Source organism: Bacillus yunxiaonensis (assembly GCF_037104695.1).
Classification (GTDB): domain Bacteria; phylum Bacillota; class Bacilli; order Bacillales; family Bacillaceae_G; genus Bacillus_A; species Bacillus_A yunxiaonensis.
Genome location: NZ_JBAWSV010000007.1, coordinates 57,672 through 115,342, shown reverse-complemented (window position 1 = coordinate 115,342; position 57,671 = coordinate 57,672). Strand labels below are relative to the sequence as shown.

At 37.2% G+C, this 57,671-nt stretch carries 57 protein-coding genes (1 of these 57 only partly in view); 36 read left to right on the top strand and 21 right to left on the bottom strand.

The features are described 5' to 3' along the window. The 4 genes from WAX78_RS19155 to WAX78_RS19140 form a co-directional block, all read left to right on the top strand. A protein-coding gene (locus WAX78_RS19155) for a sucrose-specific PTS transporter subunit IIBC (protein ID WP_336483596.1) crosses the window boundary here: on the top strand, nt 1–474 show its end. The gene continues 975 nt to the left of window position 1, outside the view; the window shows 474 of its 1,449 coding nt (coding positions 976–1,449); its start codon lies beyond the left edge, outside the window; its stop codon occupies nt 472–474. A gap of 59 nt (nt 475–533) precedes the next feature. Continuing rightward, nucleotides 534–2,006 (top strand): glycoside hydrolase family 32 protein, encoded by a 1,473-nt coding sequence (locus WAX78_RS19150; RefSeq protein ID WP_336483595.1) that lies wholly within the window; start codon nt 534–536, stop codon nt 2,004–2,006. 15 nt (nt 2,007–2,021) lie between these two features. Then, nucleotides 2,022–2,990, top strand: a complete 969-nt coding sequence (locus tag WAX78_RS19145; RefSeq protein ID WP_336483593.1) for a carbohydrate kinase family protein — start codon at nt 2,022–2,024, stop codon at nt 2,988–2,990. A gap of 467 nt (nt 2,991–3,457) precedes the next feature. After that, nucleotides 3,458–3,685 carry a DUF2187 family protein gene (locus WAX78_RS19140; RefSeq protein WP_336483592.1) on the top strand — a complete coding sequence of 76 codons (228 nt, stop codon included), beginning with the start codon at nt 3,458–3,460 and terminating at the stop codon, nt 3,683–3,685. A gap of 144 nt (nt 3,686–3,829) precedes the next feature. Here WAX78_RS19140 and WAX78_RS19135 read toward each other — a convergent pair whose 3' ends face one another. Then, nucleotides 3,830–4,357, bottom strand: a complete 528-nt coding sequence (locus WAX78_RS19135) for a DinB family protein (RefSeq protein ID WP_336483591.1) — start codon at nt 4,355–4,357, stop codon at nt 3,830–3,832. Nucleotides 4,358–4,756: 399 nt separating this feature from the next. On the opposite strand from WAX78_RS19135, the gene WAX78_RS19130 reads away from it, so the two are divergent. Then, a complete protein-coding gene (locus WAX78_RS19130; RefSeq protein WP_336483590.1) occupies nt 4,757–5,770 on the top strand; it encodes a LacI family DNA-binding transcriptional regulator in 1,014 nt (337 codons plus the stop codon). Between the two features lie 38 nt (nt 5,771–5,808). Here WAX78_RS19130 and yhfH read toward each other — a convergent pair whose 3' ends face one another. Next, entirely contained in the window at nt 5,809–5,937 is a 129-nt protein-coding gene (yhfH, locus tag WAX78_RS19125) for a protein YhfH (RefSeq protein WP_336483589.1), read from the bottom strand. Nucleotides 5,938–6,126: 189 nt separating this feature from the next. Here yhfH and WAX78_RS19120 point away from each other — a divergent pair, with 189 nt between their 5' ends. The 10 genes from WAX78_RS19120 (at nt 6,127) to WAX78_RS19075 (ending at nt 17,726) form a co-directional block, all read left to right on the top strand. Beyond that, a complete protein-coding gene (locus tag WAX78_RS19120) occupies nt 6,127–6,861 on the top strand; it encodes an MBL fold metallo-hydrolase (RefSeq protein WP_336483588.1) in 735 nt (244 codons plus the stop codon). Between the two features lie 9 nt (nt 6,862–6,870). Continuing rightward, the gene (locus WAX78_RS19115) at nt 6,871–7,860 is read left to right on the top strand and encodes a lipoate--protein ligase (protein ID WP_336483736.1); all 990 of its coding nucleotides are present in this window, start codon (nt 6,871–6,873) and stop codon (nt 7,858–7,860) included. 630 nt (nt 7,861–8,490) lie between these two features. Then, entirely contained in the window at nt 8,491–8,997 is a 507-nt protein-coding gene (locus WAX78_RS19110) for a hypothetical protein (RefSeq protein WP_336483587.1), read from the top strand. A gap of 496 nt (nt 8,998–9,493) precedes the next feature. Then, on the top strand, nt 9,494–11,026 hold the full coding sequence (locus WAX78_RS19105; protein ID WP_336483586.1) for a fatty acid--CoA ligase family protein: 1,533 nt from the start codon (nt 9,494–9,496) through the stop codon (nt 11,024–11,026). Between the two features lie 226 nt (nt 11,027–11,252). Further along, complete coding sequence (locus WAX78_RS19100) at nt 11,253–12,299, top strand: sulfate ABC transporter substrate-binding protein (RefSeq protein WP_336483585.1); 1,047 nt, start codon at nt 11,253–11,255, stop codon at nt 12,297–12,299. Nucleotides 12,300–12,361: 62 nt separating this feature from the next. Then, nucleotides 12,362–13,174 (top strand): sulfate ABC transporter permease subunit CysT, encoded by an 813-nt coding sequence (gene cysT, locus WAX78_RS19095; protein WP_413789213.1) that lies wholly within the window; start codon nt 12,362–12,364, stop codon nt 13,172–13,174. 15 nt (nt 13,175–13,189) lie between these two features. After that, nucleotides 13,190–14,050 carry a sulfate ABC transporter permease subunit CysW gene (cysW, locus tag WAX78_RS19090; RefSeq protein WP_336483583.1) on the top strand — a complete coding sequence of 287 codons (861 nt, stop codon included), beginning with the start codon at nt 13,190–13,192 and terminating at the stop codon, nt 14,048–14,050. A gap of 22 nt (nt 14,051–14,072) precedes the next feature. Then, complete coding sequence (locus WAX78_RS19085) at nt 14,073–15,146, top strand: sulfate/molybdate ABC transporter ATP-binding protein (RefSeq protein WP_336483582.1); 1,074 nt, start codon at nt 14,073–14,075, stop codon at nt 15,144–15,146. Nucleotides 15,147–15,301: 155 nt separating this feature from the next. Further along, nucleotides 15,302–16,237, top strand: a complete 936-nt coding sequence (locus WAX78_RS19080; RefSeq protein ID WP_336483581.1) for an ATP-grasp domain-containing protein — start codon at nt 15,302–15,304, stop codon at nt 16,235–16,237. A gap of 583 nt (nt 16,238–16,820) precedes the next feature. Continuing rightward, the gene (locus WAX78_RS19075; protein ID WP_336483580.1) at nt 16,821–17,726 is read left to right on the top strand and encodes an AraC family transcriptional regulator; all 906 of its coding nucleotides are present in this window, start codon (nt 16,821–16,823) and stop codon (nt 17,724–17,726) included. 53 nt (nt 17,727–17,779) lie between these two features. Here WAX78_RS19075 and WAX78_RS19070 read toward each other — a convergent pair whose 3' ends face one another. Beyond that, a complete protein-coding gene (locus tag WAX78_RS19070; protein ID WP_336483579.1) occupies nt 17,780–18,364 on the bottom strand; it encodes an SCO family protein in 585 nt (194 codons plus the stop codon). 154 nt (nt 18,365–18,518) lie between these two features. Here WAX78_RS19070 and WAX78_RS19065 point away from each other — a divergent pair, with 154 nt between their 5' ends. Then, entirely contained in the window at nt 18,519–19,775 is a 1,257-nt protein-coding gene (locus WAX78_RS19065; protein WP_336483578.1) for a M48 family metallopeptidase, read from the top strand. 120 nt (nt 19,776–19,895) lie between these two features. Here the strand turns inward: WAX78_RS19065 and WAX78_RS19060 are convergent, their stop codons facing one another. Next, nucleotides 19,896–20,111, bottom strand: coding sequence for a spore germination protein (locus WAX78_RS19060; RefSeq protein WP_336483735.1), 216 nt, complete (start codon nt 20,109–20,111; stop codon nt 19,896–19,898). A gap of 139 nt (nt 20,112–20,250) precedes the next feature. On the opposite strand from WAX78_RS19060, the gene WAX78_RS19055 reads away from it, so the two are divergent. The 6 genes from WAX78_RS19055 (at nt 20,251) to WAX78_RS19030 (ending at nt 25,190) form a co-directional block, all read left to right on the top strand. Next, entirely contained in the window at nt 20,251–20,751 is a 501-nt protein-coding gene (locus tag WAX78_RS19055) for a DUF1648 domain-containing protein (protein ID WP_336483577.1), read from the top strand. Nucleotides 20,752–20,818: 67 nt separating this feature from the next. Continuing rightward, the gene (locus WAX78_RS19050) at nt 20,819–21,244 is read left to right on the top strand and encodes a VOC family protein (RefSeq protein ID WP_336483576.1); all 426 of its coding nucleotides are present in this window, start codon (nt 20,819–20,821) and stop codon (nt 21,242–21,244) included. A 188-nt stretch (nt 21,245–21,432) separates the two neighbouring features. Further along, nucleotides 21,433–21,705: a ribosome small subunit-dependent GTPase A gene (locus WAX78_RS19045; RefSeq protein WP_336483575.1), complete on the top strand. Its 273-nt coding sequence runs from the start codon at nt 21,433–21,435 to the stop codon at nt 21,703–21,705. A 298-nt stretch (nt 21,706–22,003) separates the two neighbouring features. Then, entirely contained in the window at nt 22,004–23,305 is a 1,302-nt protein-coding gene (locus WAX78_RS19040) for a DUF5667 domain-containing protein (protein ID WP_336483574.1), read from the top strand. Between the two features lie 75 nt (nt 23,306–23,380). After that, complete coding sequence (sigI, locus tag WAX78_RS19035) at nt 23,381–24,103, top strand: RNA polymerase sigma factor SigI (protein ID WP_336483573.1); 723 nt, start codon at nt 23,381–23,383, stop codon at nt 24,101–24,103. After that, a complete protein-coding gene (locus tag WAX78_RS19030) occupies nt 24,096–25,190 on the top strand; it encodes an anti-sigma factor domain-containing protein (protein ID WP_336483572.1) in 1,095 nt (364 codons plus the stop codon). Before sigI ends, WAX78_RS19030 begins: the two co-directional genes overlap by 8 nt. 315 nt (nt 25,191–25,505) lie before the next feature. Here WAX78_RS19030 and WAX78_RS19025 read toward each other — a convergent pair whose 3' ends face one another. Further along, complete coding sequence (locus tag WAX78_RS19025) at nt 25,506–26,273, bottom strand: DUF2628 domain-containing protein (protein WP_336483571.1); 768 nt, start codon at nt 26,271–26,273, stop codon at nt 25,506–25,508. Between the two features lie 329 nt (nt 26,274–26,602). Between WAX78_RS19025 and WAX78_RS19020 the strand changes: the two genes are divergently transcribed. The 9 genes from WAX78_RS19020 to addA all read left to right on the top strand — a co-directional run bounded on the left by WAX78_RS19020 (nt 26,603) and on the right by addA (nt 40,719). Next, the gene (locus WAX78_RS19020) at nt 26,603–26,875 is read left to right on the top strand and encodes a hypothetical protein (RefSeq protein WP_336483570.1); all 273 of its coding nucleotides are present in this window, start codon (nt 26,603–26,605) and stop codon (nt 26,873–26,875) included. 382 nt (nt 26,876–27,257) lie between these two features. Continuing rightward, nucleotides 27,258–28,847 carry a malate synthase A gene (gene aceB, locus WAX78_RS19015; protein ID WP_336483569.1) on the top strand — a complete coding sequence of 530 codons (1,590 nt, stop codon included), beginning with the start codon at nt 27,258–27,260 and terminating at the stop codon, nt 28,845–28,847. Between the two features lie 71 nt (nt 28,848–28,918). Next, the gene (aceA, locus tag WAX78_RS19010) at nt 28,919–30,196 is read left to right on the top strand and encodes an isocitrate lyase (protein WP_336483568.1); all 1,278 of its coding nucleotides are present in this window, start codon (nt 28,919–28,921) and stop codon (nt 30,194–30,196) included. A 326-nt stretch (nt 30,197–30,522) separates the two neighbouring features. After that, nucleotides 30,523–31,101, top strand: a complete 579-nt coding sequence (locus WAX78_RS19005) for a competence protein ComK (protein ID WP_336483567.1) — start codon at nt 30,523–30,525, stop codon at nt 31,099–31,101. A gap of 455 nt (nt 31,102–31,556) precedes the next feature. Further along, on the top strand, nt 31,557–31,757 hold the full coding sequence (locus WAX78_RS19000; protein WP_020059863.1) for a cold-shock protein: 201 nt from the start codon (nt 31,557–31,559) through the stop codon (nt 31,755–31,757). Nucleotides 31,758–32,053: 296 nt separating this feature from the next. Beyond that, nucleotides 32,054–32,653, top strand: a complete 600-nt coding sequence (locus tag WAX78_RS18995; RefSeq protein ID WP_336483566.1) for a TVP38/TMEM64 family protein — start codon at nt 32,054–32,056, stop codon at nt 32,651–32,653. Nucleotides 32,654–32,850: 197 nt separating this feature from the next. Next, nucleotides 32,851–33,414 carry a signal peptidase I gene (gene lepB, locus WAX78_RS18990; protein WP_336483565.1) on the top strand — a complete coding sequence of 188 codons (564 nt, stop codon included), beginning with the start codon at nt 32,851–32,853 and terminating at the stop codon, nt 33,412–33,414. A gap of 76 nt (nt 33,415–33,490) precedes the next feature. Then, entirely contained in the window at nt 33,491–37,000 is a 3,510-nt protein-coding gene (gene addB, locus WAX78_RS18985) for a helicase-exonuclease AddAB subunit AddB (protein WP_336483564.1), read from the top strand. After that, the gene (addA, locus tag WAX78_RS18980) at nt 36,997–40,719 is read left to right on the top strand and encodes a helicase-exonuclease AddAB subunit AddA (protein WP_336483562.1); all 3,723 of its coding nucleotides are present in this window, start codon (nt 36,997–36,999) and stop codon (nt 40,717–40,719) included. The genes addB and addA overlap by 4 nt, the downstream gene beginning before the upstream one ends. 98 nt (nt 40,720–40,817) lie before the next feature. On the opposite strand, the gene WAX78_RS18975 is transcribed toward addA, so the two are convergent. The 7 genes from WAX78_RS18975 to WAX78_RS18945 form a co-directional block, all read right to left on the bottom strand. After that, nucleotides 40,818–41,033: a spore germination protein gene (locus WAX78_RS18975; RefSeq protein ID WP_336483561.1), complete on the bottom strand. Its 216-nt coding sequence runs from the start codon at nt 41,031–41,033 to the stop codon at nt 40,818–40,820. Nucleotides 41,034–41,074: 41 nt separating this feature from the next. Next, nucleotides 41,075–41,458 carry a spore germination protein GerPE gene (locus WAX78_RS18970; protein WP_336483560.1) on the bottom strand — a complete coding sequence of 128 codons (384 nt, stop codon included), beginning with the start codon at nt 41,456–41,458 and terminating at the stop codon, nt 41,075–41,077. A 12-nt stretch (nt 41,459–41,470) separates the two neighbouring features. Then, nucleotides 41,471–41,665 (bottom strand): spore gernimation protein GerPD, encoded by a 195-nt coding sequence (locus WAX78_RS18965; protein WP_336483559.1) that lies wholly within the window; start codon nt 41,663–41,665, stop codon nt 41,471–41,473. 6 nt (nt 41,666–41,671) lie between these two features. Continuing rightward, entirely contained in the window at nt 41,672–42,286 is a 615-nt protein-coding gene (gerPC, locus tag WAX78_RS18960) for a spore germination protein GerPC (RefSeq protein WP_336483558.1), read from the bottom strand. Between the two features lie 61 nt (nt 42,287–42,347). Beyond that, nucleotides 42,348–42,557, bottom strand: coding sequence for a spore germination protein GerPB (locus WAX78_RS18955; RefSeq protein ID WP_336483557.1), 210 nt, complete (start codon nt 42,555–42,557; stop codon nt 42,348–42,350). A gap of 16 nt (nt 42,558–42,573) precedes the next feature. After that, nucleotides 42,574–42,795: a spore germination protein gene (locus tag WAX78_RS18950; RefSeq protein ID WP_336483556.1), complete on the bottom strand. Its 222-nt coding sequence runs from the start codon at nt 42,793–42,795 to the stop codon at nt 42,574–42,576. A gap of 137 nt (nt 42,796–42,932) precedes the next feature. Continuing rightward, nucleotides 42,933–43,112 (bottom strand): aspartyl-phosphate phosphatase Spo0E family protein, encoded by a 180-nt coding sequence (locus tag WAX78_RS18945; protein ID WP_336483555.1) that lies wholly within the window; start codon nt 43,110–43,112, stop codon nt 42,933–42,935. 240 nt (nt 43,113–43,352) lie between these two features. Between WAX78_RS18945 and WAX78_RS18940 the strand changes: the two genes are divergently transcribed. After that, nucleotides 43,353–44,252: a fumarylacetoacetate hydrolase family protein gene (locus WAX78_RS18940; protein ID WP_336483554.1), complete on the top strand. Its 900-nt coding sequence runs from the start codon at nt 43,353–43,355 to the stop codon at nt 44,250–44,252. After that, the gene (locus WAX78_RS18935; protein ID WP_336483553.1) at nt 44,242–44,733 is read left to right on the top strand and encodes an HXXEE domain-containing protein; all 492 of its coding nucleotides are present in this window, start codon (nt 44,242–44,244) and stop codon (nt 44,731–44,733) included. Before WAX78_RS18940 ends, WAX78_RS18935 begins: the two co-directional genes overlap by 11 nt. Before the next feature lie 37 nt (nt 44,734–44,770). On the opposite strand, the gene WAX78_RS18930 is transcribed toward WAX78_RS18935, so the two are convergent. Then, a complete protein-coding gene (locus WAX78_RS18930; protein ID WP_336483552.1) occupies nt 44,771–45,961 on the bottom strand; it encodes an ornithine--oxo-acid transaminase in 1,191 nt (396 codons plus the stop codon). A 152-nt stretch (nt 45,962–46,113) separates the two neighbouring features. Here WAX78_RS18930 and WAX78_RS18925 point away from each other — a divergent pair, with 152 nt between their 5' ends. Continuing rightward, nucleotides 46,114–46,467, top strand: a complete 354-nt coding sequence (locus tag WAX78_RS18925) for a YisL family protein (RefSeq protein WP_336483551.1) — start codon at nt 46,114–46,116, stop codon at nt 46,465–46,467. Between the two features lie 76 nt (nt 46,468–46,543). Here WAX78_RS18925 and WAX78_RS18920 read toward each other — a convergent pair whose 3' ends face one another. Further along, a complete protein-coding gene (locus WAX78_RS18920) occupies nt 46,544–47,095 on the bottom strand; it encodes a DUF2777 domain-containing protein (protein WP_336483550.1) in 552 nt (183 codons plus the stop codon). A gap of 141 nt (nt 47,096–47,236) precedes the next feature. Between WAX78_RS18920 and asnB the strand changes: the two genes are divergently transcribed. Next, complete coding sequence (asnB, locus tag WAX78_RS18915; RefSeq protein ID WP_336483549.1) at nt 47,237–49,084, top strand: asparagine synthase (glutamine-hydrolyzing); 1,848 nt, start codon at nt 47,237–47,239, stop codon at nt 49,082–49,084. 391 nt (nt 49,085–49,475) lie between these two features. On the opposite strand, the gene WAX78_RS18910 is transcribed toward asnB, so the two are convergent. The 6 genes from WAX78_RS18910 to WAX78_RS18885 all read right to left on the bottom strand — a co-directional run bounded on the left by WAX78_RS18910 (nt 49,476) and on the right by WAX78_RS18885 (nt 55,244). After that, nucleotides 49,476–50,300, bottom strand: a complete 825-nt coding sequence (locus WAX78_RS18910; protein WP_336483548.1) for a metal ABC transporter permease — start codon at nt 50,298–50,300, stop codon at nt 49,476–49,478. Then, entirely contained in the window at nt 50,246–50,953 is a 708-nt protein-coding gene (locus tag WAX78_RS18905) for a metal ABC transporter ATP-binding protein (RefSeq protein ID WP_336483547.1), read from the bottom strand. Before WAX78_RS18905 ends, WAX78_RS18910 begins: the two co-directional genes overlap by 55 nt. Nucleotides 50,954–51,031: 78 nt before the next feature. Continuing rightward, nucleotides 51,032–51,982 carry a metal ABC transporter substrate-binding protein gene (locus WAX78_RS18900; RefSeq protein WP_336483546.1) on the bottom strand — a complete coding sequence of 317 codons (951 nt, stop codon included), beginning with the start codon at nt 51,980–51,982 and terminating at the stop codon, nt 51,032–51,034. 921 nt (nt 51,983–52,903) lie between these two features. Continuing rightward, nucleotides 52,904–53,164 carry a DUF3947 family protein gene (locus WAX78_RS18895; protein WP_336483545.1) on the bottom strand — a complete coding sequence of 87 codons (261 nt, stop codon included), beginning with the start codon at nt 53,162–53,164 and terminating at the stop codon, nt 52,904–52,906. A 196-nt stretch (nt 53,165–53,360) separates the two neighbouring features. Next, nucleotides 53,361–53,585 carry a hypothetical protein gene (locus tag WAX78_RS18890; RefSeq protein ID WP_336483544.1) on the bottom strand — a complete coding sequence of 75 codons (225 nt, stop codon included), beginning with the start codon at nt 53,583–53,585 and terminating at the stop codon, nt 53,361–53,363. Nucleotides 53,586–53,954: 369 nt separating this feature from the next. Continuing rightward, nucleotides 53,955–55,244, bottom strand: coding sequence for an ammonium transporter (locus WAX78_RS18885; protein WP_336483543.1), 1,290 nt, complete (start codon nt 55,242–55,244; stop codon nt 53,955–53,957). Nucleotides 55,245–55,523: 279 nt separating this feature from the next. Between WAX78_RS18885 and WAX78_RS18880 the strand changes: the two genes are divergently transcribed. After that, a complete protein-coding gene (locus WAX78_RS18880) occupies nt 55,524–56,816 on the top strand; it encodes an alpha-amylase family glycosyl hydrolase (RefSeq protein ID WP_336483542.1) in 1,293 nt (430 codons plus the stop codon). A 23-nt stretch (nt 56,817–56,839) separates the two neighbouring features. Here the strand turns inward: WAX78_RS18880 and WAX78_RS18875 are convergent, their stop codons facing one another. Beyond that, nucleotides 56,840–57,331, bottom strand: coding sequence for a YajQ family cyclic di-GMP-binding protein (locus tag WAX78_RS18875; protein ID WP_336483541.1), 492 nt, complete (start codon nt 57,329–57,331; stop codon nt 56,840–56,842). Nucleotides 57,332–57,671: the final 340 nt, after the last annotated feature.

Sequence of the window (57,671 nt, the reverse complement as noted above, 5' to 3'; positions counted from 1 at the left end):
AGTTTTATTGCAGTCGAAACGCAATTATTAGCTGATGTTGCAAAAACAGGCGGTTCATTCATATTTGCAATTGCAACGATGTCTAACGTTGCCCAAGGCGCAGCAACGCTTGCAGTTTTTCTTATTACACGAGATAAGAAAGTGAAAGGCATTGCGTCAGCAGCGGGAATTTCAGCACTTCTAGGTATTACAGAGCCAGCGATGTTTGGTGTTAATTTAAAACTAAGATATCCGTTTATAGGAGCTATTATCGGTTCGGGAGTCGCATCTGCTTTTATAACTTTTTACAAGGTAAAAGCAATTTCACTAGGAGCTGCTGGTTTACCTGGTATTATTTCAATTAGACCAGATTGCATTATTCCCTATGTAATCGGAATGGTAATTTCCTTTATTATTGCTTTTGCATTAACGCTTATTTTAGCCAAAAGAACAGAAAAGAAGGGGAGCAACTCTTCTCAAAAAGAGGCAGCTTAATTTTTGGTAAGAGGAGGATGGTTTCATTCTCCTCTATTTATTAAGGGAGTTTGATAGAAATGGTATGGACAAGGGAACAGCGTTATCGCCGGATTGAGGAGGTAAGCTTAGAAGAAATTCAGAAATTACAAGCAAGAGTAAATAATTGTTCTTGGCGGCAAACGTTTCATATACAGCCAGAAACGGGTTTGCTAAATGATCCGAATGGATTTTCTTATTATAATGGTGAATACCATTTGTTTTATCAATGGTTTCCGCTTGGCCCTGTGCATGGTTTAAAGTATTGGTATCATACGAAATCAAAAGATCTTGTTCATTGGGAAAATTTTGGTATAGGGATTGAACCGACAAATGATTATGACAGCCATGGCGCTTATTCTGGAAGTGCAATTGAGCATGAAGGGAAGTTGTACTTATTTTACACTGGTAATACTCGTGATGAAAAATGGGTAAGAAAACCTTATCAATGTATTGCTATTATGGATGAAACGGGAAAAATTAACAAGTTAGAGCATTCTGTCATTCAAGAAGTTCCGAATGGGTATACAGACCACTTTCGTGATCCGAAGGTTTGGAAAAAGGGTAAAATGTTTTATGCAGTCATTGGAGCACAACGAGAAGATGAAACAGGATGTGTAGTATTATACCGATCGCCTGATTTACTGCAGTGGAGCTATGAAGGAGAATTGCAAATAAATTTGAATCATTTCGGTTATATGTGGGAATGCCCAGATTATTTCGAGCTACATGATAGAGGAGTTCTTCTTTTTTCCCCGCAAGGTCTAAAACCTAAAGGAGATCACTATCATAATATTTATCAATCTGGCTATATTCTTGGAGACAAGCTGGATGTGAAACAATTATCTATGTCACATGGTTCCTTCCAGGAGCTGGACAGAGGATTTGATTTTTATGCTCCTCAAACAATGCTAGATACAGAGGGACGGCGTATTTTAGTAGGATGGATGGGATTGCCAGAAATAAATTATCCAACTGATAAAAATGGTTGGGCGCATTGTTTGACATTACCAAGAGAATTACTTGTTCGAGGAGACAAGCTTATTCAGCGCCCGGTAAAAGAACTTCAAGCACTTCGTAAACAGCAATATAAAATAAAAGATATGATCTGCAATGAACAGAAAATGTATGAGGGATTTACAGGAACAGCATATGAAATGATTTGTGAGTTTACAAATGAGAGTGCAACTGAATATGGAATTGCATTTCGAGTGAGTGAAAATGAGAGAACAGTAGTTAAGTATCATGCTCTAGAGAGAAAAGTAATACTAGATCGCACACATTCAGGAGAAGCTGTGGGAGAATCTTATGGAACAAAGAGGAAATGTTCAGTAGATGCACAAACGATTAAGTTTCATTTATTTGTAGATACATCTTCTGTTGAGATTTTTATAAATGATGGAGAAGAGGTATTTACCGGTCGGATATTTCCAAGAACCGACAGCAAAGAAATTCATTTTTTTGCTGAAGAAGGCAGTGTATTATTACAAGCAACCAAATGGGATTATGAATAAGAAGAGGTGGAATGTGTGAAGAACTTATATGCAATCGGGGAAGTTTTAATTGATTTCATTCCTGTTCAAAAAGGAAAGGCTCTAAAAGATGTAGTAGAATTTCAAAGAGTTCCTGGAGGAGCACCTGCGAATGTAGCAGCCGCAGTTGCAAAGTATGGAGGAAACTCATATATGCTTACAAAGTTAGGTACAGATGCATTTGGTGATTTCCTTTTAGAACAATTACAAGAAGTAGGTGTAAATACAGACAAGGTTACAAGAACGAACGAAGCTAATACAGGCCTTGCTTTCGTCTCATTACGCGAAGATGGAGAACGTGATTTTTCCTTTTATCGCAATCCTTCTGCAGATTTGTTGTTTCATGAAAATGAAATAGAGGAAAGCTGGTTTGAAAAAGGTGATATTCTTCATTTTTGTTCCGTCGATTTAGTAGAAAGTCCAATGAAATATGCACATGTGAAGGCAATTCGTTCTGTGAAAGAAAACAAGGGGATTATCAGCTTCGACCCTAATGTACGCCTCCCGCTTTGGAAGCATGCGGAAGATTGTAGAAAGACGATTTTGGAATTTATTCCGCTTGCACATATTGTTAAAATTTCAGATGAAGAGCTGACGTTTATTACTGGTATTTCCGATGAAAAAGAGGCGATTGAGTCTTTGTTTGTAGGAGATGTAAAAGTTGTTATTTATACAAAAGGAGCACAAGGTGCGGAATTATATATGAAGGATAAATGGTATCAATCTAATGGATATCGTGTTGTAGTGCAGGATACAACAGGTGCAGGAGACGCATTTATTGGTGGTTTCTTGTATAAATTGTTAGAGAAAAACGTAGGGCAACAAAATTTAGAAGAGGTGCTGTATATGCATTCGCAGGAGATATTAACATTTGCAAATGCAAGCGGAGCTCTTACTACAACAGGAAAAGGAGCAATATCGTCTATTCCCGTAAAAGAAGATATTTATAAGTTACTTCAAGATTGACATGTAACTAAATAAAAAGGGGATTCGACCTAAATAAGTAAATCTATTTCATACACAAAGAACAAAAAGAAGATAACCAACTATATATGATAGATGGTTATCTTCTTTTTCTTTTTTACGAGAACGATATATGCCATAATTAACATTACCCACGTAAATGGTCCATATTTTTTGTAATTTCTTCCTTTGTTGTTCCAACTATAATTCCAGAACTCAAATGTGTTTCCTATTCTAACGCCAAAAATAAGATCTTCCGTGTTATTTTCGATTCCATAAAAGCTCAATTGGGCGGGCTTTCTGTCAGTGGAAGATGAAGAAAAAAGTTTCACTTTATGCATATTTCTTTGCATTTCCAGATATTTTTCGCATAATTTTTAATAAAGTGTATTATTATGCAGGAAGAATAGGCGGAAAAACTGAAACAACTATAAAGAAAAAACATAAAGTACATATAGGAGGTTTTTATTATGGAACAAATGAACAAAGTAAACATTGGGGATTATGTTCAGTTTCCTTATCGTGATAACTCATCCTTAAAATTAACTGGATATGTAGTAAACATTTTAATAAATACAGTTGTTGTAGATGTTTCAGAAATGTTAAAGAATGAAGAGCATCAAGATATCGAAGTTCGCCAAGTGGTAAAACATGATCAGTACAAGAAAATAGAAATTTCGAGAGATAATGTTTCATGATGAATACGATAAACATTCTCCATTAGAGGAAATAAATTTTGAAAGCCCTTTCAGTAGGGGTTCCTAGTCTCTTCAAAAAAAAGCTAGCAAAGTGCTAGCTTTTTGTATTTTGGATAACGATATATCGTGGTAAAGGAGAAATCTTTACCCATTAACGTGTAAAAGATCAAGTCTTTCTTTTTGACGAAGATGATGCTGAAAATGCATATGAATAAGTTGAAACCATTCCGTTGCATTTAAATAACCCAAACGCGGATGCTCTATTTTATAATCGTTTGGAATAGCTGATAATTTTGGTTCAATTTCTTTCATTTTTTCAATAAGTTGTAATAGACCTTGTTTCATGTCTTCTTTATTCGTTGGATTGTTTGGTGTATATGCAGGGTGAGCAGGTACTTTAATTTGGATGGGAGGAAATGCTCCCATTGCGTAAATTTTTTCTCCGGCGTCTGTTTTATCTCCGCCAATAGCAGCTGTTTTGTTTGCACACTTTTCAATAGCTGCTATTTGCATATGGAAAGCTGATAAAATGAGATGATTGTACATTTGTCCAAGTGACCATTCTTCATCGGAAGGTTTTTGTATGAATAGTTCTAATGGATACTTCTCCAGCTCTTTTATATAGTATGTTGCTAACTCTTCAAACTTCTCCAAAACTGTACTTGTTTTCATGTTACATACTCCCTTTCTTATAATAGTTAAGCTCTTTTCTCTTAATAAATAAGTATTGCTGACACCATTATGTCGGTAGTAAAAATAAAAAAGTACATATTTTTTTGCTAAAGCGTTTGCTGTTATCATTCTTTTTTGTTGCAATTCTAGATAATGGAAAGTAAACGATCCGTTCGATTCATCTATACCATCCTTTTTTGATTTATAAGCTCTAGTTACAACATCAAAATATATTCGAACTATAGAGTGTTTTTTCCTGCAGTTATAAAGTTAATTTACTAGTTTTTAAGTTTTACAATATCAATATAGTAATTTTCCTCTAAGGTGTCTTGCAGTTTCCAATTATATACTATATAATTCTAAATAAGAAAACGTTTTCATTCAAAGGGGGAGAATTTCGTGTCGACGATCGAGGACGTAGCGAAATTAGCGGGGTTATCAAGAACAACGGTTTCTCGGGTAATTAATAACCATCCGTATGTATCGGAAGAGAAAAAAAAGAGAGTACAATTAGCGATGAAACACCTTGGATTTGTTCCTAACTCTGCAGCGAGAAGACTTCGTAAGCAAAAGACAGAAACGATTGCAGTGTTGGTTCCGCGTGTGACGGATCCTTTTTTCAGTAAATTTATTGAGGCAATTGAAATTGTCGCTTCAGATCATAAATATAAACTGATTATTTGTCAAACAAGATATTTACCAGAAAAAGAGATGGAGTATTTACAATTGTTATCTACGAAACAAGTAGATGGAATTATTTTATGTTCACTTGAAAATCAGTGGGAGGATGTTGAGCCTTATTTACAGCATGGACCAATTGTTTTATGCAATGAATATATTGAAGAAGCAAATATTCCAACTGTAAACTTTGATCATGCACAAGGAGCTTACATAGCAGCGAAGCATGTGTTAGATCAAGGATATCGTCATCTTGTCTTCTGTCGGGGGAAAGAGACAAAGGTGGTAAGCCAGCAGAGAAAAATGGGCTTTTTGCGTGCTGTAACAGAGAAAAGCAAACAAGTTGAGTCGATTGATTTCATTGAAAGCGCTTACTCTGTTGAAGATGGAAAAAATATGTTTTATGAGCTTCTGCAAGACAAAAAAAATCCTACCGCTATTTTGGCAGGGGGAGATGAAGTCGCAGCAGGAATTATCACAGAAGCAAGCAAACACAACTGGAGCATTCCTGATGATTTAGCTGTAGTTGGTTTTGATAATCAGTTCTTATCACAAATTACGGACTCAGGTATTACAACAATTGATCAGCCAATTGATGAAATGGCGCGTAAAGTTGTTGAACTGATGATGGATAAGATTCATACGAAAAATTATCGAAATAAAGAAGTGTACGAGTTTGAACTGGAGCTCTTGGTGAAAGGGTCAACGGTGAAAAGTACAATGATGCCAGCCTAGTAGACGATGTCTGCTAGGTTTTTTATATTTACAATCTATTAATCTTCGTGAGTACAATCCTCGCATTTGTTGTGATATGCCTCGTGTTGCTCATCAATCTCTTTTCCGCATTGGGAACAAGTTTTTGCCGGTAAATTTCTAAAGAACTCCATCGGTTGATCTAACATGTAAATCCCTCCATTTCCATTTGTTAGTATTATTGTATTAGTACAAATGATTAAAGTCAACAACTGTTTTATAACAAATTTGAAAATAATGAAAATGTGTAGAAAATCCATTATAGTTAAGAATGTAGAATAGAAAGTGAAACAAGGTATGTAAAACAATGATTAGTGGATTAGAAAGGGTGAATACATATGAAAATGACAGTTGTGGGCTTTTGGGGCGGTTTTCCAGAAGCGGGAGAGGCAACGTCTGGATATTTATTTGAACATGATGGCTTTCGTTTACTTATCGACTGTGGCAGCGGTGTACTAGCACAGCTTCAAAAATACATAACTCCTTCTGATATAGATGCTGTTCTGTTATCACATTATCATCACGATCATGTTGCTGATATTGGGGTACTTCAATATGCTCGCCTAATTACAAGCATGACAAATCGTGTATTACCAGAACTGCCGATTTATGGCCATACCTTTGATGCAAAAGGTTTTGCATCGTTAACACATATACCGTATACAAAAGGGGTTCCTTACAACCCAGCGGACACATTACAAATTGGTCCATTTTCCATTTCCTTCTTACAAACAGTGCATCCTGCTATATGTTTTGCGATGCGTATTACAGCAGGTGAGAAAACAGTTGTATATACAGCAGATTCTAGTTACATGCCAAAGTTTGTTTCATTTGCACAAAATGCAGATGTATTTATTTGTGAATGTAACATGTATGCGCATCAAGATGGATCCAAAGCTGGGCATATGAATAGTACAGAAGCAGGAGAAATTGCAAAACAAGCAAATGTAGGAGAGCTGCTTTTAACTCATTTGCCGCATGCAGGTAATTTATCTGATTTAGTTGCGGAAGCAAAACAAATTTTTAACGGCCGCACGGTGCTTGCTCATAGCGGTTACGTTTGGGAATCTTGAGGTGAAATGATGTTATTTATTGATAATAAAGGGATTACAGATCCAACGATTAACTTAGCGATTGAAGAATATTGTGTGAAAAACTTAAATATTAACGAAACGTACTTACTGTTCTATATCAATGAGTCATCTATCATTATTGGAAAGAATCAAAACACAGCAGAAGAAATTAATGCGGATTATGTACGTGAAAAGGGAATTCATGTTGTAAGACGTCTTTCTGGAGGAGGCGCTGTGTATCATGATTTAGGAAATTTAAACTTTAGCTTTATTACGAAAGATGATGGAGATAGTTTTAATAACTTTAAGAAGTTTACAGAGCCGGTAACAAGAGCGCTTGGGAAATTAGGTATTAACGCTGAATTAAGCGGTCGTAACGATATTTTAGCGGAAGGAAGAAAAATTTCTGGTAACGCTCAGTTCGCGACAAAAGGCCGTATGTTTAGTCATGGTACGTTATTATTTGATTCTGAAATTGACCATGTTGTATCTGCATTAAATGTAAAAATGGATAAGATTCAATCAAAAGGAATTAAATCCATTCGCAGCCGCGTTGCAAATATTGCAGAATTTCTAAGTGAGAAAATTACAATTGAAGAATTTAAACAGCTGCTTTTAGAAAATATTTTTGAAGGGGAAAATGAAATTCCAACATATGAATTAACGGAAGAAGATTGGAAAGAAATCTATAAAATCTCAGAAGAACGTTATCGAAATTGGGATTGGAACTACGGGAAGTCTCCAAAATTTAACTTGCAGCATTCACACCGTTTCCCAGTTGGACAAGTAGATGTTCGGTTAGAAGTACAGAAAAGTGTAGTCTCTGAATGTAAGATTTACGGGGACTTCTTCGGTGTTGAAGATGTACATGACATTGAAGAGCGTTTAAGAGGTAAGGTGTTTGATAAGGAGGCATTTGCTGAGGCGCTAGCAGATGTAGAAGTGCCACGTTATTTTGGTAATATAACAAAAGAAGATTTCTTATCTTTATTCTTTTAATGATATAAGAAACAGCCTTATCTTACGTTAAGTAGTTCAGTTTTGAAGTACAAACATTAAAAAACATATGAAAAGGTATGCCAAATCGCAGATGATTTCGCATACCTTTTTTATTGCTATTTCGTAGTACAAATAACAAATTAATTGGCATAATTTTAGAAAGAAAACACGCCAATCGAGCTAATTTGATAATTACGTTATGTCCAGGTTAATAAAGACGTTATTTAATGGAGATAATATCCAACAGTACTGAATAATCACTTTGTAGCTATTTGTCTACTTTATTGGATTAATTTTTGCAGGGTTTTCCATTATTTTTTAAAAAATAGATATGATATATTAAATCACGTAAATACTATAAAAAAATGCGAGTGTTACTATGTATAAAATTTTAAAAATGGTACACCATACCGCTGGATTAATTGGTTCTTTGTTAGTTCTAATTATGTCCATTACTGGAATCTTGCTAAATCACCGTTCTCTTATTGGTTATGCTTCCAATACTGCGTTCGAGTTGCAAAAGTTTATTTTTGCCTTACATTCTGGTAGTGTTGGGAACACTTCAATAGTTTGGCTTACCGATTTAGGAGCAATATGCATGATTGTGCTAAGTATCTCAGGAATTTGGATGTGGGTAAATTTAATAATCAAAAAAAGAAGGGGAAAAAAATGAATAAAAAAAGATTTGCAGTAATTCTAGGATCACTACTAGCACTAAGTCTTGCAGGTTGTGGAACGTCACAAAACAATAATAAGTCTAACCAAAGTAGTCAAGCTCCAAAATCCGACCAGGATAACTCGATGAAAGGAATGGAAATGGGGAATCAACAATCTTTAGCGAAAGCATTCCAAGATGAACTTAATGGCTTTACAACAATTGAGCAAGATGTTAACAAGGGAGATTATACGTCTGCTACTACTCTTGCTGGTAATCTTCACGATGAATTTCATGCTGCAATTCTACCTCCATTAACAGAGAAAAAGGGCAAAACATATGCTGAAGACATTCACGGAAAATACGATGAGCTGCAAGATGCCATAACGAGCAAAAATAACACAAAAATTGCAGAACTCATCAAAGTGAATCGAGATAACCTAAATACTGTTGCCAAAATTTTGGGTGTTACTATAAAGTAATTATTGCTAAACCTTTGAAGTAATGAAACACCAATAACCAATAAAAAACATTAAGAGCTTGGGATTCCAAGCTCTTTTATAATTATTTAAAATAAATTATATCGTTCAAATCAAATTGTTTTTCGGTTTAATAAAGTTCATCCTTATTCACCTCATCAAATTCACTTATGTTTTAGCAATAATATTTGGAACTAATTTTAGCATGCATTTCGCACATATGACATTGAACATTGTCACTCTGTTAATTAGTATGCTAATTTATACATCAATTACCAAAAAACCTTATTAAACCAACAAAAACAAAAGGTTCAAATCCTGTGCGATTTGAATCGAAAATTGATTGTTTAATAAAGTTTTTGTACTCCTAAACCGAACTCGTTAATCTGACGTATGGTTGTTTTTTATATATGTTCAATGAAATGTAACTTGCACCATTAATTTTCTTTTAATATAATGTATTTAGAATTTTTAAAATTTTATAAAAGGTGGGGTTTTTGTGAATCTCGTTCAAAGATTAGCCGAAACGGTGAAAAAGAAAGGGGACAAGCCGGCTTATATTTTTCAGGATCAGTCGGTTTCGTATGACCAATTTAACGGATTAGTCACAAAGTTTTCTAGTAGTTTAGCAAACATGGGCATTGGAAAAGGAGACAATGTCGCATTAATTGTTGGGAATTCACCGCACTTTTTAATCGGTTTATACGGGGCAATGCGTGCAGGAGCCACCGTTATTCCAGTCAATCCGATTTATACACCAGATGAACTATATTACATTTTACAAAATGGAGACGTTAAAGCAATCATCACACTCGACATCCTTCTACCAGTTATGCAATCACTTACATCAAGACTTCCTTCTATCGAGAACATCATCATTTGTGAAACCTCAGCAGATTCAACTCATAAAGAAACCGAAAAAATGAAAACGTTTACGAATTTAGTAGCGAGCGGAGATCTCGCTTTTCAAGGTCCAGATATACAAGAAGAAGACGTTGCTGTTATTTTATATACATCTGGAACGACAGGAAAGCCAAAAGGAGCAATGTTAACACACAAAAATTTATACAGTAATGCAAGCGATGTTGCTTCGTATTTACAGTATTCAGAGCATGATCGTGTAATTGCAGCGCTTCCGATGTTCCATGTATTCTGTTTAACGGTTGCTGTTAATGCGCCGATTGTAAACGGCGCCACGATTTTAATGTTGCCAAAGTTTAGCCCGAAAGAAGTATTCCGCATTTGCCGTACATATGAAGCAACTATATTCGCTGGAGTACCAACAATGTATAATTATTTATATTTGTATGAGGGTGCGAGTGCAGAAGATGTTCATACACTTCGTTTTTGTATTTCTGGCGGTGCGTCTATGCCTGTTGCCCTTCTTACAAACTTTGAAAAAAGGTATGGTGTTATTGTTTCGGAAGGATATGGATTATCAGAGGCATCGCCTGTAACTTGTTTTAATCCACTTGATCGTCCGCGTAAGCCAGGTTCAATCGGAACGAATGTTCAGAATGTGGAAAACAAAGTTGTAAATGAAATGGGTGAGGAGGTACCAGTTGGCGAGGTTGGGGAATTAATCGTTCGCGGCCCCAACGTAATGAAGGGCTATTACAAAGCGCCGGAAGATACAGCCGCAACAATTCGTGATGGCTGGCTGTATACAGGTGATTTAGCAAAAATGGATGAAGAAGGTTACTTTTATATTGTAGACCGGAAAAAAGATATCGTCCTTGTTGGGGGATATAATGTTTACCCGCGTGAAGTAGAAGAAGTGTTATATATGCATGAAGCTGTTACTGAAGTTGTTGTGATCGGCGTCCCAGATGAAAGTTTAGGTGAAGCAGTGAAAGCATATGTTGTACCGAAAACGAATGCTGTTACAGTGGAAGAGCTTATGGCGTACTGTTCGTTGCATCTTGCGAAATATAAAGTGCCAAGCAGTATTGAGTTCTTAGAAGAGCTTCCGAAAAATACGACAGGAAAGATTTTGAGAAGGGCGTTAAAAGAGAAAGCGGTGCAAGCATAAAAAAAATGGCAGCTCGTCATATTAGAGCTGCTATTTTTTGTTAATTGTCGTGGAATAATAGATCGAATTCTTAGTTGACATATAGGAATTGTGTATTTAGAATAAAGAGAAATAATTGAAAAATGAAACAATAGAAGCTGATCAGAGAAACTGAAGGCGCACAACGTTCACTTTGTGAAAAGATTGTGTGCCTTTTTTCTATTGTATGAAACAAGGAGGGGCATAGATGAAGATGTGGGGTAAAACATCAATTACAAAGGGAGCAGGCGTTTTGTTATCGACGTTGCTGCTGTTATCAGGATGTGCTTCGACAACATCTACTAGTAAATCGGAATCAGGAAAGTCTATTGAACTTTTAAATGTATCTTATGATCCAACTCGGGAATTGTATCAAGACTTTAACAAAGATTTCGCAAAGTATTGGAAAGAAAAATCTGGTGAGACGGTTACCGTGAAGCAATCTCACGGAGGCTCAGGCAGTCAGGCACGCTCGGTCATTGATGGGTTAGAAGCAGATGTTGTGACGCTAGCATTAGGGTATGATATCGACGCGATTAGCAAGAAAAAGCTGTTATCTGAGGATTGGCAGAAACGTCTGTCTAATAACTCAACTCCATACACGTCTACTATCGTATTTCTTGTGCGAAAGGGAAATCCGAAAGGGATTAAAGATTGGGATGACTTAACGAAGAAAGGGGTTTCTGTTATTACACCAAACCCAAAAACATCAGGAGGAGCTCGCTGGAACTATTTAGCGGCATGGGGTTATGCATTAAAGAAGCACAACAGTAGTGAAGAAAAAGCAAAAGAATTTGTAAGTCAGCTATATAAAAATGTAGCAGTGCTAGACTCAGGTGCGCGCGGTGCAACGACTACCTTTGTGGAGAAAGGGATTGGGGATGTTCTTATTGCTTGGGAAAATGAGGCATTGCTATCACAAAAAGAGCTAGGGAAAGACAAGTTTGAAATTGTTACACCGTCTATTAGTATTCTTGCTGAACCTCCAGTGGCTGTCGTGGATAAAGTGGTTGATAAAAAGGGAACACGTAAAGTAGCGGAAGCATATCTCGAATATTTATATACGGAGAAAGGACAGGAGATTGCGGCGAAAAACTTTTACCGTCCTCGAGATCAAAAGGTAGCTGAAAAATATGCATCACAGTTCCCAAAAGTACAATTGTTTACAGTAGATGAAGTGTTTGGAGGGTGGAAAAAAGCACAAGAAACGCATTTCAATGATGGAGGTGTCTTTGATAAAATCTACCAAAAATAATAGATGCAGATGACGCAATGAGGTGAAGGAATGTGAGGAAGAGTAATAGGAAGCAAGGGCAAATTTTACCCGGATTTGGGCTTTCCCTTGGATTTACGATGTTATATGTAAGTTTGTTTGTCCTAATACCATTATCTATCGTTTTTATTCAAACTTCTCAGTTAGGATGGAGCAAATTCTTTCAAGTTATCACAAGTGGAAGAGTACTGCATGCTTATCAAATTAGTTTTATAACTTCACTTGCAGCGGCGATTATAAATGTTTGTTTTGGCCTATTAATTTCCTGGGTACTTGTTCGTTACTCGTTCCCGGGAAAACGGCTGCTTGATGGATTAATTGATTTGCCTTTTGCTTTGCCAACCGCGGTTGCTGGTATTACGCTTACTACTTTGTATTCTCAAAACGGCTGGATTGGAAAAATTTTTGATGTGTTTCATATAAAAATAGCCTTTACTCCACTTGGTATTATCGTTGCTCTAACTTTTATTGGATTACCCTTTGTTGTGCGCATGGTTCAGCCTGTATTACAAAATATTGATAAAGAAGTGGAAGAAGCAGCGGCCAGTTTAGGAGCATCACGTTTACAAGTATTTTGGAAAGTTGTTTTTCCAGAAATTTTTCCTGCTTTATTAGCAGGGTTTTCGCTAGCTTTTTCAAGGGCGCTAGGGGAATACGGATCTGTTGTCTTTATTGCCGGAAATATGCCGTTCAAAACGGAAATTGCTCCGCTAATGATTATGACAAAACTTGAGCAATATGATTATGCAGGTGCGACAGCTGTGGCGGCTGTTATGCTGATTGTTTCTCTTTTCTTCCTTTTTACTATTAATATCATTCAGGGATGGAGTCAAAAACATGGATTGCGAAATGAATAGAAAGGGGACGAAAGGATGGAACCGTCATTATTTAAACCGATAAAACAAAGAACAGTTCAGGCACCTGTACCTATTGCGGAATCCAAAGTAATCCGCATTATTTTGATTGCGGTGACAATTATATATTTATCTTTATTTCTTCTGTTACCGTTAATCACGATTTTCATGAAAGCATTTGAACATGGAATAGATGTGTACATTGCAGCGATTACAGATAGTGAAGCATTTTCTGCTATTCGTCTAACGATTATTGTTGCCCTAATTGTTGTTCCGCTTAATACGATATTTGGTGTGGCAGCAGCATGGCTTATTACAAAATTTCGGTTTAGAGGGAAACAGTTTCTTTTATCGCTTATTGAGCTCCCCTTTGCTGTTTCGCCGGTTATTGCCGGGTTAGTTTTTGTATTGTTATTTACGCCTCGCGGTGAGCTAGGGGCATGGCTAATGGAGCATGGTGTGAAGCTTATTTTTTCTGTGCCTGGTATTGTAATTGCCACTATTTTTGTGACATTCCCATTTGTAGCCCGCGAATTAATTCCTGTTATGGAGGCACAAGGTACAAGTGAAGAAGAAGCAGCTTTATCACTTGGAGCAAGCGGCTGGAAAATGTTTTTGCGCGTTACACTGCCGAATATAAAATGGGGTTTACTGTATGGCATGATTTTATGTAATGCCCGTGCGATTGGAGAATTTGGAGCTGTTTCTGTTATATCGGGACATGTGCGAGGTGTTACGAATACGATGCCGCTTCATATTGAAATTTTATATAACGAATATCAATTTTCCGCTGCATTTGCCGTTGCTTCTTTAATGTCACTGCTTGCGGTTGTTACGTTAATTATAAAGAACTGGATTGAATGGAAAGGACGTCAATAGATAAGAAAGGAGATGGAATAGAGTGAGTATTCAAATTCATAATGTATGGAAGCAATATGGTACGTTTCAAGCTCTGCAGGAAATTAATTTAGAAATTCCGAAAGGGGAACTCGTTGCGCTACTAGGCCCATCTGGTTCTGGGAAAACAACGTTATTACGAATTATTGCAGGGCTAGAACAAGCAGATCAAGGATCAATCTTATTTGATGGGGAAGATTTAACTCATACTCATGTGAAAAATCGACAAGTTGGCTTTGTGTTTCAACATTATGCTCTTTTTAAACATATGAATGTATTTGAAAATGTGGCTTTTGGATTGAAAGTAAGAAAAAAGAAATTAAGACCGTCTCCAGCAGAAATAGAAGAAAAGGTTCTTGAATTACTAAGGCTTGTTAAGATGGATGGTTTTGCAGCGCGTTATCCGGCTCAATTATCAGGTGGTCAAAGACAGCGTGTTGCCTTAGCGAGAGCTTTGGCAGTTGAACCAAAGATTTTGCTTCTTGATGAACCGTTTGGTGCATTGGATGCAAAGGTACGTAAAGAGCTGCGGAGATGGCTCCGGAAATTACATGATGAGTTTCATATTACAAGTGTGTTTGTAACACATGATCAAGAAGAAGCATTAGATGTTGCGGATCGAATCGTTGTAATGAACGAAGGACACATTGAACAAATGGGGACGCCAGAAGATGTGTATGATAATCCAGCTAGCCCATTTGTATATGACTTTCTTGGAAATGTAAATTTATTTCATGGTCGTGTTCATAAAGGAAAACTGAATTTAGGATCTATTGAACTAGAAGCGCCGGAACATACGCATGTTTCAGATACAGATGCGATTGCCTATGTGCGTCCGCATCAGTTGTCTATTGAACGTACAAAACAAAGTGAAGATGCAATTCAAGCAAGAGTAACATATATACATGCAGTCGGTCCGGTTGTATATATTGAATTGCAGCGTTTAGGAACGGGAGAGTATTTAGAAGCGGAAGTAGGTAAGGAGCAATTTGCACAGTTACATGTTCGGGCAGGCGAGGTAGTATATGTGCGTCCGAAAGAAGTGAAAGTATTTGTTCCAGAGGATTTTGTGATTTAAGAGTTTGACATTAGCTATTCATTTAGCAAAAAACGAAAGATGCCTTGTCATCTTTCGTTTTTTGCTTATGCTATAATTTTATCGCAAAATTATTATTTTGCTGAGTAGTAAAAATAGTATAATGAAACTATTACATCTAGAAAGAGGGTATCTCTGTGGGGAAAATTCACATTATTCATGAAAATAAGGAGTGGACAACTCATCTTACGAAAAGGTTAGAAGAACTAGGACTTCCATATGAAGAATGGCATTTAGACGAAGGTATTGTTGATCTTTCTTCTGTTCCGCCAGAAGGTGTATTTTATAACCGAATGAGCGCTTCTTCTCATACGAGAAATCACCGTTTTGCACCGGAGCTTACTGCTGCTGTACTTGCTTGGTTAGAACAACATAATCGAAAGGTGTTCAATGGAAGCAGAGCATTGCAACTTGAAGTAAGTAAAGTGGCACAATATATGGCACTAAATGCTCAAGGAATTCGTACGCCAAAGACAATTGCGGCTGTTGGGAAGGATCATATTATAGAAGCGGCAGCTCAATTTGAAGGACGTCCATTTATTACGAAGCATAACCGTGCTGGAAAAGGATTAGGGGTTCAACTGTTCCAGTCTGTTGCTTCTTTAAAAGATTATGTAGAAAGCGCGGCATTTGAAGAGCCAGTAGATGGTATTACATTAATTCAAGAATATATACAAGCTCCTGAGCCTTATATTACGCGTTGCGAGTTTGTAGGCGGAAAGTTTGTGTATGCAGTACAAGTAGATACATCAAAAGGTTTTGAATTATGCCCAGCTGATGCTTGTCAGATTGGCGATTTGTTCTGTCCAGTTGGAGAGAAAGCTCCGGAAAAACCGAAGTTTCAAATTATTGAAGGATTTAATGACCCAATTATTCAAAAATATGAAGCAGTTTTGGCTGCTAACGATATAGCGATCGCTGGCATTGAGTTCATTCGAAATGCTGATGGTGAAATTTTCACTTATGATATTAATACGAACACAAACTACAATGCTGATGCTGAAGCAGTAGTTGGGAAATACGGTATGTTAGAGATTGCGAAGTTTCTTGGTAGTGAATTGGAGAAATTATAATAGATAGAAAAGAAAGCTACTGATAGGGTAGCTTTCTTTTCTATTAGCTATGTTACATAACTCTATTGATATCTGATTAAAATGAAAGTTCAAAAATAAAAGAATACTCGTTTGGAGGGAGTGAGAAAATGCACAAAAAAAAGTATTTTATACTATTAGTTCCAACCCTTATCATTGGACTGTTCTTACTTTATTATCTTTCAGCTGATAGACGATATTATGTATGCTTGGTACCTATTCTGTTTTGGACTATCTATTATCTTTGGATTTATATTGAAAAGAAATCAAAAAATATCTTATGAAAATTTTTATGAAAAGGTTCTTTGGGGAAACAAAGTAAAAGAAAGACAATCTTTATCCCGCTACTTTTGGGAAGTAAGCCTTCCACCTGCAAGATACGGAAATAAATCGTTCATATGCAACTTGTAAATGTGCTCTGATGATTGTGTTTCTCGCCCTCTCCATATATAACTACGGATAAATTCTGGGAAAGTTACAAAATTCCATAAAATAAAAGCAAAAAACATCAAGAAGAAAATTCCATTCTTCTTTATCATAATACATATAAGGCAGGTGAACAGAGATGGAAAGTTATGAAATGCAAATTCAAAAGGTAATAGATTCTATTGAAGAAGATGTGATGGAAAAGCAAACGTTAGCGAACCTTGCTCGCATTGCAGGATTTTCGGAGTTTCATTTCCACCGCGTGTTTCAAGCACTCGTAGGAGACTCTGTGATGGAGTATGTACGAAAGAGAAGGCTAGCCCGGGCAGCTTATCAGCTTTCTCATACAGAGGGGAAAATTCTTGATATTGCATTAGAGCATGGCTTTCAATCTCATGAAACGTTCACACGCGCCTTCAAAAAGCTGTTTCATATGACGCCGAGTGCATATCGAAAGCAAGAGATTCGAACGCCGTTATATTCCAAAGTGAATGTGATGCAGCGCAAATTTAATCCGTATTTAGGGGGAATCAAAATGGAATTTCGTATAGAAACAAAGCCAGCTTTTCAAGTAATTGGATATGAAATGAAGACAACGGGTAAAGACGGAAAAAATCTAACAGATATTCCAGCGATGTGGCAACATTATTTGCAAAATAATTTGTCGGAAAACATTCCAAACCGTAAGCATACGAATGAGTTCGTTGAGTTAGGGATGTGTACTGATTTTAATTTGGAAACAGGTGAGATTACGTATATTATTGGAATGGAAGTAACAAGCTTTGATGGTGTATCAAGTGAGCTGACGTGCCGCACATTCCCTGAAGCAACGTACGCTGTATTTACAACACCAAAAGTTCCCGAGGAAGAAATGGTACCATCTATTCAGCAAACGTGGAATGCAATCTTTACAGAGTGGTTCCCGCATTCTGGCTATGAGCATTCCGGCGTTGTCGAGTTTGAATTATACGATGAGCGCTCTCATGCTGATAAGCAAGATCTTGTACAACTAGAGATTTGGCTGCCAGTTCAAAAGAAAAAGTAAAAGTAAAAGTAAAAGTACACATAAAAAAGTTTCCTAGATGCTAGGAAACTTTTTTACATTGCCGCTTTAATTTTCTCTAACACTTTCTTACTATCAAACCCCCGCTCCCCCATACCAAATACTTCGATTAAACGATTATTTTCGTCTAATAGATAAGAATTTGAAGTATGAATGTAAAGACCACTTCCAGGATCACGGTAGCGGAAGTTAAAAGATTCGGCTAGTTGTTTCGTTTCTTCTTCATCACCGCGCAGCAAATGCCAACCTTTCGTTTGTTTCATGTCAAACGTTTTGGAGTAATTTTCTAGCACTTCTTTCGTATCATATTTCGGATCAATGGTAATTGTAATAAATTCGATTTTTGTTCCGAAAACTTTCTCTTTCACAAGTTCATCTCGTAAATGTTTCATTTTATATGTTGTAACAGGGCAAATATCCGGACATTTTGTATACATAAACTCTACTAATTTTAATTTTTTTGGCAGCATATCAAATGATACCGCTGTTCCATTTACATCTTCCATGATAATTCCTTTTGGCATCTCTGCTGATGCTTTTTGGTAACTGGTAAAATAAAAAATGCCAATACCGATTGCAATAATAAGTCCTAACGTAAAAGTAATATACAACTTTTTCATACCAATCCCTCCCAATTTTATTTTATAAGAAAAATCTGAAAAATGAGGAGGGAATGAGTGAATATTACATGACAATTCATCGTATTAGCTTGTTCTATTTTTCGAGGAACGAACTACAATAATAATAGACAGGCAGCGATGAGGAGGAAAAAATATGCGAAAAGTTATAAGGTGGACACTTTTTTTGTATGCCCTATTTGCTTTATTTATATATTGGTACTTGTTTGGATGGAATCATGAGATGATACCAGAAATGTACAAAGGAACGAATGCAGATCCAGCAACATTTATGAATGCAAGGGAGCTTACGCTTAGCCAAGATTATTCTCGAGTAAAAAATTTATTATTTTTCTTAGCAACGCCGCTGCAATGGGTTGTTTTATTATTCGTACTTGTTTTTGGTGTATCAAAGCGGTTTGAAAAATGGGCGAAAGAGACAACGAAAGTACGGGTACTGCAAATTGCGATTTATTTGTTTTATTTATCGTTAGTGACAACAGCGCTAGCATTGCCGTTGCAATGGATTAGTCACCAAGTGTCTGTTGATTATGGTATTTCTACACAATCAACAGCAAATTGGATAAAGGAACATGTACTTGATTTTTGGATCAACTTTTTGCTTATGTTTCTCGTTGTTTCTGTGCTGTTATGGCTGATTAAAAAATATCCTAAACGTTGGTGGCTATATGGCTGGGCGCTCTCAGTTCCATTCACTATCTTTTTAACGTTCATTCAGCCGGTCGTTATTGATCCGCTATATAATCATTTTTCTACGCTGCATAATAAGGAGCTCGAAAAAAAGATATTAACATTAGCAGATAAAGCAAAGATTCCAGCGGAGCATGTGTATGAAGTGAATATGTCAGAGAAAACAAACGCGTTAAATGCATATGTAACGGGGATTGGCTCAAATTCTCGCATCGTTTTATGGGATACAACGCTCGAGCAGTTAAAAGATAAAGAGATATTATTTATTATGGCACATGAAATGGGTCATTACGTGATGAAGCATATATATTGGGGCGTTGGAAGTTATATTGTCTTAACTTTCGTTGGCATGTATCTCATTTACCGCATTATTCAAGCGTGTATTCGTAAGTGGGGAGATACGCTGCATATTTCTAAAGTAGCCAGTTTCTCAGTTTTACCACTATTTTTTCTTGTATCTTCTATGCTTTCCTTTGCGGTAAGTCCTGCGACAAATTACGTATCGCGCGTTGAAGAGAGAGCAGCTGATCAATATGCATTAGACATGACGAAGGATAATCAGTCGGGGGTCAAAACATTTCAATATTTATCGAAGACGAGTTTAAGTCAGGTGAACCCGCCGGCTTTGGTGAAATTTTTCTTGTATACGCATCCGCCAATTTTTGAGAGAATTCATACGTTTGAGGAGTATAAGAAGAAATAATTGTTAAGAGCAGCAATTGTTTATCTCGCATTACCCCACTGAGGGAAGTTTTACTTTATTAAGACCAAAATTCGAAAGGAACAAGTAGATGTCTATTAGAATCTACTTGTTCTTTTCTTATTACAGTGTAAATGAGTTATCTTGATCGCTTAGATCATTATCAAATACATTTGCGGTACTAACTCCATTAAAAACTTTTAATGTTTTTGCTGTAGTTGATGATCCAGAACCATGATATTCTTTATTTCGGAATAGAGGAGTTACATTATATTGATCACCTAAATTTACATTCCCCTTACAATTTGAAATGATAATGCTGTCAACAATTGCGGGCATGGTCTTCACCTCTATTTTATTTTTATTTTCATTGTATGCTGTTTATAAAAAAATAAAGATTGTTTATGAAAAATAAGAATAAGATATTCTTCCTTCGGTTATGGAAAATATAGTAAAATGAAAGCAAGGGGGGATCGAAGTGAAAAAGATTGTGCCAAAAACAAATCTTGAAAGATGGTTGGATGGCTTATCACTTTTTGGAATTGCTGTGATGCTTACATATATTGGTTTTATTTGGCCGTCTTTATCGCATACGATTCCAATTCATTTCGGATTGAATGGAGAAGCGGATGGATTTGGCGAAAAAGGGAATATTTTTATCCATCCGATTGTTGGTCTAGGATTATATATCTTATTTCATGTTTTAAGTCGCTTTCCTGAGTTATTTAATTATCCTCCTCATGTTACAGAAGAACAGAAACAGCGATTATATATTCACTCGCGTACATTATTAGGGTGGTTACAAGTTGAGGTTATTATATTTGGTGTATATAGTACATGGGAAAATGTACAAATTGCTATGCATAGAGAAGTTGGGTTCTCTACTATTTCTTTTGTTATATTTCTTATTGTATTATTTAGCACAATGATATTTTATATTGTAAGAAGTTTACGGATGGTAGAAAAAATTACTCCTTAAAAGAGTATAAAGCTAACGTTCGATCAGGGAATGCAAATTACTAAAAATGGAAAGAGAGGGAGGTTTTATGGGAAAAGATTTATTTAGTAGAGTGGGTCATGTTTATGTTCCGGTAAGAAATCTTGAAAAAGCAGTGAAATGGTATGAACGTGTATTAGGTCTAGAACGAAAAGCACAATTTGTTGATCGAAAAGAATATAAAAATTCAGAAGTAGCGGTATTTCACTTTGGAGGATTACGGAAAGTTGCGCTCTTATTATTTGAAACAGAAAATGAACCAGCAGGTCAATATGTACGAAATGGTTTACCGTTTCCTATTTTTGCGATGAATTGTTCTAACATTGAAGAGACGTACCGTACTTTACAAGAAAAAGATGTAAGAGTAGAAGAAATTGTAACACTAGGAAATAACGAAGCTAAGTATTTTTATTTTTGGGATTTAGATGGAAATATGTTCGAAGTTGCTTGGTCGGTGTGGGATGAAACTGTATAAAATGATTGTTGAAAGCTGTCTGTTCTCAAAGGAAGTGACGTATGATAAGGTTATATTATCAGAATTTACAGAATAATCGCTATTTGCCATTCTGTTAATGCGGGATAAAACGTTTTGGGGACTAGCAATATAAGATGTCTATTGTTAAACATTATTAAAAGTAGGTGAAGAGATTGAATTTTAGTAGAATGGGATTTGAAATGATAGACCCTGAAGAAAACTTAGATTTTGGATTTGAAGACATAGCAGATTTATCCAGGAGATGTAAGTTTTCTGATTGCACACATACAAACGAGCCACACTGTGCAGTAAAAAAAGCCATTTCTGACGGCACTCTTTCTGAAGATAAATTTAATAGCTATTATAGAGATAGAAACGAGGCAGAATACGTTTCTAGACAAAAGAATAAAACAAAGGCTGTTGACTATATGAAACAACTGAAACTCTTTCAAAAACCTTAGTTAAGATGAAATTGATAAAGTGAAACTTCCATCAGTGGGGGTCTTACTGCCCACGAATAGCGGGATAAATAATTAACACGATAGTTCAACATAGCCGTTGACTGATTTTTTTATTTAATAATTGGGTGCTTTAACGGAACAAGGGAACTCCATAAATAGGGGTTCCCTTCCTTTTTGCTGAAATCAACAATATTATTTTAAATAGCCATTTTTATAAAAAATATTTCTTTGACCCCTATAAAATTTACATTCCTTCCGAATATGTATAGCGAAGAAAACAAATGGAGGCAAAAAAGAGATGAAAAATGTACTATTAAAAGGAACTATGGTAACTATGATGGCATGCAGTCCGTTTCTGATGGGAACAGCGGCGTATGCTAGCGAAAATACAGACGCAGCAAAACCAACAGAGACAGCAAAACCAACAGAGACAGCAAAACCATCTCTAGTACAAGGCGACTTCTTTTATTTCGTGAAAACGATGGTGGAAGATATTAAAATGGCTCTTGCGACAAACGATTTAGATAAGGCAAAGCTATTGTCTGAGCAAGCTGCGGAACGAATTGCTGAAGCGGGTGTATTAATCGATAAGGGAAAAGACGATTTTACACAAGATACATTAGGAAAAGCAGCGGAAGACTTAGAAAAAGCAGATAAGCTTTCAGGAGACGAGAAAGAAGAAGCAGAAAAGGCTGCTAACAAAGAGAAAACAGAAGTAGAGAAGTCTACTGAAGTAAAGAAAGAAGAAGCAGAAAAGGCTACTGACAAAGAGAAAACAGAAGTAGAGAAGTCTACTGAAGTAAAGAAAGAAGAAACAGAAAAGCCTGCTGACAAAGAGAAAACAGAAGCAGAGAAGTCTACTGAAGTAAAGAAAGAAGAAACAGAAAAGCCTGCTGACAAAGAGAAAACAGAAGCAGAGAAGTCTACTGAAGTAAAGAAAGAAGAAGTAAAAAAACCTGCTAACAAAGAAAAAAGCGAGACGGAAAAAGTAAAAGTACATATTGGAAACAACATCGAAGCATTAGCAAAAGTGCTTGATAAAGTGAAAAATCCGAAAGCAAAAGCTGCAATTGCAAAAAATATAGAGAAGAGTTTTGCAAAGATTGCAGCGAAAATAGAGAAAGCACAAGAAAAACAAGCGGCTGATCTTGCAAAAGAAAGCAAGAAAGCAGATCAAAATACAGAAGTAACGCCAGCACAACCGGCACAACCGGCACAACCGGCACAACCGGCACAACCGGCACAACCGGCACAGCCAGCACAACCAGAACAAGCAACACAACCAGAACAAGCAGCGCAATCAGAACAAGCAGCACAACCGGCACAGCCAGCACAACCGGCACAGCCAGCACAGCCAGCGCACGCAGCACAACCAGCACAGCCAGCGCACGCAGCACAACCGGCACAGCCAGCACAACCAGCACATAAACCGGCTGTTTCCCATGAGAAGCATGAGCAATCAAACCACAAGGGTCAAACAGAAAACGATAATAATCAAGGAAACGATAATCATCAAGACAACGGTAATCATCAAGGACAAGACAACGGTAAAAAAGTTGGTCACGACAAGCAAGAAGAAAAGCACAAAGAAAAGCAGTAAGTAAATGTGGTATAATGGTCACTTCTTTAGTGACCATTTTGCCATTTGCGGCAAAAGGGGGGAGGGGGATTACTAGTGTTAAGTTTAGTGATGAAAATCATAAAAAAACCGGCCATAGAAGATATAGTATTTAACATTCAAAACAATGACGGTGATAAGGAAGCTTTTATCGCACAGTATAGGCCTTTTATTCGAAAATCAATCTCGACTGTCTGCCGCAGGTATATTACGGAGCAGGATGATGAATATAGCGTTGGGTTGTTTGCATTTAATCAAGCAATTGAACAATATTCATATAAAAAAGGAAAATCTTTTCTGGCGTTTGCTGAGCTTCTTATAAAAAGAGATGTAATTGACTATATACGCAAGGAGTCTAGGCATAATCTCGTCTTTTTAAAAGAAGACCAGCAAGAGGAAATGGTAGAAATGCAGGCATCGCTTACGGAGTATATGAAAGAGATAGAAAATAGTAACCGTAAGGAGGAAATTCTTCATTTTCAAAGTGTGCTAGCTGAGTTTAAAATCACGTTTGTAGAGCTTGCTAAGGAATCTCCCAAGCATCGTGATACGCGTGAGCACTTAATAGAAATTGCAAAGATTATTATAAAAGAAGAGGAAATGATAGAAGAGTTGTTCCGAAAGAAAAAATTACCACTTAAACAAATTGAACCGCGTGTTAGAGCAAGCCGGAAAACGTTGGAGAGGCATAGAAAATACATTATTGCAATGTGTATTATCTTTGTAAACAACTATACATACATTCTTGATTATATAAGAGAGGGGAAGAATGATGAATAAAGGGATTGTGATGGATATACAAAAGCGCAGCGTAGTTGTTTTAACTACAGATGGAGAATTTATCACGTTTAAAAGAAAATCGCACTCTTATATGATTGGAGAGGAAGTCTCGTTTAACGAACAAGAACAAAGAGTACCGCGTTTTTCAATCCCTTCTTTCTTAAAGCCTGTATCGCTGCTTGTTTCTTGTGTTCTATGTTTATTTCTGTTTTTATTCAATCAACCAGAAGAAAAAGCGCTTGCTTATGTCTCTATTGACATTAATCCAAGTTTAGAGGCGAGTGTGACAAAAGATCTTCGCGTTATAGAATTGCGAGCTTGTAATGATGATGGAAAGCACATTTTAAAAGAAATGAAACAGTGGAAAAATCAATCTTTGCAGGACGTAATACATACCATTGTAAAGCTAAGTAAAGAGGATGGATACTTAACGAATGACAAGCAAGTCATGTTAACAGCTGTTGCGAAGGAAAAATCGCTAGAGCCGCAGTTGAAGAAGGCTATGCAAGGATTAAAGAGTGAGTATGATGCACAACATATTACAGTTGTATATCAAGAAAGTACTATGCAAGTGCGAGAGAAGGCACAAAAAGCTGGGGTTAGCACGGGTGTTTATATAAAGCAGGAAAATGAGAAGAAGAAATCGCCTGTTCCTCCTGCACCGTCGTATAATCAGGAGGAACATCCTCCGGAGATACATTCGCAACCAGAGTCATCACCGAATTCATCGTCAAATTCATCATCGAATTCGTCTTCTGTAAAGGAAGGAAGAGATGAGGAACGAGAGCAAAAAGAACAAAAGCAATCCCAGGGACAGCAGCAACAGCAACCAAAAGGAAATAATGGGCATCAGGAAGAAAACAACGATAAAGAACAGAAAAAAGAATATCAGGAACAGAATAAAGAACAGAAAAGTTATGAAAAAGAGCAAACAAAAGAACAGAAAGACTATGAAAAAGAGCAAAAAAAAGCACAGAAAGACTATGAAAAAGAGAAAAAAAAAGCACAGAAGGACTATGAAAAAGAGCAGAAAAAAGAAGAAAAAAAGCATAAACAAGAAGAGAATGGTCATGGAAAAGAAGACTAATAAGTTTCTTCTCTAAAACATGAGGAGAAAGAAAAATCTATAGAATATTTTAAAAGCATAGGGTATATATGTAATACTGAATTTCATATAGTGACGCAAATGTAGGTATTACGACACGACGACACATGTTGTTTAACAATATAGTTTTAAGGCGTATCAACACGTTGTTTGATACGCCTATTTTTTATGGCTTTTTCTTCATTTTATCACGACATTTTTTGGATTTATCGGGATGGTTATCCCGACTATCCAACGAAAGTGAGGCTCTTTTTGAAATATGACTATTCCTATCTGATCTTAGAAATTCGAATCAGTTCAATACGTTGAGTTATCTTCAATCCATCCTTCAAATTCTTCCGCGTTCTTTTTGCTTAATTTTTTTCCATTGATATATATGTTTTTCCATTCATACAATTGTTTGTCTAAGTACACATAAAACTCAATGCGCACATTTTCTTTTTTGCTATAGTCATACCCCGAGAATTCCACCACGTAATGACGTCCTTCTTGTTTGATATATTTCCATTTTGGGTGATCCGTATATATTTCTAATGTGTCACCTTCGTTGCTATCGCGTACAATGTTGGTGATGTTCGTTTGGGTTGGCAGATAATTCAACCCCATTTCTGCGCCGTAAACAATTGCAAACGCCAAAACATTGAGTCCGATCATAATTCCGATATGGGTCCCACCTTTTGTACGATAATAGGCATCTTGTTGGGTTTCTGATATGGTGTTACATTTTTTTATAATGCGTTCGACATGGTTGTAATACCAGCGGTTCCCCATATATCCAGATAGTAAAGATAATACTAAATAATAAATGAAATCCGTCCAAGTCGGAATATCTGCAAGATAAGGGGGGATCGTCCAAAGAATGTCTATGAGCAAGAAAAGGATAAAGGGTTTGTACATTTTTCGATATGCGAACCAAAATGTATTAAGAAAAAATGCTGCCCAGTTCCATGTGTTTTGCTTCGCTGGATTTTTTACCTTACCCCATTTCAAATCATAATATGGTGTGTTCTTGCGAACGACCTTGTGTAGTTCTTGCTGGAATACGAGTTCATCTAATGCTGTCATCTATTTGTTTCTCACCTTTCGTTTTTATGCATACATTTTAGAATACGATAGCGAACTGCTGTCGTCCACTGTTTTTTGTTATCTTTTTGATGAAGGAAACATTATGTATTACCGCATTCCTACGATGATATATTTCATATACTTAAAAGTAGCACTAATCATTATCACTTCACAGTTGTTTGACAGATAGTATAAATGTACATAATCAATTTTCTCACATGCCAAAACAAGGTTTTTTCTCTAAGACATTTAGAAAACCTAAACTACCTAATTATGAATTACTACACGACATGTGTTTGGCTATCATCAATGATCTTAACAAAACAAACATGGAAATTAGTGCGGCTGTTTTAATGGGAAATGAAGAAGAAGAACAACGCATAGCTGAAATATTTACGAGTTACATCGAACCATTTAGATTGGAAATAACTACACTAAAAGATATTCTAGCTATAGTTTGTGATGCTCGTTTAAATCATGAGCCATTAGAAGAAACAACATTTTATACACTCATGAATCAATATGAATACTATCGACAAGAACGACTACGATATGGTCCTCAAATGAATGAATCCATAAATTTACTAAGAGTCATGAATTGAAGGCACTCAATTAAGAGTGCTTCCCTTTATTGGGGTTCTGCCACAGAGCCAACAACAAAAACATGTCGTGATAAAAGGAGTGGAAAACCCACTCCTCTTTTATTTTCTTATAATTGTTAAACAACATGTCTTTCCTGTTAATTTAAGCCTCAAACTTTATTTCTCTTGCCTTTCAGTAAAAGTACAACACTCTATGCTTTTTGTGTACACTGAAATAATTTCTATATTTTGTTATTAAGTGATGTGATATGTAAGGATAAACCAATTTTTAGATGTTGTTAAAATATTCAAAAAATTCCTTCCCTTTCTATTTTTTTGTTATATAATATAAACATAAAATCCAATCTGTTATAAAACAGTTTGAAGAGAAGGAGATGCTAATATGTCGACACAAACTTCGCGGGTCACACTCGTTGGAGAAGTATTACCGGCGTATTTGGAGATTTTGACACCAGAAGCACTCACATTTATAAAAGAGTTGCATGAGAATTTTAACGAGCGCCGTAAAGAATTACTACAGAAACGAGTAGAAAAACAAAAGAGAATTGATGCAGGGGAGTTGTTACACTTTTTAGAGGAAACTGCACATGTTCGAGCGGATGATTGGACGATTGCACCGCTTCCGAATGACTTGCAAGACCGACGTGTAGAAATTACAGGGCCGGTTGATCGCAAGATGGTTATCAATGCTTTGAATTCAGGAGCACGTGTCTTTATGGCAGACTTTGAAGATTCAAATGCACCGACATGGCAGAATGCAATTGAAGGACAAATAAATTTAAGAGATGCAATTAAGGGAACGATTTCATATAACAATGCAAATGGGAAAGAATATCGTCTCAATGAACAAACAGCTGTTTTAATGGTGCGCCCTCGTGGTTGGCACTTGCAAGAAAAACATATGTTAGTAGATGGTGAAGAAATATCAGGTAGTTTATTAGATTTTGGGTTGTTCTTTTTTCATAATGCAAAGGCGTTAATTAAAAAAGGAAGCGGCCCATACTTTTACTTACCGAAAATGGAAAGTTACTTAGAAGCAAGACTATGGAATGATGTGTTTGTATTTGCACAAAAATACATGGGTATTCCGCATGGAACAATTAAAGCAACGGCATTATTGGAAACGATTCACGCTTCATTTGAGATGGATGAAATTTTATATGAATTGCGGGATCATTCGGCAGGGTTAAATTGCGGACGTTGGGATTATATCTTTAGCTTCTTAAAAACTTTCCGCAATCATAAACAGTTTCTACTTCCGGACCGAGCGCAGGTAACGATGAGTGTTCCGTTTATGCGCGCTTATTGTTTGCGTGTGATTCAAACGTGTCATCGCCGTAATGCACCGGCAATGGGCGGGATGGCAGCACAAATTCCAATTAAGAACGATTCGGCAGCAAATGATGCAGCATTCGAGAAGGTGCGTGCTGATAAAGAGCGTGAGGCGTGTGATGGACATGATGGGACTTGGGTTGCCCATCCGGGACTTGTGCCTGTAGCGATGGAAGTATTTGATCGCATTATGACAACATCAAATCAAATATATCGAAAACGAGAAGAAATTTGTATAACAGAACAAGATTTATTAGAAGTTCCGGTGGGAACGATTACAGAAACTGGTCTTCGTACAAATATTAGCGTTGGGATTCAATATATTGCATCGTGGCTAAGTGGCAGAGGTGCAGCACCAATTTATAACTTAATGGAAGATGCGGCGACAGCAGAAATTTCACGTGCACAAGTGTGGCAATGGATTCGTCATGAGAAAGGAAAATTAGAGGATGGAAGAAAGATTACGTTTGCACTAGTAGAACAGTTCAAAGCAGAAGAGTTAGCAAAAATTGAACAAGAGATTGGTAGCGATCGTTTTGAAAAAGGACGATTTGTAGAAGCTACGAAACTATTTATGAATCTTATTAGAGAGGATGAATTTGAGTCATTTTTAACGTTACCAGGGTATGAAATTTTATAAAGCGAGGTCTTCATTAGTGGAGTTTTACTGCCCGCGAATAGCGGATAAATAAAGAAAAGGGGATGGAAGAAATGGTAAATGAAAGAGTACAGCAATTACAAGAGAACTGGGAGCTCGATAAACGCTGGAAGGGAGTTACACGTCCATATTCTGCCGAAGATGTCATTCGTTTGCGCGGATCAATCGATATTGAATATACGTTAGCACATCGCGGTGCAGAAAAGCTTTGGGATTCTCTTCATAGCGAAGATTATATTCATGCACTGGGAGCATTAACTGGGAATCAAGCAATGCAGCAAGTAAAGGCAGGTTTGAAAGCAATTTATTTAAGCGGCTGGCAAGTAGCGGCAGATGCAAATTTATCGGGTCAAATGTATCCAGACCAAAGCTTGTACCCAGCAAATAGTGTACCGGCAGTTGTAAAACGTATTAATCAAACGCTGCAGCGTGCTGATCAAATTCAGCATATGGAAGGCGGCGGTGATATTGATTATTTCGTACCAATTGTTGCTGATGCAGAAGCTGGCTTTGGCGGACAGCTTAATGTATTTGAACTCATGAAAGGGATGATCGAGGCAGGAGCATCCGGTGTTCACTTTGAAGATCAACTTTCTTCCGAAAAGAAATGTGGTCATTTAGGCGGAAAAGTATTATTACCAACACAAACGGCAGTGCGCAATTTAGTATCAGCACGTCTGGCAGCAGATGTAATGGGAGTACCAACGCTAATTATCGCAAGAACGGATGCAGATGCAGCTGATCTAATTACAAGTGATATTGATCCTGTTGATAAACCGTTTATTACAGGAGAAAGAACACCGGAAGGATTCTTCCGTACGAAAGCTGGACTTGACCAAGCGATTGCGCGCGGCTTAGCATATGCACCGTATGCTGATCTTGTATGGTGTGAAACATCCGAGCCGAATTTAGAAGATGCGAAACGCTTTGCAAAAGCAATTCATGAAAAATTCCCTGGAAAACTATTAGCTTACAACTGTTCACCGTCCTTTAACTGGAAGAAAAAATTAGATGATAAAACAATTGCAAACTTCCAAAAAGAAATTGCATCTTACGGATATAAATTCCAATTTGTAACACTTGCTGGCTTCCATGCTTTAAACTACGGCATGTTTGAATTAGCGCGCGGATATAAAGAGCGAGGCATGGCTGCTTACTCAGAGATGCAGCAAGCTGAATTTGCAGCAGAAGAGTACGGCTATTCTGCAACGCGTCATCAACGCGAAGTGGGTACAGGGTACTTTGATGAAGTAGCGCAAGTAATTACGGGTGGAACGTCGTCAACAACAGCATTGAAAGGATCTACAGAAGAAGAGCAGTTTACGCGATAATAAAGTTCAACTAACCATCAGTGAGGGGTCTCACTGTCTACGAATAGAGGAATAAGAAAGAGTCAGCTTTCGGGCTGGCTTTTTATATTACAAATATTTCTAGATATTAGAAAATAAAGTTCTATATAAGAAAATGTTATTTTATGCATGAAGATTATGCTATTTAATTTTAGTATTTATAAATATATATAAAAGGAAATTTTAATTTAATAATAAGAAATTGTAAAAAAAATGAAAATGACGAGTATTCTTAAAGCAAAATGGTACAATTATCCATGTGGATAATTACATAAAAATTATCTAAAAATGAAAAGGAGAGAAGAACGATGACTAGTGAAGCGGAAAAGTATACCTCACAGTACATTATTAATTCAAAGACGATTGCACTACTTCCAATTGTTTTGAAAGATAAACGAATTGTGACGCGTGTGATTGAAGAAAGTGATGAGTTTTTTGTGTATCAAAAACCACTTGAGATTGTGGAGCAAAGCTGTCGTCAATATGGAGCTAGCTTTGGCGGGCGGAAAGACGGCACGAAAGAGTACACAGGTTTTACGCATAAAGCACCAATTGCAATTAGTCCTACAGACCATATTTATTTTTTCCCCACGTTTTCTTATTCTCGCAAAGAATGTGCCTGGTTATCTCATTTTCATATTGAAAGTGTGACAAAACTTCCACATGGAAATATTCTCATTGAATTCATAAATGGCCAGACAATTAAACTAGAAGTATCTAAAAACAGCTTTGAAAATCAGAGAAACAGAACTGCACAGCTACGTGCAGAATTTGAAGATAGAAAAAGAAAACAAGCAGAGCCAAAATTTTTACTGGTCAATCAAAATGAGGTTTTAGAGTTAAAACCAGCATATGAGAAAATGTATCTGTTGAAAAAAGAAGATTGATTATATAGGGAATAAGAAAAAGGAAGATAGTCCTTTTTCTTATTCATACATAGGAAACATATTAATTATAATGAGAGTTTTTATCCAGCTATTCGCGGGCGTCCTGTGATTCTGGGCGAGCCGCTTCCGCTTTTCTACAGAAGATAAGGGGAAGATAACTGCTGGTATGCGCCGATTGAGCGGGCTTTCCATCAGTGTGGGGAAGAAAACCCCCACTGATGGAAGTTTTACTGTATATTTTTTTGTTCTTGTAAATTATGTTGTATATTCTTTTTTTATATGGTATAGTAAATGTATAGTTGAATACCTAAATCAAGCAATCCATATATTATCAAGTGCCGTGAAACTAGCGAGGAAATTGTGTATGTGTTCTGTTTCGCATTTGATAATGTGTGGATTCTTTTTTTATGTTGTGAAAACTACAAAATATATTTATTTCCTAGGAGGAAGTTATTATGAAAACAGGTCAAGTAAAATGGTTTAACAATGAAAAAGGTTTCGGTTTCATCGAAGTTCCAGGCGAAAACGATGTATTCGTACATTTCTCTGCTATCACAACTGAAGGTTTCAAATCTTTAGAAGAAGGCGAAAAAGTTAGCTTTGAAGTAGAAGACGGTAACCGTGGACCTCAAGCTAAAAACGTTGTAAAACTATAATCTTATAGATCATAGTGTGAAAAAGGATGGCATTTGCCATCCTTTTTTATTTATTTGAAACAGGATTTTTTCTTGAAAATATGGAAAATAAATATATATCTAGTTGTCATATATGCTATTTCCCCTTGTTGTTTAATAATGGTAAAGTAATAACAGGAAAAGATAAAAATGAAGCTTCTATTAAGAAATGTTTTTCTCATTGATGAAAAGTTCGCACCAATCGGGCTCTTACAGGAAATCTAATATCCTCTCCATTCAGAAGCCCGTTATAGCGAGGTAAAGGGGTACATAGTAGAATGGATTTTCAAACAATCAAAGAATATTTCACAATAGAAAATATGGAACGCTTGTTAGAAAGCTATCAGGCATTTGGTCCGTTAATTGGAATTGGCCTTCCGATGATTGAAGCGTTTATTCCAGTTTTGCCGCTCTTTTTATTTGTTATGGCGAATGCAGTTGCATTTGGATTATGGCTTGGATTTTTTTATTCATGGCTCGGTTCATGTATAGGAGCATTGCTAGTGTTTTTTATCATTCGTCGTTTTGGAAGAAGTCGTTTTTTTGCTTTTGTAAATAAGCATTCGCGAGTACGCAGTGCGATGGCGTGGATTGAACGAAAAGGATTTGCACCTATTTTTCTTTTATTTTGTTTTCCGTTTACACCATCAGCACTTATCAATGTTGTAGCAGGTTTGTCGCGTATTAGTAAGCGGCAATTTGTTTTAGCACTTTCACTTGGTAAACTTGTGATGATTTTCGTGTTAAGTTACATTGGTTATGACCTTGCATCTTTTATGCATAAGCCAGTAAAAACAGTTATCGTATTAGGTGTCATTTTTATTTTATGGTATGTCGGAAAGAAAATTGAAGTAAAACTTGAACTAAGTAGAGACTAGACTTCACAAGTGAGTGCATCCCTGTTATATAAGGTGAGACTTTTATCAGTGGGGGCTTCGTGCTCTATTGATAGAAAGCTCTCATCAATCGGGCTCTTATGGGGAGTGATCCCCCACCTATGTTCTTTGTTTTCACTGAATTTTGAGGTGAGGTACTGTCCGTTAGTGCCGGATAAAAGCTGAAGGGAAGTGGCATGATGATGCGAAAGTGGAAAAACGAAAGCAAAGAGTGGATGAGAACCATTTTTATAGGTATTTTATTAGCTGTATTTTTCCGCACTTTTTTCTTTGCAACGTATGTTGTGGAAGGAAAATCGATGATGCCTACACTTCAAGATGGTAACATGCTGATTGTAAACAAAGTTGGTTATCAGTTTAGTGAGTTAAACCGTTTTGATGTTGTTGTCTTTCATGCAAATAAACAGGAAGATTATGTGAAGCGAATTATTGGTCTGCCAGGGGACAAAATTTCATATAAACATGATAAACTATATATTAACGGGAAATTTATTGAAGAACCGTATTTAGATGTATATAAAAAGCAAACTCATGGACGACAGCTAACAGGAGATTTTACTCTAGAAGAGTTAACAGACGAAAAAGTTGTTCCGAAAGGATTTATCTTTGTGCTTGGAGATAATCGTCTAGGAAGCTGGGATAGTCGTTACTTCGGATTTGTAAAAATAGAACAAGTTGTAGGAAAAGTTGATTTGCGCTACTGGCCAATCAATGAAGTACAAACAAATTTCTCTAAGGGGTAATTCGAAATTTCGGATTACCTTCTTTTTCGGATATATCTTGATTGACAGAGGTTCATTTACAGAAAGGCGGGTTTACATGTCACTTCGATTTATTATAGGACGAGCTGGAAGTGGAAAGAGTACACAGTGCTTGCAAGAAGTACAGCAGGAGCTGCAGCATCGCCCAAAAGGTGAAACCATTTTATATCTTGTGCCAGAACAGATGACATTCCAAACGCAGCAAGCATTAATTAATGGAGACGTGAGCGGCTCCATTCGTGCGCAAGTGTTTAGTTTTTCACGTTTAGCGTGGAAGGTTCTTCAGGAAGTGGGAGGAGCAAGCCGCCTTCATATTGATGAATCTGGTGTGCATATGTTGCTTCGTAAAATTGTGGAGGCGCGTAAAGAAGAGTTATATGTCTTCCAAAAAGCAGCGGAGCAAAACGGATTTTTTGAACAGCTTGGCAGTATGATTACTGAATTTAAACGCTACAATTTAACGCCGTCAAATGTGTATGCAATGTGGCAAGAGTTAGACGCTCATAGCAGCGGAAATGAACAGAAATTGTTAGCGAATAAAATGTATGACTTGCAGCTTCTATATGATGATTTTGAACGAGCTTTAATTGGAAAATACTTAGACTCTGAAGATTACATGCAGCTTTTATTTGAAAAACTTCCGCATTCAGAGTATGTGAAAGATAGCATTATTTATATTGATGGATTTCATACATTTTCACCACAAGAGCTAGAAGTTGTAAGGCAATTATTAAGATGCGGGGCAAGAATGACAATTGCATTAACGCTTGATGAACAAACGTTATCACAGCCAGCGAATGAGCTAGACTTGTTTTACCAGACGCTTATAACATATGAAAAAGTAAAGCAAGTAGCCAGGGAAGAGAAAATCATTATTGAAAATACAATTATAATGAGAGAACAACCGCGCTTTATGTCAAGGGCACTTGCGCATTTAGAGGCGCATTATGATTCTCGTCCGTATGCAGAGTTTCAAGGAGAATCACAGATTACGCTATATTCTGCGGCTAATTTGCGGGCAGAGGTGGAAGGCGTTGCGCGCGAAATTCGTAGGTTAGTAGCAGAGGAAGGATATCGTTATCGCGACATATCTGTTCTACTTCGCAATGGTGAAAGCTATTACGATATGATCAAGACGTTGTTTGTTGATTATAATATCCCATTCTTTATTGATGAAAAACGACCGATGCTTCATCATCCATTAATTGAGCTAATTCGTTCAGCCTTAGAAGTCATTAGTGGAAATTGGCGTTACGATGCGGTATTTCGCTGTGTAAAAACCGAACTGTTGTACCCGTTAGATGTGAATAAAGCAAGAATACGTGATGAAATGGACGAATTTGAAAATTACTGTTTAGCGTATGGAGTACAAGGGAAACGGTGGACTTCGGAAGAACCATGGACATATCGTCGTTATCGCTCATTAGATGGTGTACATGGTGGCCAAACAGATGGTGAACGAGAAACGGAAGAGAAAATTAACCGTCTTCGTGAGATTGTCCGCACACCTATTATCCGTTTGCAAAAGCGATTAAAACGAGCAGCAACAACAATGAGCATGTGCGAAGCGGTTTATTTATTTTTAGAAGAGCTAGACGTTCCCAAAAAATTAGAAGATTTACGTTTGCGAGCAGAAGAAGAAGGGAACTTCTTATTTGCGAATGATCATGACCAAGTGTGGGAACAAGTAATTACACTTCTGGATACGTGCGTTGAAATGCTCGGAGAAGAGAAAATGTCTCTTTCTATGTTTGTAAATGTTATGACGACAGGATTAGAATCACTGCAGTTTGCTAATATTCCGCCGTCTTTAGATCAAGTTTTAATTGCAAACATTGACCGTTCTCGTCTTTCTAACATCAGGGCAGCATTTGTGATTGGAGCAAATGAAGGGATTATTCCAGCGGCGCCAACAGATGATGGTGTATTATCCGATGAAGAACGAGAAGTACTTGTTTCAGCGGGAATAGAACTTGCACCAACAGCGCGGCAAAAGTTATTAGATGAACAATTTGTCATTTATCAAGCGGTTACTAGAGCATCGGAGAAGTTATATATTTCTTGTCCGCTAGCAGATGAAGAAGGAAAAACGTTACTAGCATCTAGCTTCATAAAGAAGATGAAAAGAATGTTTCCTTCTGCAGGTGGAATATTTATAACGAATGATGTAAATGATCTATCATCTCGTGAGCAAATTTCATATGTGGCAACGCCAGAAGTGACACTTTCGTATTTAACGCAGCAATTGCAAAACTGGAAACGTTACGGTTTTGAAGGCAATCTTTCTTTTTGGTGGGATGTATACAATTTTTATGTTACGTCGCCAGAATGGAAACAGAAGAGTAGCCGTGTGTTATCAAGTTTATTTTATCGAAATCGGGCGCGTAAATTAAGTGATGCTGTAAGCCGGGAGTTATATGGTGACAAGATTAGAGGTAGTGTATCACGTATGGAACTCTTTAATCGCTGCTCGTATGCTCATTTTGCGCAGCATGGATTATCTTTGAAAGAACGTGATATTTTCAAATTAGATGCACCAGATATCGGCGAACTGTTCCATGCAGCTTTGAAAAAAATTGCTGATAAGCTATTGAAAGAAAAACGTACTTGGGCTGATTTAACAGTAAAAGAGTGTGAATATCTTTCTGTTACAGTTATTGAAGAATTAGCACCGCTTCTGCAGCGTCAAATTTTATTAAGCTCGAATCGTCATCATTATTTAAAACATAAATTGCAGCAAATTATTTTCCGTACTTCACTTGTCTTAAGAGAGCATGCAAAGTCAAGCGGATTTGTACCTGTTGATTTAGAAGTCGGATTTGGTATGGGCGGAACAAATTCATTGCCACCTATGAATTTTGAACTGCCAAATGGTGTGAAAATGGAAGTAGTCGGGCGAATTGACCGCGTTGATAAAGCGGAAGATGAAACCGGAACATTTTTACGTATTATTGATTATAAATCAAGCTCTAAAAAACTAGATTTAACGGAAGTATATTACGGCTTAGCTCTGCAGATGCTTACGTATTTAGATGTTGTCACGACAAACGCAGGCAAATGGATGAAACAAGGCGGAACTGCAAATCCTGCTGGAGTACTTTATTTCCATATTCATAACCCAATTGTTGAAATGAAAGGCGACGTATCAGACATTGAAATTGAACAAGAGATTTTAAAGAAATTTAAAATGAAAGGGCTTGTCCTTGGAGATGCTGATGTTGTTCGGTTAATGGATAACACATTAACATCAGGAAGCTCTAATATTATTTCAGCTGGCTTGAAAAAAGATGGCAGCTTTAGTGCACGTTCTGATATCGCAAGTGAACAAGAATTTAATGTACTGCAACAATACGTACATCGTAAATTTGAAAACATCGGGACAGATATTACAGAAGGTGTCATCGATATTGCACCGTATAAAATGGGAAATAAAACAGCATGTACGTTCTGTAATTTCCGCTCGGTTTGTCAATTTGATGAGTCGCTAGAAGATAATAAATACAGAGCATTACAAGATATGAAAGATAGTGAAGCGTTAGAGAAAATGAGAGGAGAGACCCAGTCATGATACAAACTTGGCCAGCGAAACCAGAAGGAAGTCAGTGGACCGATGATCAGTGGAAAGCAATCGTTGCTGATGGCCGCGATATTTTAGTAGCAGCTGCAGCTGGGTCGGGAAAAACGGCGGTACTTGTTGAACGGATTATTCGTAAAATGATTCGAGAGGACAATCCAGTTGATGTCGATCGTTTACTTGTTGTGACGTTTACAAATGCAGCGGCGCAAGAGATGAAAAATCGAATTGGGGAAGCGTTAGAAAAAGTATTAATCGATGATCCAGCTTCGCCGCATATCCGAAAGCAGCTCAGTCTGCTTAACCGGGCATCCATTTCGACAATTCATTCTTTCTGTTTACAAGTGATTCGAACGTATTATTATATGCTCGATATTGATCCGCGCTTTCGCATTGCGAATGAAACGGAGAATGAATTATTAAAAGAAGAAGTACTGGATGACATATTAGAAGCAGAGTACGGTATGCAGCAGAATGAGGTGTTTTTTGAACTTGTCGATCGTTATACGAGCGACCGTAGTGATGATGACCTGCAGCGTATGATTTTAGCTCTTCATACAGAATCAAGAGCACATCCAGATCCGAACGGTTGGCTTGATAAATTAGTTGAAGCATATGATGTAGAAGGAAAAACAATTGAAGATCTTATGTATGCTTCGTATTTATTGGAAGATGTAAAGGTTCAGCTGCAAACAACAAAGCAATATGTAGAAAAAGCAATCGAACTTGCAATGTTACCAGATGGTCCAGCACCGCGCGTTGAAACGCTGCAAGCTGATCTTCTTTTAATTGAGAACTTGTCCGGGGCAGCGAATGAATCTTGGACAAGCACATACGAAGCGATGCAAAATGCCTCTTGGCAAACGTTAAAGCGTATTAAGAAGAGTGATTATAATGAAGAGATTGTGAAACAAGTCGATTCTTTACGTAATAAAGCGAAGGATGAAGTAAAGAAATTACAGGAAGAACTGTTTAGCAGAAGTCCAGAAAGCTTTTTACGGGATTTTCAAGATATGCATCCCGTACTGCAAAAGCTTGTTGATCTTGTAAAAGTATTTACAGAACAGTTCCAAGCGATTAAGCGTGATAAAGGAATGGTTGATTTTACAGATTTAGAGCATTTTTGCTTGCAAATCTTAAGTGAACGTTCTAGTGAGGGAGAGATACGCCCATCACCAGTTGCGTGGCAATATCGCAATAAATTTGCAGAAGTGCTTGTCGATGAGTATCAAGACACAAACTTTGTACAAGAATCCATTATTAAACTAGTAACAAAAGACTCTGAGCAAGACGGCAATTTATTTATGGTGGGCGATGTAAAACAGTCCATATATCGCTTCCGTTTAGCGGAGCCAGGGCTATTTTTAGGGAAATATAGACGTTTTACATCTGAAGGCATAGATGGCGGCATGAAAATTGATTTAGCAAAAAACTTCCGCAGTCGTCATGAAGTACTAGCAGGGACAAACTTTATTTTTAAACAAATTATGGGCGAAGCTGTCGGAGAAATTGATTATGATGAAGACGCTGAGTTGAAGCTTGGAGCGAGTTATCCAGAAGGAGCGGATACATCAGCAGAGCTGTTATTTATTCATCAATCTGATAGCGAAGCAGTGGATGAAGAGGAAGGCGTGGAATTAGAAAAGGCGCAATTAGAAGCACGCCTTATTGCGCAAAGAATAAAGGCAATGGTCGATTCTGGTTATGAAGTGCATGACCGAAAAATAAATGGTATGCGCCCAGTTACTTACCGTGATTTTGTTATTTTATTGCGCTCTATGCCATGGGCGCCGCAAATTATGGAAGAGCTGAAACAACAAGGTATTCCTATTTATGCAGAGCTTTCGACTGGATATTTTGAAGCGACGGAAGTCAATATTATGATGAATCTATTTCGTGTGATTGATAATCCAGCGCAAGATATTCCGCTGGCAGCTGTTCTTCGTTCACCTATTGTTGGATTAACAGACGAAGATCTTGCGATGTTACGTACTTATGAGAAGAAAGGTTCGTTTTATGAAGTGATGCGTTCTTTCTTACAAGGTGCGCCGCTAGAAGAAGAGAGAGAATTGCATGAGAAGGTGTTATGGTTTTATGAACATTTGCAAGTTTGGCGTGAATTCGCTCGCCAGCAATCGCTCTCTGATTTAATTTGGAAAGTGTATCGTGAAACAGGCTATTATGACTTTGTAGGCGGCCTTCCTGCTGGCAAGCAGCGTCAAGCAAACCTCCGCGTGCTATACGATCGTGCTCGTCAATATGAAGCGACTTCATTTCGCGGTTTATTCCGCTTCTTACGTTTTATTGAGCGTATTTTAGAACGCGGTGATGATATGGGGACAGCGCGTGCTCTCGGAGAACAAGAGGATGTTGTTCGGATTATGACTATTCATAAAAGTAAGGGGCTGGAATTTCCAGTTGTATTTGTGGCAGGGCTTGGACGACGTTTTAACACACAAGATTTGATGAAGCGATTCTTGCTGCATAAAGATTTTGGATTTGGCTCGCAATTTATTGATCCGAAAAAGCGTATTAAATATACGACATTATCACAGCTCGCGATTAAGCGGAAAATGAAAATGGAGCTCATTGCAGAGGAAATGCGTGTGTTATATGTAGCTTTAACACGTGCGAAAGAAAAGCTTATTTTAATCGGGACAGTAAAAGATAAAGAAAAAGAAATGCAAAAATGGCTCGATGCACGTGAGCATACAGACTGGTTATTGCCGGATTATGTACGTGCCGGGGCAACTTGTTACTTAGATTGGATTGCACCATCGTTATGCAGACATAAAGATAGTGATATGCTTCTTGAAATAGGACAAGGAAGTATTCCAACTGATATATATGAGTATGATACGAACTGGAAAGTAGAAGCAGTTGATGGAGCGGGATTACAGGCACCGGAGCCAATGAAAGAAGAAAAGCAAGAACTATTAGAAGCGCTTCGGGAACAAAAGTCGGTTTCTGCATGCAGTGAACAAAAAGATGAAGTGTATGAAAGATTAACTTGGCAATATGGATTCCAAGATGCTACGGCGCACCGCGCAAAGCAATCTGTTACGGAAATTAAACGAAATTATCAAGCACAAGAAGTAAGCGATACTGCGTTTATTAAACGAGTTCGTGCACCAATTGAAACGCGTCCGCGTTTTATGGAGAAAAAAGGACTGACGTATGCAGAGCGTGGGACAGCTGTTCATACTGTTATGCAGCATGTAAATGTAACAAAAGCAATAACAATTGAAGCCATTCAGGAACAAATTGCTGAAATGGTAAATAAAGAGCTCTTAACATTTGAACAAGCAGAAGAAATAGCACCGGAAAAAATTGTTTCATTTTTTGAAACAGAATTAGGTAAACGTGTATTAGCTGCAGAAAGTGTAGAGCGCGAAGTGCCATTTACGATGATGTTATCAGCAGAGGAAGCATATCAAGATTGGAAAGATGAGCAAGATGAATCAATCCTTGTTCAAGGTGTTATTGATTGTATGATTGAAGAAGAGGATGGTATCGTTTTAATTGATTTTAAAACAGATACAATTGAAGGTCGTTTCCCAGGTGGATTTGAACAAGCGAAATCAACGTTAGAAGAACGTTACAAAGTGCAGCTGAGTCTTTATCGTAAAGCAATTGAGAAAAGTTTGCATCAACCAGTAAAAGAAACGTATTTATACTTCTTTGATGGCAGCCACGTATTGCAAGTAAAATAAGTGTGTCGTAAGTATATAGGATAACGAAAAAAAACGGAGGGATTTCCCTCCGTTTTTTTTCTTATCCCTCTAAGACCCCCGCTGAAGGAAGTTTCACTTTATGCTGTTCCGATTTGATCTTGATCAGCTACATCTGAATCAAATGTATTTGTACCGCTTACGCCGTTAAATGTATTAAGGACAAAAGCAACATTTGATGAACCGGATCCATTATAAGCTTTCGTATTTTCTTTCGGAGATACGTTATAAAAGTCTCCTAAGTTAAAAGAACCGTTACTATTTTGAACGACTAAGTTCCCGACAATAGACGGCATATTCTCACCTACTTCAAATTCCTTTTATGGTACTATATGATTTATTTTTCAGAAGGTTCTTCTGTAACAAAGTGGCGAATTTGGAAAGTGCGTGAGTTTGAAAATACATAATCAATAGATCCAATGTGAAAACAAGAAGCATTTAGCATACTTTGAATGTTAACGCAGTTTACTTCGATAAAGGGGTTTTTGTTAATGACATTCATTTTTACCTCGTTTATACGAGTTGGAATCGTGATTTCGTCATCAACAAATATTTCATATGCTTCCCATCTTCCTTCTTGGGCCAAAAAGTAAGGGATTTCGCGTTGAACAGCAAGTGTTCTATTTTTTAATTCCATATGGTTCGTATCGCCAATTTGAACAATAGAGCTAAGTCCTAGCGTAGTAACAGAAGGGTGATGGACAACGGAGACATGTCGCATAACGAGTCCTCCTTATCTAGGAGTTGTAGGTACAGCAGTTACGAGTGGTACAAATGGACCACCTGTTACAGATTCAAATGGTGTATCTAAAATAGAAGATGCAATAATGAGGTTTGCATCGCCGACTAAGAATAAAGCAGACGAAGATACCCCAAGGGATGTAATGGTTCCTACTTTGATTTCGTGATTAATAACAGTAAAATTCATATGCATTTACTCCTTTCGAAAGTTACGTGGTATATGCTGAATAAAGGAAAGGAATGCTTTATCAATATCTTGTTTCATTGCTTGTATAATGACATTTTTCATATATTGTGGATTAGATGTAATCTCTGGATGTGGCTGTACTTGAGATAAATAGTATGGGAGACGATGTTCCATTTGTTTCTTTATATCATCGATCATCATTTGCCGGTACATATCATCGAGAGGCGTTCGTTCTTCCTGTTCAAAATGAAGAATGCGACTATACGCTTCTTCGTCTAAATAGCGGTGCATTTCTTGAATGATATCTTGATAAAAATCGGGATTTACTTGGGTTTCAGGGTTTACTTTTAATGTTTCAGTTTCAACATTAAAGTCTTCAATAACTTCCCCTTTGCTCGTAAATGGATTTAAACCGATATTTAATGTACCATTTAAATTTTCGACTTTTAGCTGATCAAATTTGTATTCGACTTTCCCAATGGAAGAGGATGGTCGTTGTTTCAGTTCTTCTATTTGCTCCGTTAACTGCGCTAGTTGTGTTTCTAAAGCATTTATTTTTTCCTGTTGTTGTTGAATGAATTGTTGTAGTTGTTGTAAGTAAATATATATATCTTGACTCACTGCTAGAAGCCTCCTTTTCGATCTGGAGGGTATATTGGTATATGTCTATGATATTAGTATGTTAAGAAGAACTAGGAGGGGGAGGGGAAATAGAAATAATTTGTCCTGGAGCTGTTAGTGGCGGGGTTGGTTGTGTAAATCCGCCTGTATTGGTAAACTTTGACAATGTTTTAATACTTCCTGCACTTCCAATTTGAAAGACGGCTGAAGTTGTAAGGTTCTCAATTCTTATATTGTTAATAATAATACTTTGCTGTACATACAGATTCAATTTTTATTCCCCCCTTTTAATAAGTAGCAGTGATTGGTTGATCGATTACATCAGAATCATTTACATTTGTTGTGTTTTCGTAATTGTATATTGATACACTTTCTCCAACATTAAAAGAACCTGCTCCTGCAAATGCACGAGAATAACTAATGGGACGAATGGCAAATACATCTCCAATATGCAATACACCGCTCGATCCGATATTAACAATATTAATGTGTCCAACCATTGCAGGCATAGAAAACACCCTTCATGTTAAAAATTTTTGTATTTTTCTCTTTTTAGACCGAATTTCTATGATCAGAGTTTTACCCTATTATTGTATGGGCGTTTGGGCAAATATGTGACTGTTATTTAAAAATAAAAAACGTACACTTAGCGGGAGTGTACGTCTGTATTTTGAATTGACATATCATCTATTTGTATGAGTAATATAACATTTAAGAGCCTGTCCAGCTCTTGACTACAACTAACTGTTTTTTGAGATGTCATTCCGTAACGTTTGGCCAAGTATTTCATTTTTTCGCGTTTTTTTTCAATTGCTTGCTCAAACATAGAATCGGCTCCGTCTCCTTATAAATTTTAAGAGTATCTTTAGTACATATTATACAAACTTTCCATAAAAAAGAAACACCTTCGCTAAAAGAAGAAAGGATTCTACATATTTTGGCAAAAAAGCATTTTGATTGCACGGAAAATAGATAGAATATTGTAAAATAAAATATTTTTAGGAGGATTTTCATTAGTAGGTACGAATACAATTACAGTATGATTTTGAAGATGGGGTGTGGAAATATGCGGTTTGTGACAGTAAAAGCAGATGAAAAAGTGTTTGTTGGTGTTGTAGATGACACATCACAAACAGTGTTGCATGTCAGAGAAGCACAGAGGAAAAAAGGAGAAAAAATTACGATTCCCATTACAATGCTAGAGTGTATTGACCAGGGGGAACCCTTTATTACAAAAGTAATTGAGATTGTCGAATGGGCAAAAGAGAATTGCAAGGATGCTTATTATCCATTATCGGAAGTTAAGGTATTGGCTCCTATTCCAAGGCCAAGAAAAAATATTCTTTGTGTTGGGAAAAATTATCGTGAGCATGCAATCGAAATGGACGGAGCGGAAGCAGTTCCGGAAAATATCATTATTTTTACAAAAGCTCCAACAACCGTAATTTGTGATGGTGATAAAATTAATAGTCATCCGCATGCTACGAGTGAACTTGATTATGAAGGTGAGCTCGCCGTTGTGATTGGAAAGCGTGGAAAGGAAATCCAAAAGGAAAATGCCCTTGATCACGTGTTTGGTTATACGGTTATAAATGATGTTACAGCTCGAGATATTCAGAAGAAGCATAAGCAATTTTTTCTTGGAAAAAGCTTTGACACGTTTTGTCCAATGGGACCAGCTATTGTGCATCGCTCAATGATTGCTAATCCGAATGCGCTTCATATTGAAACGAAGGTGAACGGGGAAGTACGTCAATCTTCTACAACGGCAAACATGATGTTTTCAGTTGAAGAAATTATATCAATTGTAAGTAAAGGAATGACGTTAGAGCCAGGAGATATTATTGCGACTGGAACACCAGCAGGAGTTGGAAAGGGATTTAAACCACCTCGCTTTTTACATGCTGGTGATGAAGTTGTTATAACAGTTGAACATGTTGGAACGCTCTGTAATAATGTCAAATAACATACCGCGCTCTCCTTATTTCTGGCTTATTCCTACTTGTTTTGCTTTGCATAATGCAGAAGAGTATTATTTTTTTCCAGAAATAAAGTATTTACAGCCCATTCAAATGGAAGAGAATGCATTGGAGCAGAAGCATTTTTTAATAGCATTACTTATACTAACTGTTTTTGTATGTACGATTGTGTGTATACACAATGTGTTTTTGACGCAGATGACTTTATATGCTGTACTGTTCATCCAGTCAATGATTTTTATGAATGGAATCGTTCATCTTGTAGGAGCAATCTTGAAGAGGGGATATGTACCTGGACTTGGTACAGCTTTCTTTTTAATCATTCCTTTTTCATTGTTTTTGTTTTGGAGAGGAACTGTAGTTGGTTGGTGGAAATGGAAGTCCGTGTGGGTATCATGTATGATTGGGATATTATTAATGTTTCCAGTCATAGGTGGTTTATTGTATATAGTTAAAATTATTGTATGAAAAAAAGGTTGCCTCTTAAGAGACAACCTTCTTTTTATTAAGATAATACCGCTTTAATTTTTTCGAATGCCCATTGTAAATCCTCTTCAGAGATAACAAGAGGCGGAGCAATGCGAATTACATTTTCATGTGTTTCTTTACATAGTAAGCCAGATGCTTTTAATTTTTCACAGTAAGGACGTGCTGGTTCATTTAGCTCGATTCCGATAAATAAACCTCTTCCGCGTACTTCTGTGATCATTGGATTGTCAATTTCACGTAATTGATTTACCAGCTTTTCTCCTAATTGTAAAGAGCGCTCTGTTAAATTTTCTTCTAATAGTACGTCTAGAGAAGCAAGAGAAACCGCACAAGCTAGTGGGTTACCACCAAACGTTGAACCGTGAGAACCTGGCTCAAATACACCTAAAATTTCGCGGCTTGCAGCAACGCAAGAAATTGGGAATACACCGCCGCCTAATGCTTTTCCAAGGATATACATATCAGGAATAACATTGTCCCAATCGCATGCGAATAATTTTCCAGTACGGCCTAAGCCTGTCTGAATTTCATCTGCAACAAATAATACATTTTCTTCTTTACATACATTGTATGCTTCTTGTAAGTAACCTGCTGGTGGAATGTTAATACCAGCTTCGCCTTGGATTGGCTCTAAAATAAATGCAGCTGTATTTGGTGTGATAGCTCCTTTTAATGCTTCGATGTCGCCGTAAGGAATAACAACGATACCTGGAAGCATTGGTCCGAATCCGCGTTTATATTCGTCGTTGGATGACATGGATACTGCGCCCATTGTACGGCCATGGAAGTTATCAACACATACAATAATCTCAGCTTTGTTGTCTTCAACTTTTTTCACATCGTATGCCCAGCGTCTTGCTGTTTTGATAGCAGTCTCGACAGCTTCAGCACCTGTATTCATTGGAAGTACCATTTCTTTATTAGTTAATTTCGCTACTTTTTCATACCAAGGACCTAATTGATCGCTGTGGAATGCACGTGATGTTAATGTTACACGCCCAGCTTGGTCGATAAGTGCTTGAATAATTTTTGGATGACGATGACCTTGGTTTACAGCAGAATATGCACTAAGCATGTCCATATAACGGTTGCCTTCTGGGTCTTCTACCCAAACACCCTCTGCTTTCGCAATTACGATCGGTAGTGGATGATAGTTATTTGCTCCGTATGTTTCTGTTAATTCAATAATGTCTTTTGTTTGAATCATGCTAGTTCCCCCTTTTGCTTTTACAAGAAGTTTGTAAATACTCTAAATATTATATCATTTAAACGTGAAAAAAGCTAAATGTTTCCTGAAAAGAAATAGACGTGGTATCATATAAAGTGAAAAAGTGTGGAAAAAGAGGAGGAGAGATTTATATGATACATATGCATATTACTGCATGGTCGTTAGGGATTATTTTGTTTTTTGTAACATATTCGATGTATAAGAGTGGAAAGCAAGCAAAAGCAATGCACATGGTAGTTCGTTTGCTGTATATTTTAATTATTGCAACAGGATTATTAATTTACAAAGACGTCCACTGGATGCCTATGTTATATGGGATGAAAATGCTCGGTGGTATTTGGGTAATTGCTGCGATGGAAATGGTTCTTGTGAAAACAAGTAAACAAAAAGCGACAGGAGCGTTTTGGGCTCAATTTGTTATTGTGTTGTTAGTTGTGTTATATCTTGGTTTACGATTACCACTAGGATTTTCACCGTTTGCTTAATGTAAAAAAAGAAGGGTGTCCTAAAAGGTTGATGAATTTGACCTTTTAGATGACACCCTTCTTTTTTATTTTAATCTTAATTGTGAATATGCAGTTCATCCCCATCTGCTTTTGTAATTTTAAATATATCCTTATTATGTGTAGAATAACGGACATAATGGTGATGAAGGGAACAAATCATTTCTTCATTATCAAATAAGAGAAAATTAACTCCTTCGCATGGCTGGTCTTTTGGCTGGAAAGACAAAAAATTATGGGAATATATACAGTCGTATAAAGAATAACCTAGTGATTGTAATATTTCCGTTATAAGTGAAAAAGATGAATCTGGAAGTTCTTCTAGCCACTCATGGTAGCTTATCATTAACCTTTTTCGGATACGAATTGTTTCGCCGTTTTGCAACGGATGATGTTCATCTGCTACTTGCAGAACATTGTGCTCATAAAAACGAGCAGGTAACCAATTATTGTTATATAAAACTTCAAATCCATCTTCAATCATATCTTCTAATAAAGAAGCTTCATCGCTTTCTTCATCGAAAAACACCCATTCATCGTTTATATATTCAACATTTCCGATTGTGTGAGCACGTGGTTGGCTATATAAAATATGTTTACGCTGTTTCATTCCTGTGCCCTCCTTTTTTATAGAAGTTTCTATTCTTGTTATAGACAGTTCGGTCTTTCTTTATAACTAAGGAACATAGAATTGAAATTGGGCATAAAATAAAAACAGACTGCGGATATGAGATGAGAAAGGGTGATTGAAATGTGTGGAATTACGGGGTGGGTTGATTATACAAAAGTGTTATTGGAAGAAAAAGAAACAATAACGAAGATGGCAGAAACGCTCGCGAAGAGGGGCCCGGATGATACGAACGTTTGGCTTAGGAATCATGTTGCTTTTGGGCATAAACGGTTAATTGTTGTCGACCCAGAAGGCGGAAAACAACCGATGACGCGGATGAAAAAAGAAGAACGCTATACAATTTCCTATAATGGAGAGTTATATAATACAGAAGATATTCGAAAAGAATTACGGAATAGAGGATACACGTTTCAAGGACATTCTGATACAGAAGTCTTATTGACAGCCTATATAGAGTGGAAAGAGCAATGCGTTGAGCATTTAAATGGCATTTATGCATTTGCGGTATGGGATGAGGAAGAAGAGAAAATCTTTATTGCGCGTGATCGATTAGGAGTGAAACCATTATTTTACAAATGCAATACAGGAAGGTTGTTGTTTGGTTCAGAATTAAAATCTATTTTAGCTCACCCGGATATAAAGACGGAGGTTACGACGGAAGGGTTAGCAGAAGTACTTGGATTGGGACCGTCTCGAACTCCTGGGCATGGTATATTCGCTGGAATTGAAGAATTGCGTCCAGGTCATGCACTGACGTTTTCAAAAGATGGTTTAAAAGTTTGGCGTTATTGGAATGTCGTGAGTGAAGAGCATACACATAGTTTTGAAGAAACGGTAGAACAAGTTCGATTTCTATTGCAAGATGCGATTACAAGGCAGTTAGTATCGGATGTTCCGTTATGTACATTTTTATCAGGAGGCGTCGATTCTAGTGCGATTACTGCATTTGCAGCGATGGCGTATGAACGGGAAGGAAAAGGGAGACTTCATACGTATTCGATTGATTATGAAGATAATGAAAAATATTTTAAATCGAATGCATTTCAGCCGAATTCAGACGCTCCTTTTATTTCGTTAATGACAAATACATTTGATACGATCCATCATCGCTGCGTTATTTCGAACGAAAGCTTAGCGGAGCATTTAACAGAAGCCGTGCTTGTTCGAGACTTGCCAGGGATGGCGGATATTGATTCCTCACTGCTTTGGTTTTGCCGAGAAATTAAACAAGATTTTGTTGTAAGTTTGTCAGGTGAATGTGCCGATGAAATTTTTGGTGGTTATCCGTGGTTTTACCGCGAAGATGACTTACAATCAAGTGCGTTTCCGTGGATGCGATCAACAGAAGCGCGTGAACAATTGCTAAAAAAAGAATGGCGTAAAAAACTAAAATTACAAGAGTATGTACAGTATCGTTATGAGGAATCAGTGCGCGAAACACCTGCATTAGAAGGGGAAAGCATGCTTGATGCAAAAAGAAGGCAATTATTTTATTTAAATATGATTTGGTTTATGACGACCCTTCTTGATCGAAAAGATCGAATGAGTATGGGAGCTAGCTTAGAAGTGCGTGTACCATTTGCTGATCATCGTCTTGTCGAATATGCGTGGAATATTCCGTGGGAAATGAAAATGTATAAAAACCGCGAAAAAGGTCTATTACGCAAGGCACTAGAGGGTGTATTGCCAGATGACGTATTGTATAGAAAGAAAAGTCCATATCCGAAAACGCATAATCCGTATTATACGAAGGCAGTTACTTCATGGCTGCAAGAGTTGTTAACGGATAAACAGTCCATTCTTCATGAATTATTTGATAATGAGCAGTTGCGTGGGTTAATTGAATCAGGGGGCAGTGCATTTCAAACGCCATGGTTCGGGCAATTGATGACGGGGCCGCAGCTGTTGGCGCATTTAGGGCAAATTCATGTTTGGTTTAAGGAGTACAATATAAATATTAAAGAATAAAACTGAGGGTCATAGCGTGTAAGCTATGACCCTCAGTTTTAATAGGCGTATTTTGAAAGCTGCTCTACTTCTTTTATTGTTAAGACAATACGTGACAGATTGTAATATCTTTCACTTTATCCCGCTATTCGCGGGCAGTAAGACCCCCACCTCAAGATTCGGAGAAAAGCATTGTCCAGCTCTAGCGGCTAGAATCTCCGGTCGTTTCGCCCCCTCGGACGAGGCAAAAAGCGCCTCTCTGCCTTGAGCTCCAACGTCCTACGATTCTGAGCGAGCCGCTTCCGCTTTTCTTAAGAAGGTAGGTGGGGAATAACTGCCCGTAAAAGCCCGATTGGTGAGAGCTTTCCATCAGTGGGAGATGAAAAAACTCTCCACTGATGGAAGTTTCACTTTATGCGCGATTAAAACGAATAGATTTCCAAATCCATTGGATGCACAGTCCGCAAAGTAAAAATAATACAAGGACAAGTGTAATAGTTGCCCCGGGCGGTGTCCCTAATTTATATGAAGACGTGAGTCCTAAAAACATACTAATGACACCTATTGCCATACTAGATAGAATAGCTACTTTGAATCCTTTTACCAGACGCATCGCAATAGCAGCTGGTAATATCATAAGCGCTGATACAAGCAATGCACCTATAATAGGCATCATAACGGATATGGTTAAACCTGTTAATACGCTAAAGGACAAGGATAGCCACTTTGTAGGTAGTCCGCTTGTAAAGGCTGTATCTTCATCAAACGTCAATACGTACATAGGGCGTTGAAACACTAGATAATAGATTCCTACCAAGATACAAACTACTACTAAGAAACGAAGTTGTTCTTGGCTAATTGTGATAATAGATCCAAACAGATATTGTTCTACATTAGTTGAAATACCGCCTTGATTTAAACTCATTAGGACGAGAGCTAAGGATAATCCAGCCGCCATAAGGATAGCCACGGATACTTCTGAATACGTACGATAAGTATTTCTCATATATTCAATTCCTAATGCACCAATGATAATAACGATAATCGTCACTACATTAACATTGGAATGAAGTGTTAGACCAAGTGCTACCCCAGCTAACGAAATATGAGAAAGGGTATCAGCCATTAAAGACTGGCGTCTTAAAATTAAAAACATCCCTAATATGGGGGCTATCATGGCAATTAATCCGCCTGCCCAAAATGCTCGTTGCATGAACCCAAAGTGAAGCATCTCCATTGTGTGTTCTCCTTTCTTTCTAAATAAATGTTTCGATCTGCATACGGTTTTACATCATCCAAGTCATGTGTAACCATGATGACCGTTCGCCCATGTTCTGTGACATGATGTCTCATCAATTGATAAAAATGATTGCGACTTTCAAAATCCATACCGGTAGTGGGTTCGTCTAAAACTAGAATGTCTGGTTCGGAAGCTAGGACACGAGCGATACAAATTCGTTGCTTTTGTCCGCCTGATAACTCTCCAATCTTGCTGCTGCGAAATTTCCACATATCGACTCCAAGTAGCGCTTGCTTAACATGCTCATGATCTTCTTTAGAAAGTGAACGAAACCACTTTCCGCGAGGGAAACGGCCAGACTGTACAAGCTCTAACACGGTACTTGGAAATCCTGCATTAAAGGAAGAAACTTGTTGAGGGACGTAACCAATGATAAGTTTCTGTCCTTGTTCATTTTTTTTACTGATGTTTACGGTTCCTCTCCAAGGCTTTAATAAGCCTAACATAATTCGTAACAGAGTAGATTTTGCCGCTCCGTTCGGCCCAGTCAGTGTAACAAACTCACCATTATTTATATCGAGGGAAATATCTTCTAAAATGGTTTCATTTCCATACTTAAATTGAACCTGATTCATAGATATGATTTTCATGAAATCCGTCTTTTCCTTTCTTTAGGTGTAAGTAGAAAAGTGCGTTTTACATGATTGTAAAACGCACTACTATTGCCATTACATAATAGATTGTTTTAGTGCATCCAAGTTCTTTTTCATATAGCTAATATAGTCACTTCCCTTGGCTTGTTCTTCTTTTGTAATTCCTTCAATTGGGCTTAATACAACTGTTTTTGCTCCCGTTTCATCCGCAAGAGTTTTTGCTATTTTTGGAGAAGCTACTTCCTCAAAATAAATGATCTTAATATTGTTGTCCTTCACATACTTTTGAAGTTCTGCTAATTTAGCTGGACTTGGTTCCTGATCAGGAGCAAGACCAGCAATTGGAACTTGAGTAAGACCATATTCTTTTGCTAAGTACCCAAATGCCGCATGTTGCGTCACGAATTCTTTATGTTTTGCATTACCGAGAGTTGTTCTAAATTGGTTATCTAAATCTTTTAGCTTTGCAGTAAATTGATCTGTGTTTTTTTCATAATCTTGTTTATGAGTTGGATCTGCTTCTATAACTGCTTGCTTAATATTTTCTACTTCTTTTTGGGCTAACACTGGATCTAACCATACATGAGGATCCATCGGATGTCCTTGTTCCTTATCAGTATGCTTATCTTTTTCATCCTCAGCGGTTCCTTCCATAAGTGAAATACCCTTACTTGCATCTACCACTTTTATATTTTTATTATCAAGGCTTTTTAGTACTTTAGGTACCCATGTTTCCATAGAGTCACTGTTGTATACAAACACATCGGCATTTTCAATTTTAGCAATATCTTTTGGAGTGGGTTCAAAATCGTGTGGTTCTGTCCCGGCAGGAATTAACACATCTACTGTTCCATTGGAGCCAACCACATTTTTAGTAAAGTCGTACATAGGGTAAAATGTTGTTACGACCTTAAGAGACTTGTCTTGTTTTGTAGTACCCTTTGCCTCATCTTGTTTAGAACAGCCTGCAATAGCAGTCGAAAGGGCTAAAGCAGTTACTAATGCACCAAATTTCCATTTTTTCATGATGTACTCATTCTCCTTTATACAAATATGAAACTTAATATAAATAATAGTAATTACGATTTACAAAAAGAATACTACTATCTGAGGTTAACCGCTTTTTAAATTGTCTCCTAGATAGTGGAGGAATATCCTGGATTGTAATAGTTTTAATTTTATTGTGATGTTCATGGCCGCAGGAACGATGAAATAAATAAATCGTATTTGGTTGCTTTTGTAACAATTCTTCTACAACTATATTTCCATAAGAAATGTTCATCACTTGTAATTTGATTCTTAAGTAGATTAAGAACAGATTTTAAAAAAATAACCCCTTATATAAAGCGTAATCATTTCGATTTAAATTATAGCAATTATATAGTAATAGGTACATACTTTATACTGACACTGTCTTCTAAAAATATTGTACGAATTGTAAGAACGGATTCTCGTACTATAGGAGACAGCTTGGCTGATGAAATTGACTAACGAACAAATAAAATATCCTTTTTGTCAGTTTTTATCCCGCTATTCGTGGGCAGTAAGACCCTCACCTCAAGATTAAGAGAGAATCGTTGTCCAGTTCCAGTGGCTAGAATGTTCGGTGGCTTCACTTCTTCCTACGAGGTAAAAAACACCTCTACGTCAGAAGCTCCATCCCCCTCGCATTCTTGACGAGCCACTTCCACATTTCTTTGTTGTCCAGCTCTAGCGGCTAGAATCTCCGGTCGTTTCGCCCCCTCGGATGAGGCAAAAAGCGCCTTTCTGCCTTGGACGCGGGCGTCCTGCGATTCTGGGCGAGCGGCTTCCACTTTTCTACAGAAGATAGGTGGGGGATAACTGCTGGCATGCGCCCGATTGGTGAGATCTTTCCAACAGTGGGACACCATTTATGTAAGCTTCACTTTATTTGTGTAAAGAAAAAAGGAAAGCCGAAAGCTTTCCTTAGAGATAATATATTGAGCCAAAGGGAATTGTTGAGAGAGCAGCCGGATACATAGCATGATGGAAGATAACAGGGTGATGTACAATAAAATGGGGCATAGCATAATGGTGTACGACATGTGTAAAAAGAGGATCTGCTGCCATCACCTGATGAATTGCATGAAGTGTTTGTTGGGCAGAACTAAATGTGACGGCAGCACCTGCGCCCACACCCGCGCCTGTACCTACTTGCCTTGTATTGTTAAAGAATGGATTTATCATGATGTTTCATAGAGCTCCTTTTTAGTAGTTGGATTCTCTTTATATATTATGACCGATATCTAGGGAAAGAGCGTACCTTTAATCAAATCAGGTAGATTACCCATTAAGTAGTTTTATTTCGTATGAATTGGCAGTAAGATCCCCACTGATGGAAGTTTCACTTTATGTAAAGAAAAAGGAAAGCCGAAAGCTTTCCTTAGAGATAATATATTGAGCCGAAGGGAATTGTCGATAACTCAGTTGGATATATAACATGATGATATGCAATGTGATGGGGTATAACATGATGATGTACGACATGTGTAAAAAGAGGATCTGCTGCTATCACTTGATGAATTGAATGAAGTGTCTGCTGGGCACCAACATATGAACCGGCACCCACGCCCGCTTGCCTTGTATTGTTAAAGAATGGATTTATCATAACAACTCATAGCACTCCTTTGTAGTAGTTGGATTCCCTTTTACATGTTATGACCTATATCTAGGGAAAGAGCGTACCTTTAATCAAATTAGGTAGATTACTTGTTAAATAATTTTATGAATCCACTTCAAATAATTCGAATGTTGTAAATTGAAGAAGTATATAATGAAGAATTTTAAAAACATTGTTCAAAATCTAAATGGAGTGGAGCATTTATAAATAGAAGAAAGAGGATTTCATTATGAAATCCTCTTTTTATCTCGCTATTTTTGGGCAGTAAGACCCTAGCTGGAGATTCAGAGAAAAGCAAAGAAGAAAGGTGGGGACCACTGATGGAAGTTTCATTCTATAATTTCGTTTAAACATGACCTATTTTGGAGAATTGTAAACACTTTGGTGGTTTAACTTTCCATCTAAAATATCTCCAATAAGTGGAGTTTCGACTTGTTCATATGCCCTTTCTCCGTGAAGGGAAAGATCGAGTCCCATTTTCTCTTCATGTTCATGTGCGCGAACGGGTAGGAATAAACTAATTCCTTTAATAATTGCATACGTCGCTATGGCTGTGAATGCATAAGTTGCTCCGATTGCGAGTAGTTGTTTCCAAAGAAGTGCTGCATTTCCGTAAAATAATCCGTCTGCACCTGCGCTGTTAACGGATTTTGTAGCGAATAGTCCTGTTGCAATGCCGCCCCAAGTTCCACCAATGCCGTGGCAACCGAAGGCATCTAGTGCATCGTCGTAACCGAGCTTGTGTTTTAAGAAATAGACGGCTCCGAAGCAAAGAGCACCGCCAATTGCACCTATAATAAGGGCAGATAATGGTGTTACAAAGCCGCAAGCTGGTGTAATTGCGACGAGACCAGAAATAGCTCCGCAAGCAGCACCTAGTACAGTTGGTTTTGCTTGGAAAAGCCATTCTGTAAGTATCCATGTAAGTGCAGCAGCTGCAGCAGCTGTATTTGTATTAATAAAGGCTGTTAGTGCAACGTCATTTAATGTTAATGTGCTACCGACGTTAAAGCCGAACCAACCAAACCATAATAATCCTGCACCTAAGATTGTGAATGGTAAGTGATGGGGTGAAGAGTCGTGGGCATCTTTGCGTTTTCCGAGGAAAATGGCTAATACAAGGCCTGCGACGCCAGATGTAATATGAACAACATTTCCTCCTGCAAAATCGAGTGCTCCGAGTTCTCGAAGCCATCCTCCCAGCCCCCAAACCCAATGAGCAACAGGATCGTATACAAGCGTCGTCCAAAGTAAGATGAAAATAAGAAAAGCGGAAAATCGCATTCTTTCTGCGAATGCACCAGAAATTAAAGCGGGAGTTAAAATTGCAAACATGAGTTGAAACATCATGAATAAGTTGTGTGGAATTGTAGCGCTGTAGGCTTCATTTGGTGTGAAAGTAACATTTTGTAGTCCGAACCAATCAAAATTACCAATAAGTCCATTCCAATCTGGTCCGAATGCTAAAGAGTAACCGATGAAAATCCATTGAATGGACACGATTGCCATTGCACTATAACTGTGCATCGTTGTACTAAGTACGTTTTTACTGCGAACCATCCCTCCGTAAAATAAAGCAAGCCCAGGTGTCATAATCATCACCATCACGGTAGATAAAAAAAGAAATACTGTATCTCCCATATTCATCTTTTCCCCTCCTGTTATGTTATAAAAATTAACACTAAAAGTTATATTTAGTATCATATTCAATAATTAAAAATAAATCAACAGATTTTTTAGAAAATTCAATTTGTTATGTAAGGAAATGTGACATGATGAATCTTTGGGTAAGGCGAAATATTGCTTTTGTGTAATCGAAATGCATGAGTATACGAGATAAAGATAAATTGTTATACTTTTCATATAATTAAAAAATTTGGGGGAAGCAATGTGAAGAGGGATTTTGGAAAGTATTTTCTATGTTTCATGTGTCTATTATTTTTATTTCAATTACCGATTCATGTGTCAGCGAAGGAAACGAGGCAGTGGCAAGATGAAATTGTATATTCTATTATGATTGATCGTTTTAATGATGGTGATTCTAAAAATGATAAAGGGATTGATACGAATAATTTAGAAGCATACCAAGGAGGAGATATACAAGGGATTATAAAACGACTTGATTATATAAAAGAGATGGGTTTTACTTCTATTTTGTTGTCACCGCCTACTGAAAGCAGTAATTACGATGGTTATCATCCTACTGATATAACAAAAATGAATGAACACTTTGGAACGATGAAAGACATGCAGCAACTTGTTCAAGAAGCACACAAACGAGATATGAAAGTTATGTTTGAACTTGTAGTGGATAATGAAGATGAAACGAGCACTATTGAAGGGGCTAAACGGTGGATTAAGGAAACGGATATAGATGGTTACCGTCTGATACATAACGAGAGTGTTACAAAGGAATTTCTGAGTGAAGTAATGAAAGCCGTACAGAGTGTGAAACAAAATTTCTTTGTAATAGAGGATACGCAAAGTGGAGGAGGATTTAATCAGGCTTATCAGCAGAGGATTACGGAGGTATTTGCAAAACCGAATATTTCTGTAAAGCCATTGTATGATGTGACGAAAATTGGCGGCGATCGTATGGAAGGGACGTTTATAGATAATAGTCAAACGGAGCGTTTTGTTAGAAACGCAAAAGAAAATAAATATTATCCACCGACCCGTTTGAAATTAGCGCTTGCTTATTTATATACATCACCAGGTGTTCCAATTGTATACTATGGTACTGAAATTGCGCTAGATGGAGGGAAGACACCGGATAATCGCCGTTTAATGGATTTTAAAACGGATGAGAAGTTTTTGCAGTATATAGAGAGGCTAGGAGAACTTCGAAAAACATTACCATCACTTCGGTACGGAACGTTTGAACTATTGTATGATAAAGATGGCATGAGTATTATAAAGCGTATGTATAAAGATGAAACAACGTTTATTGCTATTAATAATACAACAGAAACACAAAAGGTGACGCTTGCTGCAAGCGAACTTGGAGAAAATCGTGAACTGCGCGGGTTATTAGAGGATGATATGGTACGAGAAGAAAACGGGGAATATTATCTTGTGATGAAAAGAGAAACGGCTAATGTATATGCGCTTGCAGAAAAAACGGGGTGGAACTGGTCGTTTATTTTGGCGCTAGTTTGCGTTTATTTGTTGTTCATGATTTTTATTGTATTAGTAAAGAAACGAAAAAAATCCTCTTAAATTAGAGGATTTTTTATGTATGATTATCGATAGTTGATAAATTGTACGTCGACTGATAAATCAGCACCGCGCACAGCTGCGATAACTGCTTGCAAGTCATCTCGGCTTTTACCTGTTACGCGAACTTGATCGTCTTGTACTTGCGTTTTTACTTTTAATTTTAAGTCTTTAATAATGTTATTGATTTTTTTAGCGTTTTCTTTGTCAATGCCTTGTTGTAACTTTGCGCGTTGACGAACTGTACCGCCAGAAGCACTTTCAACTTTTCCATAATCTAAGTTTTTAATAGGAACTTCACGCTTAATTAATTTTGAAATCAGAACGTCTTTTACTTGATCAAGTTTATACTCATCATCAGAAGTTAAAACGATGTCCTCTTTTTCTAATTTAATATCACTTTTGCTTCCTTTAAAGTCATAACGATTTTGAATTTCTTTTAACGCGATGTTAATAGCGTTTGTTACTTCTGGAAATTCTACTTTTGAAACGATATCAAAAGAACTATCTTTTGCCATAGTAAGCACCTCCGAATTAAATTCCACCTCTTACCCCGCCTTAACGAGCAGTAATAGCCCGATTAAAGTATAGCGAAAAATACATTGGTTGGGTAGGGGGATAAACTGCCCGTAAAGGCCCGATTGGTTCGACTAATAATCAGTGAGGGATGGAAAGACTCCCTCACTGATTAAAGTCTCACTTTATTATAGTTAATTTTGGCGTGTTGGACAAATAAAGGAAAAAACGTGTATAATGAAACTTTGTTTGGAATGATAAAAAATAAAGTAAGACTTCTATCAGTGAGGGCATTCCCACTGATAGTCAGTTATGTTAATTTAGTTTTATGAGCTGTTTTTA

What these genes read in the sequence shown, in the direction of transcription:
- WAX78_RS19150 (WP_336483595.1), top strand. Translation starts at nt 534, where the DNA reads ATGGTATGGACAAGGGAACAGCGTTATCGCCGGATTGAGGAGGTAAGC.
- WAX78_RS19140 (WP_336483592.1), top strand. Translation starts at nt 3,458, where the DNA reads ATGGAACAAATGAACAAAGTAAACATTGGGGATTATGTTCAGTTTCCT.
- WAX78_RS19135 (WP_336483591.1), bottom strand. Translation starts at nt 4,357, where the DNA reads ATGAAAACAAGTACAGTTTTGGAGAAGTTTGAAGAGTTAGCAACATAC.
- yhfH (WP_336483589.1), bottom strand. Translation starts at nt 5,937, where the DNA reads ATGTTAGATCAACCGATGGAGTTCTTTAGAAATTTACCGGCAAAAACT.
- WAX78_RS19120 (WP_336483588.1), top strand. Translation starts at nt 6,127, where the DNA reads ATGAAAATGACAGTTGTGGGCTTTTGGGGCGGTTTTCCAGAAGCGGGA.
- WAX78_RS19115 (WP_336483736.1), top strand. Translation starts at nt 6,871, where the DNA reads ATGTTATTTATTGATAATAAAGGGATTACAGATCCAACGATTAACTTA.
- WAX78_RS19100 (WP_336483585.1), top strand. Translation starts at nt 11,253, where the DNA reads ATGAAGATGTGGGGTAAAACATCAATTACAAAGGGAGCAGGCGTTTTG.
- cysW (WP_336483583.1), top strand. Translation starts at nt 13,190, where the DNA reads ATGGAACCGTCATTATTTAAACCGATAAAACAAAGAACAGTTCAGGCA.
- WAX78_RS19075 (WP_336483580.1), top strand. Translation starts at nt 16,821, where the DNA reads ATGGAAAGTTATGAAATGCAAATTCAAAAGGTAATAGATTCTATTGAA.
- WAX78_RS19070 (WP_336483579.1), bottom strand. Translation starts at nt 18,364, where the DNA reads ATGAAAAAGTTGTATATTACTTTTACGTTAGGACTTATTATTGCAATC.
- WAX78_RS19065 (WP_336483578.1), top strand. Translation starts at nt 18,519, where the DNA reads ATGCGAAAAGTTATAAGGTGGACACTTTTTTTGTATGCCCTATTTGCT.
- WAX78_RS19060 (WP_336483735.1), bottom strand. Translation starts at nt 20,111, where the DNA reads ATGCCCGCAATTGTTGACAGCATTATCATTTCAAATTGTAAGGGGAAT.
- WAX78_RS19050 (WP_336483576.1), top strand. Translation starts at nt 20,819, where the DNA reads ATGGGAAAAGATTTATTTAGTAGAGTGGGTCATGTTTATGTTCCGGTA.
- WAX78_RS19045 (WP_336483575.1), top strand. Translation starts at nt 21,433, where the DNA reads ATGGGATTTGAAATGATAGACCCTGAAGAAAACTTAGATTTTGGATTT.
- WAX78_RS19040 (WP_336483574.1), top strand. Translation starts at nt 22,004, where the DNA reads ATGAAAAATGTACTATTAAAAGGAACTATGGTAACTATGATGGCATGC.
- WAX78_RS19030 (WP_336483572.1), top strand. Translation starts at nt 24,096, where the DNA reads ATGAATAAAGGGATTGTGATGGATATACAAAAGCGCAGCGTAGTTGTT.
- WAX78_RS19025 (WP_336483571.1), bottom strand. Translation starts at nt 26,273, where the DNA reads ATGACAGCATTAGATGAACTCGTATTCCAGCAAGAACTACACAAGGTC.
- WAX78_RS19020 (WP_336483570.1), top strand. Translation starts at nt 26,603, where the DNA reads ATGGAAATTAGTGCGGCTGTTTTAATGGGAAATGAAGAAGAAGAACAA.
- aceB (WP_336483569.1), top strand. Translation starts at nt 27,258, where the DNA reads ATGTCGACACAAACTTCGCGGGTCACACTCGTTGGAGAAGTATTACCG.
- aceA (WP_336483568.1), top strand. Translation starts at nt 28,919, where the DNA reads ATGGTAAATGAAAGAGTACAGCAATTACAAGAGAACTGGGAGCTCGAT.
- WAX78_RS19005 (WP_336483567.1), top strand. Translation starts at nt 30,523, where the DNA reads ATGACTAGTGAAGCGGAAAAGTATACCTCACAGTACATTATTAATTCA.
- WAX78_RS19000 (WP_020059863.1), top strand. Translation starts at nt 31,557, where the DNA reads ATGAAAACAGGTCAAGTAAAATGGTTTAACAATGAAAAAGGTTTCGGT.
- WAX78_RS18995 (WP_336483566.1), top strand. Translation starts at nt 32,054, where the DNA reads ATGGATTTTCAAACAATCAAAGAATATTTCACAATAGAAAATATGGAA.
- lepB (WP_336483565.1), top strand. Translation starts at nt 32,851, where the DNA reads ATGATGCGAAAGTGGAAAAACGAAAGCAAAGAGTGGATGAGAACCATT.
- addB (WP_336483564.1), top strand. Translation starts at nt 33,491, where the DNA reads ATGTCACTTCGATTTATTATAGGACGAGCTGGAAGTGGAAAGAGTACA.
- addA (WP_336483562.1), top strand. Translation starts at nt 36,997, where the DNA reads ATGATACAAACTTGGCCAGCGAAACCAGAAGGAAGTCAGTGGACCGAT.
- WAX78_RS18975 (WP_336483561.1), bottom strand. Translation starts at nt 41,033, where the DNA reads ATGCCGTCTATTGTCGGGAACTTAGTCGTTCAAAATAGTAACGGTTCT.
- WAX78_RS18970 (WP_336483560.1), bottom strand. Translation starts at nt 41,458, where the DNA reads ATGCGACATGTCTCCGTTGTCCATCACCCTTCTGTTACTACGCTAGGA.
- WAX78_RS18965 (WP_336483559.1), bottom strand. Translation starts at nt 41,665, where the DNA reads ATGAATTTTACTGTTATTAATCACGAAATCAAAGTAGGAACCATTACA.
- WAX78_RS18950 (WP_336483556.1), bottom strand. Translation starts at nt 42,795, where the DNA reads ATGCCTGCAATGGTTGGACACATTAATATTGTTAATATCGGATCGAGC.
- WAX78_RS18945 (WP_336483555.1), bottom strand. Translation starts at nt 43,112, where the DNA reads ATGTTTGAGCAAGCAATTGAAAAAAAACGCGAAAAAATGAAATACTTG.
- WAX78_RS18940 (WP_336483554.1), top strand. Translation starts at nt 43,353, where the DNA reads ATGCGGTTTGTGACAGTAAAAGCAGATGAAAAAGTGTTTGTTGGTGTT.
- WAX78_RS18935 (WP_336483553.1), top strand. Translation starts at nt 44,242, where the DNA reads ATGTCAAATAACATACCGCGCTCTCCTTATTTCTGGCTTATTCCTACT.
- WAX78_RS18930 (WP_336483552.1), bottom strand. Translation starts at nt 45,961, where the DNA reads ATGATTCAAACAAAAGACATTATTGAATTAACAGAAACATACGGAGCA.
- WAX78_RS18925 (WP_336483551.1), top strand. Translation starts at nt 46,114, where the DNA reads ATGATACATATGCATATTACTGCATGGTCGTTAGGGATTATTTTGTTT.
- WAX78_RS18920 (WP_336483550.1), bottom strand. Translation starts at nt 47,095, where the DNA reads ATGAAACAGCGTAAACATATTTTATATAGCCAACCACGTGCTCACACA.
- asnB (WP_336483549.1), top strand. Translation starts at nt 47,237, where the DNA reads ATGTGTGGAATTACGGGGTGGGTTGATTATACAAAAGTGTTATTGGAA.
- WAX78_RS18910 (WP_336483548.1), bottom strand. Translation starts at nt 50,300, where the DNA reads ATGGAGATGCTTCACTTTGGGTTCATGCAACGAGCATTTTGGGCAGGC.
- WAX78_RS18905 (WP_336483547.1), bottom strand. Translation starts at nt 50,953, where the DNA reads ATGAAAATCATATCTATGAATCAGGTTCAATTTAAGTATGGAAATGAA.
- WAX78_RS18900 (WP_336483546.1), bottom strand. Translation starts at nt 51,982, where the DNA reads ATGAAAAAATGGAAATTTGGTGCATTAGTAACTGCTTTAGCCCTTTCG.
- WAX78_RS18895 (WP_336483545.1), bottom strand. Translation starts at nt 53,164, where the DNA reads ATGATAAATCCATTCTTTAACAATACAAGGCAAGTAGGTACAGGCGCG.
- WAX78_RS18890 (WP_336483544.1), bottom strand. Translation starts at nt 53,585, where the DNA reads ATGATAAATCCATTCTTTAACAATACAAGGCAAGCGGGCGTGGGTGCC.
- WAX78_RS18885 (WP_336483543.1), bottom strand. Translation starts at nt 55,244, where the DNA reads ATGAATATGGGAGATACAGTATTTCTTTTTTTATCTACCGTGATGGTG.
- WAX78_RS18880 (WP_336483542.1), top strand. Translation starts at nt 55,524, where the DNA reads ATGTGTCTATTATTTTTATTTCAATTACCGATTCATGTGTCAGCGAAG.
- WAX78_RS18875 (WP_336483541.1), bottom strand. Translation starts at nt 57,331, where the DNA reads ATGGCAAAAGATAGTTCTTTTGATATCGTTTCAAAAGTAGAATTTCCA.